Genomic DNA, 57,671 nt, shown 5'->3' with positions numbered 1-57,671 from the left:
TCAACCGTCCGGGTTCCACCGAGGCCCTGGTGGGCCGCTGGCTGTACGAGCATCTGTTCCTGGCGCATGTCTATTTCACCGGGGGCGAGCCGGGGCACTTCTTCCAGTGGGTGCGTTCGCGCACCCCAAGCGGCAAGCCGGTGGACATCATAGCCACCCGCAGGCCCAACGACCCGCCCGGCACTGACTTCTATTACCGCCTGATCCCGGTACAGGGTGTGATCGTGCACAAGACCCACATCACCTACCCGATGGGCCCGCAGAAGCTCAAGCGCGTCAAGCAACTGTTCTACAGCGGCGACTGGCACGCCACGTCACTGCCGGGGTACGGCCCGCGCCACCGCTCCAACCCGTTCGAGACCTTCGAGGCGATCCCGGCGGTGGCGCGCTACCAGTTCATGCTGGACAACGCCGAATACTTCGTGCGCACCTTCATCCGTGGCCCGGTGTGTCGTGGGCAGATCGCCACCGATGTGATTCGCGACAACTTCTGGGCGCTGTTCCAGGAGCCGGCCCATGACCGCTACATCACCGATGCCGAGTACCGCGGCAAGGCGACACCGCTGCTGGCGATGCCTGGGCAGATCGACGACGTGGGCAGTGTGCTGAGTCTGTGGCATGCCTATCGCGACAAGCGCAACGAGTACGAGAAGCTGCGTCGCGAAGCTTATGCCCAGATGCCTGCACCGAGCTGGTCGACCCTGTGGGCGGGCAATGACAATGCGCTGCTGACCATCTTCCGCCACTTCGACAGCGCGTCGGTGAGCAAGGGCCTGATCGGCGACGTGCCGCTGACCACCTGGTTGTTCGACTACCCGCTGTTCGAGCGCACCTACTATCAATTGGCGGTGAACTTCGATGTATTCGGCAACGTCTCGCACCAGTTGCAGACCCGCCTGTACTTCGACCTGATCCGCAATGGTGCCGAGATCAACTTCCTGCGCCTGATGCCGGCCGACCAGCGCGGCGCGATCCTGAGCGACTGGTACCAGAACAGCGGCAAGGTAAAGATGTGGCTCGACTACGAGGACATCGACACCAGTACACCAAGTGCGCTGAAGCTGGACGAGGCAAATCCCAAGCGTGATTTCGGCCTCAAATTGCTGCAACGCACTGGTAGCCTCAACGCGGCGCCCGATCCGATCAACCGCTGCACTGGTGCCCATTGCTCGCGTCCGCAGATGAGCGCCGAGTTCCAAGATGCCGAGCAGAGTCTTAGCCGCCTGGTCTCGCGCCCGGCTGCCGGGCTCAAGGTGATCAACCAGTTGCCCGAGGCGACCCTGCTGCGCATCGAAGGGCAGGGCGGCCAGCGCCAGGTCTACAGCCTGTTGCGCAACCGCGCCCACAGCAACGTCGCCTTCCTGCTCGGCGAGGCCTATCGCTACCAGCCAGGCCTGGACACGCTGACCCTGTACCCGGGCGTGCTCAGCAGCTACCCGAACTTCATCTTCAACATCCCGACCCAGGATGTACCGGAGTTCGTCGAGGATATGGAGGCTGCCCGCGACGATACGGCCAAGTTCGAGCGGATCGTCATGCGCTGGGGCGTGCGCCGCAGCCACCCTGAGTTCTGGCGCTACTTCCATGACCTGAACACGTTCATCAAGGAGACCGAGCCTGTGGAAGCGGGTGTGCTGGACATGAACCGCTACGAGAACCTTTGATCGGGTCGGGCTGACCTTTTCGGATACGTTGCGGTCGGACCTGCCGGGTGGTCCTGATCCATCGCGGGGGCTGCGTGGCAGCCCTTGGCGGGTAAACCCGCTCCCACGGTTTCGCCGCAAGCCGTGCGCAAGCGGGTTTAGCTTCGACGAGCGCGCAGTGCGCGCCGCTGCGTTCGATCGGGGCCTCAATGCACCGAAAACCGCAGGAACCGGCATGCTGTATTCGCTTCAGGCTCTCCGGGCATTCGCCGCCTGGGTGGTGGTCTGCCACCACTTCATGCAGATCTTCTTCGACTTCCACGCTACCGGGCCGATCGGCCGACTGCTCGCCGAACGAGGCGCCGTGGGCGTGGATATCTTCTTCGTCATCAGCGGGCTGGTGATCTACCTCTCGACCCGCGACAAACCTATCGCGCCCGGGCAGTTCCTGCTCAATCGGGTGCTGCGCATCGTTCCTGCCTATTGGTTCTACACATTGCTGATGGCCTTGCTGTTGCTGGTGGCCAGTCGCTGGATGCCGCACCAAGTGTTCGACGGGCAGCATCTGCTGCTGTCACTGTTGTTCATCCCGGCGGAGAACCCCGGCGGCTACGGCTTGTATCCGACACTCAACGTCGGCTGGACGCTGAACTTCGAGATGTTCTTCTACCTGTTGTTCGGCCTGGCCTTCCTGGTGCGACGGCGACACCATCTGTTGCTGGTGAGCGCAGCTCTGTTGATGGTCAGTGAGGTGCTTGGACGCATGGGCGTACTGAGCCGCTTCTACAGCAACGGCATCATCTACGAGTTCTTGCTGGGCATCGGCATTGGCGTGCTGTACCGCCGCGGGCTGGTGCGCGAAGGGCTGTGGTTGCCGCTGATGGTACTGGGGTTGGCGGGGTATGCCTTGTATCAGCTGGATGCCTCCGTGCGCCTGCTGCACTGGGGCGTGCCGAGTGCGTTGGTAGTGTTGGCGTTTGTCGCACTGGAGCCGTATTTCCATGGCAACCGGGTGCTCAAGGCACTGGGCGACTGCTCCTATTCGGTGTACTTGATTCACGTGCTGGTGCTCTATGGCGGCTGGTTCGCCAGTCAGCGCCTGGGCTTGAATCCCTATGCGGTGTTTGCCGTCTGCGTGCTGTCCATTGGACTAATGTCGTGGCTCAGCTTCCACTGGCTGGAGCGCGGCCTGTACCGGCGTATGCAGGCCTGGTTGCGTGAAGACAGGGAGCCAGCCCAGGTGCTGGCGCTTTCCCGAGTCAAATACTAGGACTTTGTTCGGGGGCCAGGTTGGCGTACACTTGCCGACAAGTCTGTGAGGAACTTCCATGAGCGCTATAACCATTACCGACGCCGCCCATGATTACCTGGCCGATCTGCTGTCCAAGCAGAACACCCCGGGCATCGGCATCCGCATTTTCATCACCCAGCCGGGTACCCAGTACGCTGAAACCTGCATTGCCTACTGCAAACCAGGCGAGGAGAAGCCCGACGACACGGCCGTGGGCCTGAAGAGCTTCACCGCGTACATCGATGCGGTCAGCGAGCCGTTCCTGGAGGACGCGCTGGTCGACTACGCCACCGATCGCATGGGTGGTCAGCTCACCATCAAGGCACCCAACGCCAAGGTGCCGATGGTCAACGAGGACAGCCCGCTCAACGAGCGCATCAACTATTACCTGCAGACCGAGATCAACCCGGGACTGGCCAGCCACGGCGGCGCCGTGAGCCTGGTGGATGTGGTCGATGACGGCATCGCCGTGTTGCAGTTCGGCGGCGGCTGCCAAGGCTGCGGCCAGGCCGACGTCACCCTCAAGGACGGCATCGAGCGCACCCTGCTCGAGCGTATCCCGGAGCTCAAGGGTGTGCGTGACGTGACCGACCACAGCAACAAGGAAAACGCCTACTACTGATCCATGCTGCCTGGCGTGGTTTCATCCAGCGTTCTCTTTGCAAGATGTTGCACCTAGCAACAAAGTGTTACGGAATCAAGCCCTGCGACAACAGGCCGCAGCCCGGATTTCAAGGGCTGCAGGCCGATCCCTCCTTCGTCGGGTGGATGCCCCTGGGGTGTCATGCCAGAATGCCTCGGTTTTTTCGTCGGCCCATCCCAGGGGCCGGCACCTTCCCTATAAAGGATGGTTCCATGACTGATTTACTGACCCGGCGTGCTGTCGTCGCCGGGATGGGCGTTCTGGGGCTTGGCCTGCTGGCCGGTTGCAACCCGGCCCGGGGGCTCGAGTTCAAGTACGGCAAGAACATGAGCAACGAAATCCTCGGGCGCAAATTCCGCCTGAAGGACACCCAAGGCAACGAGCGCACCCTGTCGAGCTTCTATGGCTCCATGCCGATGATCTTCTTCGGCTTCACCCAGTGCCCGGCTGTCTGCCCGACCGCCATGGCGCGCGCGGCGCAAATCAGGAAGTTGCTCAGGGGCCGCGACCGCGACCTGTTCCAGGTGGTGCTCATCACCCTGGACCCGGAGCGTGATACCCCAGAAGTGCTCGATGCCTACGTCAAGGCCTTCGACCCGTCGTTCACCGCCCTGACCGGCACCCCCGAGGAAATCGCCGAGGTGGCCAAGGAATTCAAGGTGTTCTACGAGAAGGTCCCCGCCGGCGATACCTACACCGTCTCTCATTCGTCCACCAGCTACGTCTATGACACGCGTGGCACTCTGCGCTTGAGTCTTGGCCATTCCCTGACCGCCAAGGAATGCGCCGAAGACCTGGTCACCCTGATGGAGATTTGCTAATGGCTGTTTCACTGCAACCTGCCAAACGTGCGCTGGCCGTTCTGGCCATGATGGGCCTGGCCTTGCCGGCCCTGGCCCAGACCACCGTGAGTGATGCCTGGGTTCGCGCCAGCGTGCCGCACCAGCAGTCCACTGGCGCGTTCATGACGCTGACTGCCGACACCGACAGCAAGCTGCTCAGCGTGGCCTCGCCGGTCGCCAAGACCGTGCAGATCCACGAGATGAGCATGAAGGGCGACGTGATGAGCATGGGGGAGGTCAAGGCCGTCGACCTGCCCGCCGGTAAAGCGGTCTCCCTCGACCCTAACGGCTACCACGTGATGCTCATGGGCCTGACCCAGCAGGTCAAGGAAGGCGAGCAGGTGCCGCTGACCCTGACCATCGAAGATGCCAAGGGAACAAAGCAGACCCTGGAAATCCAGGCACCGGTTCGCCCGCTGGGGGCTGAAGCCGGGCATGATCACGCGCACATGCACTGATCGGTGGCATGGGCTGCCGCGCAGCCCAACGCGACACAAGGCCGCTCCCACCGTGTGGGCGCGGCCTTGCTACATAAAAGGGGCGCCAAAGCGCCCCGATCGACTTTACAAATACTGCTCAGCTACGAAACCTCGGCAAAGGTCGCTCGATGGTCAGCGAGGTCAAGGTCTTGCGTACCTGGGCGTCTTCGGCCTCCAGTGCCTTGAGGCTGGCGCGGATCTTGCCAGCCGCGGGCACATCGCCCTGCCGGTCGATCCAGTCGGCAATCTCCTTGCAGGCACTGCTCAGACAGGCTTGGCGCTGGTTCATCAGCGTCAGGAGGGTGGTGAGCTCTCTATCGGACATGGCAGGTTCCTCCGTTCAGCCCTTTCAGTGTAGCAGGGGGTGGGGCTCCTGCCTGATGTGGGGGCTAGGTACTCACTGCGCATCACCCTCACGTCTCGCGCGATGCACAACGACTGCATTATCCATTGAATGGCATATATACACGGCTTGGGTAAGACGGTCTTCATCCTCTCTATATGGGTCTTGTTCGGAGTGCGAGGCGTCTGTTGGAAGTGGTGTGGGGCAGATGTTGTTTACAATGTTTTGAGCGCGTGGTTCTCCTCGGAGGCGGCGGTTGGCTACGTTTTCTCGCTGCTGGCCACGGGTACCGTGCTGGGCGGCCTGCTCTACACCAGGGTTCAATCGACACACCTCGGTGCGTCTTGTGTTGCGCTATTGGGGGGCGACGCAAGGCATTGACCCGCCTGCAATTGGAGCTGCCTTTTTGAACTGTGTGACCGGGTGCTAAACGAACCGACACGCCTGCCGATACGCCCCCGGCGTCACGCCATAGGCCTGCTTGAATTGCCTGCTGAGGTGGCTCTGGTCGGCAAAACCCAGGGCGAAGGCGACTTCTGAGGCGGGGAGGCCGCTCTTGAGCAGCTCTCGGGCGCGGGACAGGCGGCGCTGCTTGAGCCAGGCGTGGGGTGGCAGGCCGGTGGCCTGGCGGAACACCCGGGCGAAGTGGAAGGGGGAGAGGTTGACCGCTGCGGCCAAGGCTTCGAGCGACGGTGGGTCGGCCAGCTGGCTTTCGAGCAGTTCGCGGGCGCGGGCCACAGCGCGCGGTTCGTTGCCGGGGGCGGGCGCCTCGGCGCCGTGGCCATGGCGTTGTACCAGCGCCAGGACTGCCTGGCGCCAGGCGGTCTGTTGTTCCAAGGCGCTTGCGTCGGACTCCGACAGCCGATGCAACTCGCTGAACAGGGCGGCCAAGGCGGGGTCCTGGATCACGCTGTCCTTGAAGTGCGGCATGCCATGGCGACCCAGCTCCAGCTCGTCGAGCACGCCGGTGACCCGTTCGTGCTCTGGGTAGAAGCCACGATAGCGCCAGCCTGCCTCGTGTGCCGTGGCGCCGGTGTGCAACTCGTCCGGGTTGATCAGCACCATGCTGCCCACCGGTGCCAGGTGCTCGCTGCCACGATGCCAGAATCGTTGGGCGCCGGACTCGATCACAGTGAACACGTAGCCTTCATGCACATGGGGGGCGAAGCGTTGCTGGAAATACCGCGCGTGCAGCATTTCCACATCGCCCAGTGCCGGGGCTTGCCAGAGGTGGGTCTGTTCGCGCGGGGGCGTGTTCATGCCAGCCAGCTGCGCAGGAGGAAGAAGATCAACATGCTCACCAGCATGCTCAGCAACACACTGCGGGTCAACAGCACCAGGGCGATGGCCACCAGTGAGCCGAGCAGGTAGGGGTTGGTGAGGCTCAGGTCCAGTTGATGCCCAGGCAGGAAGATGATCGGCCCGCAGATGGCCGTCAGCATGCCAGGTACGGCGAAGCCCAAGAATTGCCGGGCATTGGAGCTCAGGCGCAGGGGCAGGCGCGGTTCCAGGAAAGCGTAGCGGTTAAGAAACACCACAAGGCCCATGGCGAAGATCAGCAGCCAGGTCATGAGCGGCCTCCGGTGAGTTTCTGGCAAGCGAAGCCGGCGCTCATGCCCAGCAGGCCGGCGGCGACCAGAGCGGTCTCCCAATGCCAGTGGCTGAACAGCACCGAACACAACAGCGACACCGCCACGCACACCACTGTCGGCAGGTTGCGCACCAGCGGTGCGATCAACGCGACGAACGTGGCGACGATGGAAAAGTCCAGGCCCAGCTGGTCCAGGTGTGGAATGTTCTGGCCTAGCAGGATGCCGGCCAGGGTGAACAGATTCCAGGCCACATAGAACGTCAGGCCGACGCCCAGGGCGTACCAGCGGTTGAACTGCTGTTGGTCGTAGCGGCTGGTCAGGGCAAAGAATTCATCGGTGAGCAGAAAGCCCAGCCCCAGGCGCCAGCGCAGCGGCTGGCCGGACAGCACCGGACGCATGCTCAGGCCGTAGAGCAAATGTTGGGAAGTCAGCAACAAGGTTGTGAGCAGGATCGAGAACAGGTTGGCACCGCCCTTGAGCATGCCGATCGCTACCAATTGCGCGGCCCCTGCGAAAACGATGGCCGACAGCCCTTGGCCCTCCCAGGCGCTGAGGTTGGCCTCGATGGCCATGGAACCGGCGAGCAGGCCCCAGGGGGCTACGGCCAGGGATAAGGGCATGATGGCGATGGCGCCATGGAGGAATGCTTGGCGGGCGACAGGTGGGCTGCAGGGCATGGTGGTGACTTGAATCGGCAAGGCAGTCCAGCATGCCAGAGCGGATGGGGCATGGCTTGAACATTCTTGCTGCCTGCCCCTTGCTAAGCGAGTCTAGCGTTTGCTGGTCAGGTGTCGTTGGGCTGCGGCGCAGCCATTGATGTCCACTGCCTTTTGCAGCAAGGTCTGGCGTTGTTGAGGATCGAGGTCGCCGAGCAGACGATACACCTCCGCCTGGTAGTCCCGCTGGCGCCCCCACTGCATTTCCAGGCCTTGGGGTTGACTGCGGTTGCAGGCCAGCCGTATCGCAGGCTGAGGGTAATAGGCGGCATAACGGGTGGCCATGCTGGGGATCGCTTCCAGCGCCTGACGGTAGGCGGGGCTTGCGTTGTAAGGCGGGCACCAGGTCGCGATCGCCGGGGCGGGTGGCGCGAATCCTTGTTGCAGGCTGGCTTCGAGCAGCGGGCAGGCCGCATCCGGAATTTGCGCCGTCGGCAGGTAGGTCATGTAGTACAGCGCCAGGCGGTACTGGGCGACCGGATGGTTGAGTGCCACCGATTTTTTCAGCAAGGCCACGGCGGTGGGTAGGGTTCGCGCCAGGGCCTGGCCTTGGCGGCTGAGTTCCGGGTCGCTGCCAATCGAGGTGCGCAGTGGGCTGGGGCTGTCGTCCTGGAGGTCGGCCTGCTCCAAGAGGGGCAGGGCCTGGCGGTAGAGCAGATCGGCATGGGGGTCGATCTGTACTTCCAGCGCTTGGGCGTCGAGCGCCAGCACGGCCATGAACAACGGCGACCAGAAGAAGGCGCGGTTCACAGGTAGGCCTCGCAGGCGGACTGGCCAGGGTGGGCCAGATACGGCAGGACGGCTTCGATCATCATGGCAGTTACGCATGTACCTCAAGCGAATCAAGAGCGACGACGCCGTATTCTAGCCACCCAACGCTGCCTGCCGAAAGGCCAATCCTGTTTTGTCAGACTAGCCTGACGGGCGGTGGTCGATAATTGGCGTGCTTTTCCTGGGCCAGCCCGAGCTTGGCGGTGATCACCTTGGCCAGTGCACTGTTGCCCAAGTCGTTGAAATGCAGGCGGTCGACGAACAACGGTTGGTCGAACATCGCGCAACTGCTGAGCATGCAGTTCATGTCATAGCAGGGCACCTGCGCGGCCTGTTGCTTGATGCGTCGAAAGAAGTCCGTGTGCAACTGGCTGTCGAAGACGTCGGCCAGCAGGCGGTCGAAGTTCGTCGGCTGGCGTTGCAGGTGCTGCAGCATGAGCTGCTCGCCCTGTGGAATGGCCTCCCGGCACCAGGGCAACAGGGGCTGAAGGATGAAGGTGAGGGTGGCATAGCCACCGCCCAGCAGGCGGTCCCACTGCTGCAGGCTGCGGCCGATGGTGTCGGCGGCGCGTGCCAGGCGTTTGTCGGGGGGCGACAGCTTCCAGGCGGGGGCCGGCGATTGTCTGCGAGGCGCCAGGGCTTGGCCCAGGCGGCGCCAGAGCGACTCGCCGGGTGGTGGATGGGCGGTGTGCACGCCTTCGTTGAAGCTGTTGAGCAGGTCCTGGTAAGCCAGGGCGTGCCCTTGTTCGTGATCGCCCGCCAGCACTTCGCCCAACGCCTCGTGTGCCAAGGTGTTCAGGCCGCTGAGTACGACTACGTGGCCGACCTCTGTGAAGCGATGTTGGTGGGTCAGGAACATCAGCAGTTCCTGAGTGGCATTGAGGCCGCAGCCGGCCAGGCTCAGCCAGACCTCGCCGGTCAGCGCCGACAGGTAGGAGGCGATCGTGTGTTTGTCGGAGCTGGCGCCGATGCCCAGGGTGGTCGAACCACCTACCAGCAGATTGACCCGCTTGACGCCGCTGTGCTCGGTCACCGAGCAGCGTCTGTCGGCACAATGGCTGTAGCGCATGCCATGGCTGTCGGTGTTGATGGTGCCGGAGCGATAGCCTCGTTCATGCATGTAAAGGGTATGCGGTGCGCGACGGCTGCCCTGTAGCAGGAAGCGCTGATAGTCCTGCTGCAGGGGAAGAGGGCTGCCCTGGACGTTCGTGTCATGGTCGATCGGTCTCATGGGCGCTCCTTTGGCACGCGAGGTCGAGGGTGGCGCGGTTCAGCCGGCCAGCTCCTTGATGTTGTAGGCCAGTCCGGCAAGGGCGATCAGCAACAGGGCAATGCCCGAGGCAAGTGTGATGATGCGGTTGCTGCGTTGCGAGGCGATCTTGCCGATGGCGAATATGTACAGGCTGAGCACGGCGAAATCGATGGCAATCCACAATAGCGACAGCACCACCATGCTCTTGCCGAACGATTCGGTGATCTGGATGAACTGCGGGAAGAAGGAAATGAAAAAGATGATGTCCTTGGGGTTGGAGATGCCCACCATGAACCCCTGGAGCAGCCCGCCGCGTCCAGGCTGTTCAGGGGCCTGCGCTGGCACGTCGAGGGCTGGCGCTTGCAGCGCTTCCCGAAGGGTAGTGATGGCGATGTAGGCGATGAACAGGCAGCCCAGCAGGCTCATGCCGCTGAGCCAGGTCTTGTCGACCGCAGCGCTGGTCATGATGATCCAGGCAGCGGCGGCGATCAGGACAAGCGAAGCCCAATTGGTGCCGATGGCGGTCGACAGCGCCTTGCGCGAGCCTGAGGTAGCCGCGGTATTGACGATCAGTGCCACCACTGGGCCAGGGGTGGCGATCAGCAGCAGCACGGTGAGGGCATAGGTGGCGGTGAGTGCGGTGTTCACGGTCAGTTCTCGATCAGGGTTTCAGGTGTTGCATGCGCATGGAATGGGCAGCGCGAAGGGTTGAGCGAGCCCGGTTCCTGGAGTTGATACTGGCGCCATTCGAAATTGTCCTCCTGGCCGAAGAAGCCCAGGGTATCGGGTACGACGCCATCGTTGTAATGGCGTACCCGCTCGCGAATGCGTGCACGGATGCGACGGCCGCTTTCGGTGGCGGCGCTGGCGACCTCGTCGAAGCTCTCCCGCGGGTTGATGACGAAGGCGATGTGCGCGCCCAGGTTGCGGCTTTTCATTTGCCGGTGGGCCGGGAAATTCATGTTGATGAACAGCGCCATGCCAGCGAAGCAGAACGACCAGCCGCTGTCATGAGGGTCTGTGGGTAGCGTCCGAGGCCAGGGTTGCGGGTCCAGTTCATGGACTTGTTGCAGCACCGACCAGGCCAGCGCCTGCTGTTCGGCCAGCGTGCTGTCTGGCTCGGTTTCGAGAAACACCAGTAAGGGGTTGCCGATGCGCTGCCTGAGCGGGATGGGTTCGAGGATGCTCACGTAATCGGCGAGCCCTCGGGCAATGTCTGTCGCCAGTTGCGTCGCGCGCGCGAAGACAAGATGGCAGGTGCCGGCGGCGACCGCCTTGCGGCCGAACAGGCAGGGAAAGTCGGGATGGCCGAGCAAAGTACGAAACTGTGCGAGGGTTTGATACGCCCAATGTTGGCATTTTTGGATATGTTCAGCGGCCAGCTCTAGCGCATCCAGGCGATAGCAATTTCCATAACCCGTAAACATGGTGTCCCCAGAGATTCAGTGACATCTAAGCAAGATGTATGCGGTTTCCATTGTAAATTTGTGATTTAACAGCATTTTCTGAGAACCCTCCGACGTTGTAAAACGTGTGGAACTATGACCTACTATTAGTCTCACTCATGCTTTGGGCAGGACCATGTCAGAACGGATTCAAGCACTCCACGCCTTACGCGCCTTCGAAGTGGCCTCGCGCTACGGCTCCTTCACCCGAGCAGCCCAGGAGTTGGCCTTGACCCAGGGAGCGGTAAGCCATCACGTCAAGACCCTAGAGGCCATGTTCGGCTGCGACCTGTTCGAGCGGCGCGGACCCAAGCTGCGCCTGACCGAGCATGGCCGGTTGCTGGCCCAGGAGCTCAAGGTGGGTTTCAAGATCATCGAAAACGCCTGCGCCTTACTGCGTCAGGACCGCTACGGCCTTCGTCTGAAGGCGCCTTCGACGCTCACTGTGCGCTGGTTGCTCAAGGCGCTGGATGGCTTCAAGAAAATCGACAATAGCTGCACTGTGCAGTTGTCGAGCGTCTGGATGGACATCGACACGGTGGACTTCTATTCCGAGCCCTACGACTGCGCCATCCTGTTGGGCAATGGACGCTTCGCCGCGGATGTCGAGAGCCTGAAACTGTTCGACGAGTGGCTGATCCCGGTGTGCCATCCTGAGTATCTTCAAGGCGCTGAGCCGGGGCTATCTGCGCTGCAGCATTGCGACCTGTTGCACCCCTCGCCGGATCGGCGCGACTGGCGGCGCTGGCTGGCGCGGATGGACGCCCAGGACATCAGCATCGACCAGGGGCAGGTTTTCGACACTCTCGACCAAGGTATTTCGGCGGCCCAGCAGGGCCTGGGCATCTCGGTGGTCGACCTGGTGCTGGTCAGCGCCGACCTGGCCGCGGGCCGTCTGGTGACGCCGTTCAAGCACGCGGTGGCCACAGGTGATGGCTATTACATGACGTGGCTCAAGTCCAGCCCCAAGGCGCGCCACATGCAGCGCCTGCGGGACTACTTGCTCAGCCAGGTGCCGCCACTGGCTCACAAGGACATCGATTACCTCTACGGCTGATGACAAGCCCAGCGCACGGATCGGGCGCGCCCTGGATTGAATGGCCCCATGCAATCAAGACAGTCGCTCCCGTCCCGGCGCGGTAGAATGACGCTTTGCCAACGAACATGATCGAGGTCGACGCGGTGCAGTTGCAGCAGGGCTTTGTCCTCACCCGCCATTGGCATGACACGCCCGAGGGCACCTGCGTGGAGTTCTGGCTGGCCACCGACCAGGGCCCACGGCAGTTGCGTCTGGCGCCGCAGGTGTCGGTGGCGTTCATCGCAGCCGGGCAAGGCGAGCACGCGCGGCTGTTGCTGGGGAACGAGCAAGGGGTCGAGCTGCGCCCGCTTGGCTTGCGCGACTTCGAACAGCGTCCGGTATTGGGCCTGTATTGCCGGCAGCACCGTCAATTGATGCAACTTGAGCAGCGCCTGCGCAGCGCCGGCATCGAGGTTTTCGAGGCTGACATCCGCCCACCGGAGCGCTACCTGATGGAGCGTTTCATCACCGCGCCGGTGCTGTTCAGCGGTCAAGCCGATGCCCAGGGCGTGATCTGCGATGCCCATCTCAAACCAAACCCTGACTACCGCCCTGCGTTGCGCCTGGTGTCGTTGGACATCGAGACCAGCGAGCGCGGCGAACTCTACAGTATCGCCCTGGAAGGCTGCGGCCAGCGGCAGGTCTATATGCTGGGGCCGGCCAACGGCGATACCCGCGAAGTGGATTTCGACCTCGAATACTGCGAGGACCGCGCCCAGTTGCTTGAGCGCCTCAACCAGTGGTTCGCACGCCATGACCCGGACGCGATCATCGGGTGGAGCCTGGTGCAATTCGACCTACGCCTGCTGCATGAGCATGCCGCGCGTCTGCAGGTGCCACTGACCCTGGGACGCAACGGTGCGCCGCTGACTTTGCGCGCCCATGGCAGCCGCAACCACGTGTTCGCCGATGCCCCAGGCCGGCTGTTGATCGACGGCATCGAATCACTGCGCTCGGCCACCTGGAGCTTTCCGTCGTTCAGTCTCGAGAGTGTCGCCCAGACCCTGCTGGGCGAGGGCAAGGCCATCGACTCGCCCTACCAGCGCATGGACGAAATCAACCGCATGTTCGCCGAGGACAAGCCTGCGCTGGCGCGCTACAACCTCAAGGACTGCGAACTGGTCACGCGCATTTTCGCCCATACCCGTCTGCTGGAGTTTCTCCTGGAACGCGCCACAGTCACGGGCCTGCCGGTCGATCGCAGCGGTGGTTCGGTGGCAGCGTTCTGTCATTTGTACATCCCGCCCATGCACCGGCTGGGGTATGTCGCGCCGAACCTGGGCAGCCGCCCAGACGAAGCCAGCCCCGGCGGCTTTGTCATGGATTCGCGCCCTGGGTTGTACGATTCGGTGCTGGTGCTCGATTACAAGAGTCTGTATCCCTCGATCATTCGTACCTTCCTGATCGATCCGGTGGGGCTGGTCGAAGGCCTGGCCCAGCCGGACGATGCGCATTCGGTGGAGGGATTTCGCGGGGCCCGGTTCTCCCGTACCCGGCACAGCCTGCCGGCGATCGTCGAGCGGGTCTGGCAGGGCAGGGAGGCGGCCAAGCGCGCAGGCAATGCGCCGTTGTCCCAAGCACTGAAGATCATCATGAACGCCTTCTATGGCGTGCTGGGTTCCAGTGGCTGCCGGTTCTTCGACCCCCGGTTGGCATCGTCGATCACCATGCGCGGTCATCAGATCATGCGTCAGACCCGGGCGCTGATCGAAGCCCGTGGCTTCGATGTGATCTATGGCGACACCGACTCCACATTCGTCTGGCTCAAAGGGGCGCACAGCGAAGAGGCCGCCGCGCGTATTGGCCGTGAGCTGGTGAACGAGGTCAACCAGTGGTGGCGCCAGCACCTTGAGACAACCATGGGCCTGGACAGCGCCTTGGAGCTGCAGTTCGAAACCCACTATCGACGCTTTCTCATGCCGACCATCCGCGGTACCGACGAGGGCAGCAAGAAGCGCTACGCCGGCCTGGTCCGCCGCGCCGAGGGCCAGGAGGAGATGGTCTACAAGGGGCTGGAGTCGGTGCGCACCGACTGGTCACCGCTGGCCCGGCAGTTCCAGCAGGAGCTGTATGGACGTATTTTCCGCGGCCAGCCCTATCGGGACTATGTGTGCGATTTCGTGCGACGCACTTTGGCCGGTGAGCAGGATGACTTGTTGGTCTATCGCAAGCGCCTGAGGCGTCCTCTGGCCGACTACCAACGCAACGTGCCCCCGCATGTGCGCGCCGCGCGCTTGGCCGATGAGTACAACAGCCGCCTGGGGCGAGCGCAGCAGTACCAGAACGGCGGCTGGATCAGCTACGTCATCACCACGGCCGGTCCCGAGCCGTTGGAAAACCAGCAGTCTCCGATCGATCACGAGCATTACCTGTCGCGTCAGTTGCAGCCAGTGGCCGACGCGATCCTGCCTTTCGTCGGTGATGACTTCGGCACATTGACCGGTCGGCAACTGCAGTTGTTTTGAGGTGGTAGCTATCTAGCGTTCCTTCGCCAAGCCAGGCGCCTAGCCTCGTCGCTCCAGTCAACCAGGAGATGGACATGGGCGGCGAGCGCAATGAACCGCAAGTGAACGAAGCAACGCAGCTGGCAGCGGAGCGTGCCTATCAGGATGGCTTCATCGCCGAACGCCTGCCGCTGTGGATGAAGTCGGCGACGCCGCAGCAACGGGCTCGGTTTGCAGATGCGATGGACGAAAGCGTGGTGCTGCGTTCGCATCTCAAACACGTGCTGGGGCGCATCGAGGCGCTGGACGGCTTTATCAAATCCAAGCTGCAGGCTGCATTGCGAGCGCGCTATTCGGCTCAGTTCAATCTTCATCAGTGGAGCTTTATCGGCGGGTACCCGGAGCCTGTGATCAATGCCCAGCCCGTTGGCGTCCACCTGACCAAGCAGCAGTACGACCAGCGTTCGCTTCTGGAGGTGGCAGTACGCAACTTCACCGCTGAGGAAGCCGTAGCGGGCGGGCAACCGCGCGGCAATCGCTTGTCCAGCGCCAGGCAGGGCAGGATCAAGGCGCCGTCTGCAACCGAGTTTGCCAAGCTGTGTCGTGAACTCGATCTTGGCAGCGCGTACCAAGCGCATCTGGCCGAGGTTTTGAGCGGACCTGTGACAGACGACAAACCGGCATGGACCGTCCCATGCTTGCTGGCTGACTGGAGCCGCCATGCCATGCTGTTTGATGCCTACCAGGCCCGTGACCGCGCTGGACTGAGCGAGCGTGAGCTCGAGACGATTGCCGAACTCTGCGCGAAAGAGGGCGCGCAAAACAAGGCTTCGACCGTGACAGCGCAACGTCTGCGTCTGCTGGACTGCGACCTGCAGCAGATCGTAGTCATCGATGAGTCGCACAACGACGGAAGGTTGCTGCTCTATGTGCCTGGCGATCCAAACGGGGCCTGGAGCGCGTTCTCCAGCCTTCGCAAGCTCGCCAACGAACTGGGTAGGCGCCTACGCAGCCAGGCGTACCAGACATTCTTTCGCCGCTTCGTGCGCAGACGCGACAGTCATGCGTTCTATTCAATCGTGATCCCCGCGTACAAAGACTTGGTCATCTGGGCCAACATCAGCCTGGATGAAAGCCTCATGCCCTATGGCACGCCGTTTTTTCAACGCCTGGCCCATGCGCGTATCGAGCAGATAAAAGATGACGCGAAGGTGCTCGTGGCGCCGGTTGAAGAACTGGACCGCACCCTGCAGCGCGAATACGACGAGCGCCTCGCTGCCGATGGCCAGGCATTGTTGTCCGCCGCAGGCCTATTTGTGCCGGTGCTTGGCGAGGTGCTTTTGGCCGTCAGCGCCTGGGAAACGCTCACTGAGGTCTACCACGGCATCGAGGCCTGGCAAGACAACCACACCCGCCAGGCATGCAAGCACCTACTCAATGTCGTTACCGCGGTGTCGGTCGCCGGCGCCACCACCGCGGCGGTCGCTGGGGTAGAGGCCCTCTCGGCGCGCTCGAGCATCATGGACAACCTGCTGCCGGCCTATCTGGAAGACGGTTCGGCAAAGCTGTGGGCTGCGGACGTCAAGGCCTTTCGCAGTGACGTGCCACCGTCTGGCGCGACGAGCGATACAGCCGGGGTCTTCCGGTTGGGGGAGCAGGCCTGGATCGAGATGGACGGACACTACTACCGCGTGCGTCAGCGAACCCAGGACGGGCAATGGCAACTGCTGCCGCAGGCTGGGCATGGGCCGTTGTTGAGACACAACGGTGCGGGTGCCTGGCGGTTGTGGTTCGAGCAGCCGGCCCAGTGGGAAGACGTCCATTACTTGTTCCGTCGATTGGGTGGGCACTTTCGCGAGCTGGATGACGAGCGGATCGATCTGGTCCTGAGTTTCCACGGGCTAAAGGCGGATGATCTGCGGGGGTTGCACGTGTATGGTCGCGCGCCGGCTTCCGGGTTGCTGGACAGCACGGTCCGTGCCCACCTGGACTTGCGCATCCGCGACATGGTCGAGCGCTTGCGCTCGGGCAAACAGGTGGAGGATGCCTTCGCATTGCAAGGCGCCCAACGTCTTCCCGGAGCTGGCGGGCTGCCTGACCAGGCATTGGCCGAGGTGGCATGGAAGGCTCGGCGCGAGTTGCTGCAGGATCTCTACGAACACATGCCCAACGGCGAGAACCTCGCCAGCACGATGTTGCGTCGGGTGTTTCCCAGTCTGCATTGGCGTGCTGCGCAGGGGTTGGTGGACGCGGCGACGACTACGGACCGGCAACGCTTACTCGACAGTGGACGGGTGCCGCTGCAATTGGCGGAATCGTCCAGAGCGTATGTACAAAACATGCGTGTGACACGCGTGTATGAAGCGCTGCACCTGGACACGCCGCAAAACGCTGATGTGGCCCGGGTCGCCATCGGCATGCTGCGCTATTTGCCCGGTGCTGCCACGGGTATCCGCTGGCGTTTGTTCGAGGGCAGTGCGAGCGGCCTCTTGCTCGTTGCGAGCGAGCAGGGGGCCACCGCCTGCGATCTGATACACGTCGAGGGTAAGTTCCTGGTCGTCGATCCCAAAACGAACCTGTTAAGTGAGCCGCATGAGTTGTTCGACGCGATGGCCACCGCCTATAAAGGCCAGCAAGCGGCCATGGGCATTGCCGATCCCTTTGCCCACAACCTGCGCGTGCTGCTGGCCCGCCAGGCGATCGAACGCCCCAGCGAGGTCGGGGAGCTGTTGAACAAAGGGCAAGGCAAGGACCGCTGGCTGGCCCCGCTGCGCCAGGACGATGGCCGGCTCGGTTATCCCTTGAGTGGGCGCCTGTCCGGTAGCAGCCGGAGCCGAGGAGGGCCCTGGATGATCCAGGCGGAACTGCGGCGGATCTATCCCACTTACTCCGACGCCCAGGTCAGCGCCTGGCAAGTGAAAATGCAGCGTACCGGCAGGGACATGGCGCAGGAACTGCGTCAGCTTCGTCACGAACTCAAGACCCTGGAACAATCGCTCAATACTTGGCTCACAGCCACCACTGCGCTGTTGGAAAGGTCAGACCGCAGGCGGGTCACGGGACAATTGCTGGCGTGCTGGCAGCGAGTCATCGACGAGCCTTCGCAGCTCAATTCGTTGGCGATCGACTATCGCTTGGAACTTAACGGCCTGAGACCAGGATTCTTGCCCCCTCTGCCTACCCGCAGCTTCTCCCATGTTTCTGAGCTGGCGATTCTGGATATGGACTTGGCGCATGTGCCGGACTATTTCCTGCAGGCGTTTCCCAACCTCCGGACGCTGCGGGTCAGCGGCAACCGACTGTCTCGACTGCCGGCACGCCTGCATCAACTGCCGCGCCTGCGTGAACTGAACCTGTACGACAACCAAATCGTCCTGGATGACAGCCAAGCCTCTGAGCTGACTCGCTGCTCACGCCTGGAATACATCAATCTTTCGCACAACCCTCTGGGGCTGGTGTTTTCCGTCAGCGGATTTTCCAGGCTCAGGCGACTGCTGCTGCGCAACACTTTCATCGATGTGCTGCCTCCGGGATTGCTAGAGTGCACGGAGCTGGACTATGCGGACCTGAGCGACAATCGAATCACCCGGATACCGCCGATGTTCCATCAGGCCCCCTTGTGGCTCAGGCATCGCGTGCTGTTGATGGGCAATCCGCTGGCCGAGGACGATGTACAGGCCTTGCGCGTGGCGTTCCAGTCCGTCAGGGGAGCCAATACCCATGCCATAGCCTGGAGCAATGCCGTTGCGAGCGCTGACCGGGACCGGCTGCTCGAACTGTGGCACTCGATCGAGGCGGTCGAGGGCTCGGCTGGGCTCATGACACTTCTGCGCAGGTTGCTCGATACCGCGGATTTCCAGAAACAACCGCAGATATTGGCCCAGCGTGTGCTGACCATGCTGAAAAACATGCACGAGCAGACTGATTTGCTTCCAGAGTTGTTTACCCATGCTGACGATGACCTGACTTGCCAGGACAGTGTGGCGTTGCGGTTTCACAATCTGGAGGTGCGGATGTTGGCGGTCCAGGCCAAGGCCCAGGCCGGCACTGAGCAGGGCGCTACGACGCAGGCATTGCTTAGGCTCGGACGGCGCCTGTGGCGCCTGGCGCAGGTCCAGGATCATATCTTGAGCTTCCTACGTGCCCAGGCTGAAGCCGGCACCCCCCTAGATGAGGTCGAGGTAATGCTGGGCTATCAGCTGGCATTGCGTGGATCACTCGATTTACCCATCGAGGCGGGCGAAATGGCGTTTCCCGAGTATGCCCATCTGGATCCGGCCCGGGTCGACCGGATCCGTACACAGGTTCGCGCCGCAGAACAGCATGAAGCGCTGGCCAGCTGGATGGTGGATCAGGATTTCTGGCGTGAGCATCTGTTGGCGGAAAACCCAGGACACTTCGACCAAGGCAACGCACGGCATCACCGACAGCTTGAGCAATTGACGGCGCAGCGGGATGCGTTGACGCAGGGCGACACCCAGGCGCAGGCCTTATCGGCCCAGGTTCTGCAACAGGTGGAAAACATCGAAGATCAGATGAAACAAATCCAGAAGCTGCAAAAAGCTGATGAGCGATACGAGATGCGTGTATTGACCAACCGGGTGCTGGGGACGGCCCCGGCCGGTGCCGGCATCGATGTCCGTTGATGCAAGTATTGCCTGCAGGTGCCGCGCTGGCTGGAGGGCTTTGGACTATGCTCAGTTCGGGGGCCCGCGGTTTCTGCAGAGGTCGCAAGCCTGGTTCGACGCGCTGCTGGTAATGGCCAGTTACCTTTCGCCTTATCACCTGACTTGTCAGGTGGTTTAGGCTCGCACGTCGGATCTTTCTCAATGATCTGTAGTCTTTGAGTTATCGAGAAATAAGGAGATGCGCATGCTCGTCCGGTCACTGACCCTCGCCACTCTGCTTGCCCTCGCAAGCCCTGTGTTCGCTGCGGACAGCGATGCTCCGCTGGCCAAAGAACTGGGCAAGGCAAGGCCCTTGGTCATCATCGCACCCAGCAGCGCCGACCCGACCTTGCGCGGGTTGAACGAGGCACTCCAGGACCCCGCTACCCAAGCCGCCTTCAAAGAGCGCAGCCTGGTGCTGTACAGCGTTGCCAACATGATGGGCAAGCGCGAGGACAAGAACCTCGAACAGCAGACCACCATGGCGTTGATTCGCGAACTCAAGCTCGGCGCCAGCAAGGGCACCAAGGTGATCCTGGTGGGCAAGGATGGCGAGCGGCATGTGCTCAAGGACGACGACAGCGGCGAGAAGATCGATCCGCAGGTGATCATCAAGGCCGTGGACGAACTACCTGCCAGCGAGAAGGCTGTGAGCGCGCCGGAGCCGGTGGCGGCTTCCGCGCCTGCTGAGCCCAAGTCCAAGGGCAAGGACAGCAAGCCTGCCAAGCCGGCAAAACCGGCGGCACCGCCAAAGCCGCTCGAGGACTGATCGATACAAGCGAGGCGCCGGTTGGCCTGGCGCCTTGCCTGCGTGAGCAGATGCCCCTACGCTTCGGCTTGCTTGGGCTGCGTCGAAGCTTGCTGTTTCTTCGCAGGCTTCAGGCGTGTCACGCCGTACAACACCAGCGCCAGACCCGCCAACTGATACCCCGAGATCTGCTCGCTGAGGATCGCCCACGACGCGAGCATCGTCAGCACCGGACCCAGATTGCCCACCGCTGCGGTATGGGTGGGGCCCAGGCGCTGGATCGCCAGGGCCACCCAGTAGATCGGCAACACCGTGGAAAACACCGCCATCAGCCCCGCATGTATCCAGATCGCCAGTGGCTGCTGCCACAGCTGGCCGATGTCCGCCACCAGCAGGTAGTGCGCCAGCACCATCAATGACGAGGCGATGCCGCAGAGCCCAGCCAGACGCATCGAGCTCATGCGCTTGAGCATGATGCCGGTACCCGAGTAATAGAGCGCGTAGCTCACCGCACTGGCCACCACCCACAACGATCCCAGCACCACTTGCTCGCCGACCCCGGCCACACTGACATCGTGTACGAAGGCGATGCCCAGGCCCAGGTAACACAGGCCCATGGCCGTCAGGGTCCGCAGGGTAGGGCGCTCGCGCAGGGCAATGGCCTGGAACACCAGCACGAGCGTGGGATAAGTGAACAGGATCAGCCGCTCGAGGCCGGCGCTGATGTACTGCAGACCATAGAAGTCGAACAGGCTCGCCAGGTAGTAGCCCAGCAACCCGAGCCCGGCCACGCGCAGGCCGTCCCCAAGCCCCAGCTTCGCAGCGGACTGGCCACGGCTGAGCCAGGTCAGCCAGGCGAACAGCGGCAGTGCCAACCCCATGCGCATGGCCAACAGGGTGATGGCGTCCACCGGACCTGCGGCATAGGCCAGCTTGACGAAGATGGCCTTGAAGCTGAATCCCAAGGCCGCCAGCACGGCATATCCACCGCCGTTGTGGATCGCAGTCTGAAGGCGAAGGTGCAAACGCGTCATGGCAAAGTCCAGGCAATTGAAGGCAGGACTTATTCTGTACAGAACGGGTTGTGGCTAGAATCGCTTTTTCTCGAACATGGCTTTCGCTTTTGGAGAACGCACAAGGATGCACTTCGACTTGCCCGATCTGCGCCTGTTTGCCGCCATTGCCGTTACCGGCAGCCTGAGCAAGGCGGCGGCGACCATTCCGGTGGCGGTGTCCGCCGCCAGCACCCGCCTGCGCCTGTTCGAGTCTCGCTGTGGCTTTGCCCTGTTCGTTCGCAAGGCTGATGGCATGCAACTGACCCCCGCTGGCCGGCTGGTACTGGAGGCGGCCCGTGGTGTGCTGGGGGAGGCGCAAAAGCTGCAGGACACCTTGAAGGAGTTGGCAGGGCAGCGGCGCATCACGCTGCACCTGGCGGCTTCCACCGTCAGCAACAGCACGCTGTTGCCGGCGGTGCTCGGACCGTTTCTGGCCGACTACCCTGAGGTCGACCTGCAACTGGTCGAGCACAAGAGCATCGATGTATTGCGCGTGGTGCTGGCCGGTGAATGCGAGTTAGGGGTGTATGACGGCAACCTGATCGACGAAGGCATCGTCTCGCTGCCGTTTCGCAACGAGCGCCTGGTAATGCTGGTACCAGTGGATCATCCCTTGGCCGGTCGCGAACAATTGCGCTTGGTTGATGCCCTGGGTTACCCGTTTGTGTGTCTGCCGGCAGAGCGGGCGATGCAGCGCTTCGTCGAGGAGCTGGCGATGAATCTGGCCATGCCGTTGAAGGTGCGTGTGCGTGCGCCGAGCTTCGAGGCCATCGCTCAATTGGTGGCCCAGCGCGCGGGTATCGCCATGCTGCCGGAAACCGCCGCTGTGCGCGCCGAGCAGGAGCTGGCGGTTCGCAGGGTGATGCTGGAGGAGCGCTGGGCCACCCTGGAGCTGCGTATCTGTTTTCGTGACTGGGAGCGCCTGAGTTCTCATGGTCGGCAATTGGTCAGCTATCTCTCGACGGCGTGAGCCCACCGGATCGGCGACTGACATGTTGATGTTTCGCCGCCCGCGAGGCGCTTTTGAAAAGACCCTCCAGTCGGTAGCGACCTGCTAAAAGTGCATCCGAACGCTTACAATCCACGCCCTTCAATACGATCGCTCAGGCCTGTCCGCTCATGGCTCTAGACCCCCTCACGATGTTGACCATCAGCATTGCCCTCGCGGCTGCGGCTGCTTTGTACCTGGCGGTCGAGTGGCGCACCGTGCGTGCCACCTCGCTGCTGTTCTGGGCCGCTGGGTTCGCCACCATCAGTGTGGGGTCGACCTTGGCATTGTTGCGCGTCAGTGGGCTGATGCTCGTCGGGGTGTGGTTCGCCAATGGCTTGCTGGTGTTGGCGCATTGGTTCTTTCTCGTGGGTGTGGCGCGGTTTACCGAGATGCGGCTTTCCCGTGGCTGGTACCTGTTGCCCGTTGTCTGGCTGATGCTGTTGCTGCTGCCTGAAAGCCCGCAGTGGTCGAAGGTGATGTTGCTGGCCAACTCGCTGCTGGTGGCCTTGCCCACCCTGTGGGCCTGCGTGCTGCTGCGGCCCCATGGCAAGTCGTTGCGCGTGGGGGCGGTGCAGCTGCGTTATGTGCTGCTGGCCCACGGCATCTTCTACCTGGCCAAGATGATTCCGCCGTTGGTGCCTGGGACGCTGATCGATCTGGCGGCCTTGCGTGGCGCGATCATCCAGGTGTCGCTGGTCGAGGGCACGATGGCGATCATGCTCATCGCCTTGTCCATGACTGGCACCGAGCGCCACCGACGCGAACGGCAGATCGCCCGGCTGGCGGCGCGCGATCCCTTGACCGCCCTGTATAACCGGCGCGCCTTGGAGGCACGCGCCCCGCGTCTGCTGGATGACGTGGCAACGGACCGCCCCGGTGCGCTTTTGCTGATCGACATCGACAACTTCAAGATGGTCAACGACCTGCATGGCCATACTGCCGGTGATCGCCTGCTGGTTGCATTGGGCGAGATGATTCGCGCCTCGACCCCCGCCAGTGGCTTGGCCGCCCGGTTGGGCGGCGATGAGTTCGTCATCCTGCTGGGTAACGCGACCCGTGAAAAAGTCGAAGGGTTGGGGAGCGCTTTGCGCGAGCAGTTCCATCGGATGACCGCGCAGACGTTCCCTACGCCTGCGGCGGTCACCCTCAGCATCGGCGTCAACCTGTTCGATCGGGCGCCTGCCAGCCTGGCGGCACTGATCGAACAGGGTGACGTTGCACTCTACGAATCCAAGCGAGGCGGGCGTGACAGCATCCGCCTGGTCGATCGCACCCAGCCTAAGGCATAGCGAAGGGTCGTCTTGGCATCGGAACCGCATCGGCCCGGCGTTTTTCTTCTTCAGCCCACCCGCAACCAGAGCGCCGATGCGTCGTCGCTCATTTTGAACCGTGGATAACGAACGCAGGCGGCATCGTCGCGCTCGATCTGCCGTAGTCGCAGCGCAAGTTCTGCCAGGCCCTGCTCGCGCAGCTGGGTCATGAAGGTGTGGGGCGTGCAGGCCCGGTAGGTATCGAACAGGGCCGCGAAACCATCGCTCATCAGCACCAGGTCGTCGCCGCGCCTTACCGGTGCGCGGGTGTATACGGTACCAGCCCTGGCCACTTCGGCATCGACGCTGAGCACGGCCTTGGGACGCTCCCGGGCGATGCGCCGATCTGCCTGCACGGCAGGGGTGCGCACGCCATGGGCGCCGGTGCCAGGGCCCAGGGCGAGCGCCTCGGCGCGCTCGGTTTCGCGGTCCGGCTCAGGTGTCAGGAAGGCCATGCCGTGCTCGCTGCGGTGAAGTACGACGCAGTCCGCCAGATGGGCGCAGACTACTTCGTCATCTTCCAGCGCCACCGCCGCAAAGGCCGCGCGGGGCAGCTCCCAGCCGGCGACCGGCTCACGTCGGCGGTCTCGTTCGTAGGCTGCGGCCACGGTAGCGAACACCTGTTCGCACAGGCTCTGCAACGGCCCGCTTGCGCTGACAAAGGCAGCCTGCGCTGCCGCTGCCAACCAGGCCGCGCCCCCTTGTTCACCCAGCAGACCAGGCGGGCCCAGATCGGTTGCGCCGTCGATGACCCAAGCATGACGGCTTGCACAGCCAATACGGTCGTCATTGGGAACATCGGCCTTGCCGGCCAGGTTGAGACTTTGGATCAGGTCGAAATGCATGGTGTGTCGTCTATCTCGTGAATAAAGAAGCTTCGACAAGCGCGGCTACCTTGAGTTGTGCTGCGCCGGCTCGTTGTGCAGCCGATGCTGGTGAAGCAGCGCCAAGCGCTCGAGACTAGGCCAAATACCGTTTCAATTATGTAGGAAACCACCGTGAACCACGCTCTGACTGCGCGACTATCGCCTGGCCCATCCGCAAGCGTCTGCAACCGACGAAGCGCTTGCCCAGGCCATCGCCTGCCAGGGGTGAAGGTCTAGACTCTAACCTTTGCGATGTGATCGTGGAGACTCCAATGCCCAGCAAAAACACCATCTGCCTCTGGTTCGACGAGGATGCCCTGGAGGCGGCGACTTTTTACGCCAAGACCTTCCCCGACAGCGCAGTAGGGGCAGTGCATCACGCACCGGGCGACTACCCGTCGGGCAGGGCCGGCGATGTCATCACTGTCGAGTTCACCGTGGCCGGTATTCCCTGCGTCGGCCTGAACGGGGGGACCGCGTTCAAGCACAGCGAGGCATTTTCGTTCCAGATCTGCACGCAGGATCAGGCCGAGACCGACCGTCTGTGGCAGGCCATCGTCGGCAACGGCGGCCAGGAAAGCGTCTGCGGCTGGTGCAAGGACAAGTGGGGCATCTCGTGGCAGATCTCGCCCCGGGTGCTGCTCGAGGCCATGGACAACCCAGACCGGGCCGCCGCCAAGCGCGCATTCGACGCCATGATGCGGATGGGCAAGATCGACATCGCCGGGATCGAGGCGGCGCTCAAAGGTTAGCGGCATCATGCTTTGCCGTGCCCTGGCAATAGCCCGCTGATCAGCTGGCGCGCGGTTTGGCGCAGGATGCCGGCTTGGTCCGGGTCGCCTTGCAGCAGGGCGCCGGCGAACTTCTTCGCCTGCTCCAGGGTGATGTGCGGCGGCAGCGGCGGGACATCGGGGTCGGTACGAAAATCGATGACCACGGGCACCTCGCTGGCCAAGGCCTGCTCCCAGGCGTCGGCCACGTCCTGCTCGCGTTCGACATACAGGCCCTTCAGACCGATCGAGAGGGCGAACAGGTGGTAGGGCACGTCAGGAATGTCCTGGCTGGCGGCAAACTTGGGGTCTCCCTCCATCACCCGCTGCTCCCAGGTGACCTGGTTGAGATCCTGATTGTTGAACACCGCACAAATCCAACGTCCGTTGCCCCATTGTCGCCAGTACTTGGCCACGGTGATCAGTTCGGCCATGTTGTTCATCTGCATGGCACCGTCGCCTACCAGGGCCACCACGCAGCGCTCGGGGTGAGCGAACTTGGCTGCGATGGCGTAGGGCACTGCCGCGCCCATCGAAGCCAAGCCCCCGGACAACGAACATTCCATACCCGGGCGGATCCGCAGGTCGCGGGCGAACCAGTTGGCGCAGGAGCCCGAGTCGCACGTGATGATGGCGGCGTCCGGCAGGCGAGGCGAGAGTTCATGGACGACCCGCTGCGGATTGATCGGCGCAGCCTTGCTCAGGGCGCGTTGCGTCAGCTTCTTGTCCCACGCCTTGCGCCAACCTTCGACCTTGGTTCGCCAACTGCGGCGGGTCTTATGCTCGATCAGCGGTAGCAGGGCGTCCAGCGTCTGTGCGGCATCGCCCATCAAGTTCACTTCCATGGGATAGCGCAGGCCGAGCATGTCGGCAGCGATGTCGATCTGTACGCCGCGGGCCTGACCTTCCTCTGGTAGGAACTCGGCGTAGGGGAAGCCTGAACCGATTATCAGCAGCGTGTCGCATTCGTTCATCAGCTTCAGGCTGGGTTCGGTACCCAACAGACCGATGCAACCGGTGACCCAAGGCAGGTCATCGGGCAATACGGCCTTGCCCAGCAGGGCCTTGGCGACGCCTGCACCGAGCTTTTCGGCGATTGCGCTCACCTGCTCACGGGCCTGCAGCGCGCCGGCCCCCACCAGGATCGCGACTTTCTTGCCGGCGTTGAGTATCTGCGCAGCCTGCTGCAATGCGTCGGGGTGGGGCACGATCCTCGGTGGGTTGAAGCCTGTGCCCGAATGCAAGGTGCCATGGGCCCGTGCAGGCGACTCGTAGGGCATTTCCTGCAGATCGTTGGGCAGCACCAATGCGGTGACCCGGCGTTCGCCCTGCGCCGTGCGTACGGCGCGATCCAGCAAATGGCGCACTTGGGCCGGGGCCGTGGCCTGCTGGACGAATGCACCGGCCACGTCCTTGAACATCGAGACCAGATCCAGCTCCTGCTGGTAATGCCCACCCAGCGCGGTGCGGGCCTGCTGGCCGACGATGGCCAACACCGGCATGTGGTCCAGGCGGGCGTCATACAGGCCTGTCAGCAAGTGCGAAGCGCCAGGCCCGGACGTTGCGATGCACACGCCAAGCTCACCTGTGAACTTGGCATGGGCGCTGGCCATGAATGCCGCCATTTCTTCATGGCGGCACTGCACGAATTCGATCGTACCGGCCCGACGCAGTGCACCGAACACGCCATTGATGCCATCGCCCGGATAGCCGAATACCCGCTTCACGCCCCATTGGCTCAAACGCTCAACCAGAAAATCGCCTACGGTGCTCGCCATCGTTCCTACCTCCATGCAAACCGTCACAGCAGTGAAACTTCCGACGACCCCCAGGGCCGGATGTTCAGATTCATTTGACAGGCTGAATGAATCCAACTGGTGGCTTGGGGAAAGTTGCGCTAACTATCTAGAGGGCTGACTTCGCTTGCGAGGCCGATCAGGCGCAGGGGCGGCAGACAGATACGCCGCACGAGCCTTGCGCACGACAGGGAGTACACAACGAGGCATCACGTCTCGCAGGAGGAAACATGAACACCACGAAGACGTTGCGATGGGCCTTGGTAGGCCTCACGTGCGGCATGCTCAGTGCCCAGGCCGCCGAGACCAAACGGGTCGACGTACTGCTGGTCGGGGGCGGGATCATGAGTTCGACCCTGGCGGTCTGGCTGAATGAGCTGGAGCCGGGTTGGTCGATGGAAATGGTCGAACGCCTGGACAAAGTCGCCGAGGAAAGCTCCAACGGCTGGAACAACGCAGGCACCGGGCACTCGGCGCTGGCAGAGCTCAACTACACACCGGAGAAGAACGGCAAGATCGACATCGCCAAGGCCATCGAGATCAACGAGTCGTTCCAGATCACCCGGCAGTTCCTCGCCTGGCAGGTCAAGCAGGGCGTGCTCAAGGACCCGCATTCGTTCATCAACACCACACCGCACATGAGTTTCGTGTGGGGTGACGACAACATTCGGTTTCTGAAAAAACGCTACGAGGCCCTGCAGGCCAGCCCCCTGTTCAAGCCCATGCAGTATTCGGAGGACCCGGAACAGATCAAGCAGTGGGTGCCGTTGATGATGGAGGGCCGTGACCCCGCGCAGAAGCTCGCGGTGACCTGGACCCCCATCGGCACCGACGTCAATTTTGGTGAGATCACCCGCCAGTACGTGGGCTACCTGCAAGGCCGACCGAACTTCGACCTGAAGCTCTCGAGCGAAGTCCAGGACATCACCCGCAACGATGACGGCTCCTGGCACGTCGAATACAAGAACCTCAAGGACGGTACCACGTCCGCCACCGACGCCAAGTTCCTGTTCATCGGCGCCGGCGGCGCCGCCTTGCCGCTGCTGCAAAAGTCGGGCATCCCTGAAGCCAAGGACTATGCGGGCTTCCCGGTGGGCGGCTCGTTCCTGGTGACCGACAACCCGGCCATCGCCCAGCGGCACATGGCCAAGGCCTACGGCATCGCCGCGACCGGCGCGCCGCCCATGTCGGTACCCCATCTGGATACCCGCGTGCTCGATGGCAAGCGCATGATCCTGTTCGGCCCATTCGCCACCTTCTCCACGCGTTTTCTAAAAGAGGGCTCGCTGCTGGACCTGTTCGCCAGCATGTCCGTGCACAACACCTGGCCCATGGTGCGCGTCGGGGTTCGTGAATTCGACCTGGTGCAGTACCTGATCGGGCAATTGATGCAATCCGACGATGACCGCTTCGAGGCGCTGCAGACCTACTTCCCCCACGCCAAGAAAGAGGACTGGCGCCTGTGGCAGGCGGGGCAGCGGGTGCAGATCATCAAGAAGGACCCGGAGCTGGGCGGGGTCCTCAAGCTCGGCACCGAAGTGGTGATGGCCAAGGACGGCAGCATCGCTGGCTTGCTGGGCGCATCGCCGGGGGCCTCGACCGCGCCGCCGATCATGCTCGACCTGCTGCACAAGGTGTTCAAGGACAAGGCTGCCTCTGCGCCCTGGCAGGAGAAGTTCCGGCAGATCATTCCGTCCTACGGGATTCGCCTGAACGATCATCCTGACAAGCTCGAACAGGAGTGGGCCTACACCAACGAGTTGCTCCAGTTGGCGCCGCCGTCGAGCCACGCAGGGCAGACCGAAATCGCAGCGCCGTAGTGTGCACGATGCCCCGGGTGGCCTTGCGCCTCCCGGCGGCTTCTACTCCACGTGATTGGCCACCTCCCAGACTTTTTGGCGAAACCACCTGCGCAATGGATCGGCGTGCGTGCGCTCGTGCCAGATCTGCATCAATTCGACCCTCGGTAGCGCCAGGGGCAGCGGGTAGACCGCAAGCTCCGGGTCCCGTGCCGCCGCATCTTCGGCCAGCGAACGCAGGCAGGTGAGCAGCAGGTCGGTGCCACTGACCAGGCGGGCTGGGGCAAGAAAGCTCGACAACCCCGCAATCACACGTCGTCGATGGCCTTGGGCGCGCAGCGCGCGGTCCACTAGCCCATCGAGGTCACCGGTGAGGGTGGTCAGCACATGCTCGCAGGCCAGAAACGCCTCCAGGTCCAGGCCGTCGGTCAGGTGTGGGTTGCTCCTTGCGGCCAGCACCACCAACTCTTCGCCGAGCAGACGCTGCTGGTGGAAGGTGTCCGGCAGGTCGGTGAAGAATCCGGCGATGGCCAAGTCGCACGTGCCTTTCTCCAGGGCTTCGCGCGGCAACTGGCCACGGGTGTTGTGGGTGACCAGCACCAGGTTGGGGGCCTGGCTGCGCAGTATCGGCAGCAGACGGGGCAGCAGGGTTTGCTCCAGATAGTCGGTGCTATACAGGTGCAGGCGGGCAGGGCGGGTGAGCATGTCCGCGCCGTCGCAACGTTCGTAGAACAGCTCCAGCTGCTCCACCAAGTGCTGAACCTGAGGCGCCAGCTCATGGGCGCGAGGTGTCGGTGTCAGCCCGCGAGGCGCCCGGACGAACAGCGGGTCGCCGAATTGATGGCGCAGCTTGTTCAGCTTGTGGCTCAGCGCCGGCTGGCTGAGCGCCATGCGCTCGGCGGCCAGGGACGCGTTACGTTCCTGATAGAGCATCTGGAAGACCAGCAGCAGGTTCAGGTCCTTGTTTGCGATATTCATATTTTGGATCGCTGAAATTAGATCTTTAGAATTATCGAATCATAGCGCAGTCGATAGCATGGCCTCACTGACCGATACCGACCTTGGAGTCCAGTCATGCCTATCAGCATCTTCGCCACTATTTTCCCCAAGCCCGAACACCGCGACGCGGTGGAACAGGCCCTGCGGGTGATGGTGGAGCACTCGCGCGCCGAGCCCGGCAACCTGCGCTATGACCTGTTCGTTCGTGAAGCAGACGAACTGGCCTTCGACCTGTTCGAGCTGTATGTCGACTCGGCGGCCATCGATGCACACCGCAACAGTGCTCATTACCAGGCCTATCGCGCTGCCACCGCTGACTGGGTGGCTGCACCGACCCAGGTCCGCGTTGCCCACCCACTCGACATTGTCCCCTTCGCCTGAACAGGAACCTGACCATGAACAAGATTTCCACCCTGGCGCTCACGGTGGCTGGCGCATTGCTGGCCGGCCAGGCCACTGCCGCGTCCAAAGGCGAGGTGCTGGTCTTGCTGTCGAGCGAGCATCAACTGCAGCTCAAGGACGGCAAACCGTACTCGACCGGCTATTACCTCAACGAGTTCGGTGTGCCGGCCGACCAACTGCTCAAGGCCGGCTACACGCTGGTGCTGGTGACGCCCAAGGGCAATGCGCCGAGCGTCGATGAGCGTTCGGTCGACCCGCAGTATTTCGGTGGCGATGCGGCCGAGATGCAGCGTATTCACAAGGTTGTGCAGAGTCTGCCGGGCATCGACGACACCTTGTCGGTCAAGGAGGTGTTGGCGGGTGACCTGGACCGTTACGCCGGCCTGTTCATCCCTGGTGGCCATGCGCCGCTGATCGATCTTGCCAACAACCCTGACGTCGGGGCATTGCTGCGCCACTTCCATCAGGCAGGCAAACCGACCGCCGCGATCTGCCATGGCCCGATCACCCTGCTGTCGGCCCAGCAGGACCCGGTTGCCTACCGCGCGGCCTTGGCACGCGGCGAGACGCCGGCCGCCAGTGACTGGGTGTACCAGGGCTATCGCATGACGATCTTCTCGGATCCGGAAGAACAAGTGTTCGAAAGTTCGCTCAAAGATCAACGCCTGCAGTTCTACCCGGCCAAGGCCATGGCTGCGGCGGGCGGCGACATGAGCTACGCGAAGGCCTGGGCGCCCCATGTGGTCATCGACCGTGAGCTGATCACCGGACAGAACCCGTTCTCCGACAAGGCGCTGGCCAAGGCATTGGTGGAGAAACTGGACGGTGCCAGGCAGTAAGGCCAAGCCTTCGGTGCCGGCGGTGGCGCTTGCCATGCTCGTCTAGACTTAAAGCCCGGGCCTGTTTCGCGCAGGCCCGGCAATCATCCATCCGACCACCGCCTCCCGGCCCGGACGTCGCCGACGGTGGCCTTCTTGCAGAGGAGGGCAGGTCATGGACGAGGCAAGACTTCACGAGTTCATGGGCAAGCTGGTGGGCGACATGGGCGCGGCGGCGACACTGGCCAACGTGATCCTGGGCGATGAGCTGGGGCTGTATCGGGCCATGGCCGATAGCCAACCCGTGACCCCCGAGGTGCTGGCGCAGCGAACCGGCTGTCATCCACGGCTGCTGCGAGAATGGCTCAGCGCCCAGGTAGCAGCCGGCTACATGGTTCACCACGACGGTACGTTCAGTCTTCCCGAAGAGCAGGCTCTGGCCCTGGCCATCGAGGAGTCGCCAGCCTACATGGCCGGCGGCGCGTCGGTGGTAGCGGCGCTGTTTCATGACAAAGACAAGCTGATCGCAGCCATGCGTGGCGATGGAGGGCTGCCTTGGGGTGACCATCATCCGTGCATGTTCAGCGGCACCGAGCGTTTCTTCAGGCCCGGTTACCGTACCTTCCTGGTGGCTGAGTGGCTACCGGCGCTGGAGGGGGTGACCGCCAAGCTGCAGGCCGGAGCCAAGGTGGCCGATGTGGGATGCGGCCACGGCGCCTCGACCATTGTCATGGCCCAGGCTTTTCCCGCGTCTCGCTTTATCGGCTACGACTACCATGGGCCCTCGATCACGACCGCCACTGCGCGTGCCGAGGAGGCGGGCGTAGCCGGGCAGGTCAGCTTTGCCCAGGCCTCGGCCAAGGACTATCCGGGGCATGATCATGACCTGGTGTGCTTTTTCGATTGCCTGCACGACATGGGGGATCCGGTCGGTGCGGCCAGGCATGCCTACCACGCGCTCAAGGACGACGGCACGGTGATGCTGGTCGAGCCCTATGCGGAGGATTCGCTGGAAGGCAACCTGAACCCGGTGGGGCGGTTGTTCTACGCGGCCTCGACATTCATTTGCACCCCCAACTCGCTGTCTCAGGAGGTAGGGTTGGGGCTGGGGGCCCAGGCCGGCGAGGCGCGGCTGCGGGCGGTGTTCGAGGAGGCGGGGTTCACGCGGTTCCGGCGGGCGACGCAGACACCGTTCAACCTGATCCTGGAGGCGCGCAAGTAGCGGGCGAGCCTGTGAGAGCGTTGCGACTTCAAAAGGAGCACCGTGCGCAGTGGGGCGTCTGTGGGCACTGGCCACACGCAGAAGGGGCGCCATCTGGCGCCCCTTCTGTTTGCTGCTTAGGCTTCAGCGTCCCAAGGACGATCGCCTTTTTCGTCTTTGATGCGGGTCGGCAGGCCCATCACGTCCAGCGCCTTGAGGAACGGCTCGGCCGGCAGCTCCTCGACGTTGACCATGCGCTTGGCATCCCATTCGCCACGGGCGACCAGCAGGGCCGCGGCCACTGGCGGCACACCAGCGGTATAGGAAATACCCTGACTGTCGGTCTCGGCGAACGCCTCTTCGTGGTCGGCCACGTTGTAGATGAACACTTCACGCGGCTGACCATCCTTGGTGCCCTTGACCAGGTCACCGATGCAGGTCTTGCCGGTGTAGCCCGGAGCCAGCGAGGACGGGTCAGGCAGCACGGCCTTGACCACTTTGAGTGGCACCACTTCCAGGCCTTCGGCGGTCTTGACCGGCTGCTCGGAGAGCAGGCCCAGGTTCTTCAGGACGGTGAACACATTGATGTAATGCTCGCCGAAGCTCATCCAGAAGCGGATGTTCGGCACGTCGAGGTTCTTCGACAGCGAGTGGACTTCATCGTGGCCGGTCAGGTAGAGGTTCTGCGAGCCCACCACCGGCAGGTCGTCGGTGCGCTTGACCTCGAACATTTTGTTGCTGGTCCATTGGCTGTTCTGCCAGCTCCAGACTTGACCTGTGAATTCGCGGAAGTTGATTTCCGGGTCGAAGTTGGTGGCGAAGTACTTGCCATGGGAGCCGGCATTGACGTCGAGAATGTCGATCGAGTCAATGCGGTCGAAATACTGTTGCTGCGCAAGTTTGGCGTAGCTGTTCACCACACCCGGGTCGAAGCCGACGCCGAGAATGGCGGTGATGTTCTTTGCTTGGCACTCTTCGAGGTGTTTCCACTCGTAGTTGCCGTACCAAGGCGGCGTTTCGCAGATCTTGCCCGGCTCTTCGTGGATCGCGGTGTCCAGGTAGGCGGCGCCGGTATCGATGCAGGCACGCAGCACCGACATGTTGAGGAAGGCGGACCCGACGTTGATCACGATCTGCGATTCGGTCTCGCGGATCAGCGCCTTGGTTGCCTCGACATCGAGGGCATTGAGCGAGAAGGCCTGGATGTCGGCGGGTACCTTGAGGCTACCCTTGGCCTTGACGCTGTCGATGATGGCCTGGCATTTGGAGATGTTCCGTGACGCAATCGCAATACGACCGAGCTCGTCGTTATGCTGTGCGCACTTGTGGGCCACCACCTTGGCGACACCTCCTGCACCAATGATAAGAACGTTCTTCTTCAATTTACCTTTTGCTCCTTACTGAAAGGGCCTGCCTCAGGACAGGCTGGAAACGTAGTCTTCGAAACCGAACTCGCGCACCACCTCGACGCTGCCGTCGAGCTGCTTGACCACGATGGCCGGCATTTTCAGACCGTTGAACCAGTTTTTCTTGACCATGGTGTAACCGGCGGCATCGACGAACGACAGGCGGTCACCGATAGCCAGAGGCTTGTCGAACTGATACTCGCCGAAGATATCGCCGGCCAGGCACGACTTGCCGCAGACCATGTAGGTGTGCTCGCCGTTGTTGGGGGCCATCTTGGCGTTGAGGCGATAGATCAACAGGTCGAGCATGTGCGCTTCGATGGAGCTGTCGACCACGGCCAGGTGCTTGCCGTTGTACAGGGTGTCGAGAACGGTGACTTCCAGCGAGGCGCTCTGGGTGATGGCTGCTTCGCCGGGCTCCAGGTAGACCTGCACGCCGTACTTCTCGGAGAAGGCCTTCAGGCGCGCGCAGAATGCGTCCAGGGCATAGTCTTCGCCGGTGAAGTGGATCCCGCCACCGAGGCTGACCCACTGGACCTTGTGCAGCAGGTGACCGAAGCGCTCCTCGATGTGCGAGAGCATCTTGTCGAAGAGGCCGAAATCGCCGTTCTCGCAGTTGTTGTGGAACATGAAGCCGGAGATCTGTTCGATCACCTTCTCGATCTTCTCAGGGTCCCATTCGCCCAGACGGCTGAACGGGCGTGCCGGGTCGGCCAGCAGGTAGTCGGAGCTGCTCACCTGCGGGTTGACGCGCAGACCGCGCACCTTGCCCTGGGACTGTTCGGCATAGCGTTGCAGCTGGCCGATGGAGTTGAAGATGATCTTGTCGCAGTTCTCGAGCATCTCCTCGATCTCGTCGTCGGCCCAGGCCACGCTGTAGGCGTGGGTTTCGCCGGCAAACTTCTGGCGACCGAGCTTGAGTTCGTAGAGCGACGAAGAAGTGGTGCCATCCATGTACTGCTGCATCAGGTCGAACACCGACCAGGTGGCGAAGCACTTGAGTGCCAGCAGGGCCTTGGCCCCGGAGTGTTCGCGCACGTAGGCAATCTTTTCCATGTTGCCCAGCAGCTTTTGTTTATCGATGAGGTAGTACGGCGTCTTGATCATTTAAAGGCCCCCGGCCAGGCCGGCCAAAAAAAGGACACGCATTGTGCCTTCACTTGCCCCGGATCGAAAGGGTCGAAGGCGCATTTCGTCCGAGTTGCACGTGTATTTGTTGTCCCTTTGCCATCAAGGCATCGGTCGCTTCGGTCAGAGGAGCCTCATCAGGGTATCTGCAGCCTCGTGGCAGACCCAGTTGAGCAGATAAATGTGACCGTTGCGGTCACAGGGTTTGCGCCGCCATCTGTCGGAAGGAGGGAGCAGGGCATGTGCCGTGGGGCTCGAACCTTCAGAACTGATCCATGAGGAGAACCCCATGACCAAGCATCACGAAAGCTCCCACGGTTTTGCCGACGACCCACAGAAAGTCCACGATGCCGGCCGCAAGGGCGGCACCAACCAGGATGTGAAGACCGACCGGGCAGAAAAGGCCCGGGTCGGTGGCCAGCACAGCCATGGCGGTACCCCGCGGCGCAGCGATCGCTGAGCGCCGTTCAGCCCTGGGCCGCCAGCCACGCCTGGATCTGCTCCAGCGTGGCGGTGGCCCCGCCGCAGACGATCACCAGGACATTGCGGTACGCCGCCAGGGCCTCGGGTTGGTAGGCCAAGGCCAGTGCCGCGCCGCAGGCCGGCTCGACCAGTACGCGGTGATCCAGTAAAAAACGCTCGCAGGCCTGCAGCGCGGCGCGGTCGCTGACCAGGCAACTTTCGACTGGGTGACGCTGTGCACAGGCCAGCGCCTGTTCTGCGACGCGCTTGGCGCCCAGGGAGGTGGCCACCGAAGTGATGCGTGGCAGTTCCACGGTCTGTCCGGCTTCAAGGGCTGCATGCAACGAGGCCGCACCGTCGGTTTCCACCGCCAGCACCGGCACGTCGTGCCAACCGTTGCGTTCGAGTCCTTCGACCACGCCACTTAGCAGGCCGCCGCCACCCACCGAGAGCACCACGGCATCGGGCTTCATGCCGGCGCGGGCGACTTCGTCGATCATGCTGGCATGACCGGCCCACAACAGTGGATCGTCGAACGGGTGGATGAAGGCATCGTCTGGCCCGACCAATGTCTGCGCCAGTTCGTTGGCCTCCTGCCAGGAGCTGCCGTGCACCACGACCTTGGCGTCTTCCAGGCGCAGCAGCGCCTTGGCGCGTTCGGTGGTGGTTTCTGGCACCACCACGGTCACCGGCACGCCGAGCTTGCGCCCGGCATAGGCCACAGCCAACCCCGCGTTGCCACCGGAGGACGAGACGAAGTGGCGCGCACCGCGGGCATGATGGACCTGGCAGGCATGGCCAACGCCACGCAGCTTGAATGAGCCGCACGGCTGCAGGGCTTCGAGCTTGAGCCAGACCGAGCGGCCGGCGATCAGCGAGAGAGGACGGGATTCGATCAGGGGCGTCTGGATGTGCAGGGACATGTGGGCTCTCCAAAGGGATGCTTCATTGTTCCGGCAGACGCAATCGCGGGGCAAGGGCGTTTTTTCAGGTGTATCGGGCTGTGCCCGTTTGCGCGTTGGCGATGATCGTAGTGGGAGCGGGTTTATCCGCGAAGCAACCGATTCAGTGCTTGCGGATAAACCTGTTTCCAGCCAGGCGTTGGATCAGCCCAGTGGCGGGGTGCGCGGCGGAATCATGCGACGCGAGCCGGTGGCCTCGAAGGCGGCACCGAAGCTCAGCAGTGCATTGTCGCTGTAGGCACGGCCTGCGAAGGTCAGACCGACCGGCATACCGATGTCGGCCATCACGCCCATGGGTACGGTGACAGTGGGCACACCCAGGTGACGGATGGCCAGGTTGCCGTTGGCGACCCAGACGCCGTTGCTCCAGGCGATATCTGCCGATACTGGGTTGACGTCGGCATCGGCCGGGCCCACGTCGGCCACGGTCGGGAACAGCACCGCGTCCAGGCCCAGGTTGTCCATCCAGTCTTCCAGGTCCATCTTGCGGGTCTTTTCCAGCCCACGCAGGCCGTCCGGCAGGGTCTCGATCTGATCCCAGGTCTTCAGACCGCGCTTGGCCATGTTGACGTACTCATCCATGCCGGCCGCCAGGTCGTCCTCACGGTTGGGCAGGGTGCCCGGGTCGTGGGGGAAGATCTGCGGGCCGTCGACGTCGGCCAGGCGGTTGAGCTTCGGATCATTGTTGGCGCGCAGGAAGTCATCGAAGGCCCAGCCGGACAGTTCCCACAGTTCATCGTGCAGGAATTCCTTGGAGACGATGCCGCGGTTGTACACCGTCGGAGCGCCCGGGCGGTCGCCTTCGCAGTTGGACACCAGCGGGAAGTCCACTTCGATCACTTCGGCACCGGCCGCTTCCAGGGCTTGACGCGCCTGCTTCCACAGGTCGATGACGCTGGCGCGGGTATTGATGCGTTGGCCGGTCGGGCCACCGATGCCAGGTTTTTCCGAGGTGCCGGCGTCAGGGTCGGCATTGATGTACATCTTCGGCACGCCAAAACGCTTGCCCTTGAGGGCGCTGGCGTCGACGGCCAGATCCAGGTAGGAAGCCGGGCGTACCGAGGACGCAGCCGGGATCGGCACCCATGGCTGTAGACGCCACAGGTCGCCACGCTTGTCGGCGTCATCGGCAACGACGACATCGAGGATTTCCAGCAGATCGGCCATGGTGCGGGCGTAGGGCACCACGACGTCCATGGTCGGCGTCAGCGGCCAGTTGCCGCGCACCGAGATGACCCCGCGCGAGGGGGTATAGGCGCACAGACCGTTGTTCGAGGCAGGGCCACGGCCGCTGGACCAGGTTTCTTCTGCCAGGCCGAAAGCCGAATAGCTGGCAGCGGTGGCGGTCCCGGCACCGTTGGACGAGCCGGAGGCGAACGGCGCGGTCAGGTAGGCGGCGTTGTACGGGCTTTCGGCGCGGCCATAGACGCCACGCTGCATGCCGCCGTTGGCCATCGGTGGCATGTTGGTCTTGCCCAGGCAGATGGCACCGGCGGCGCGCAGGCGCTCGATGGTGAAGGCGTCGCGCTGGGCCACCAGGTCCTTGAAAGCCGGGCTGCCGGAAGCGGCGGTCAGGCCTTTGACCAGGTAGCTGTCCTTGGCGGTGTAAGGGATGCCATCGAGCGGGCTCAACGTCTGGCCCTTGGCTCGGCGAGCGTCGGAGGCCTCGGCCTCCTTGAGCGCTTCAGGATTGCGTACCACCACAGCGTTCAGGGCAGTGGCGGTGTCGGCTCCGTCATAGGCGTCGATGCGGGCCAGGTAGGCCTTGACCAGCTCAACCGCCGTCGTGCGGCCGGACTCGAGCGCGTCGCGCAGCTCGGCAATGGAAACCTCAGTTACCTCGATCATGCTGTCACCAGTTATGCAGGTGGAAACTCGTGGCGCGAGTGTAGCAAGAAGCCCTTACCCGGCGCAGGCATGCAGCGTGGCAATGGTCATTTGCACGGCGGCAGTCTCGTGCGCTGCATGCGTGCGTCAGTGCATGTGTCGAGGTCGAGGCTCAGACCGCCTCGAATGGCGTTTTTTCTGGTTTGCGAAGGCCACTACGCGCCCCATCCGCAGGCTTCGTCAGCGTCTACAGGTTCCGTAGGCGCTTGCTCGGTGGAAGCTGGCAAGCCTGCGATGGGCTGCAAGGCAGCCCAGGCATTTCACACCAAGTCTGCCGCCGAATGCCGCTCCGGCACCTGGCTTTGCTCATCCCCCCAGGTCCGGTTCACCCGGGTTCCTCGCTGCACGGCCGGCCGTTGGGCGATGGCCTCGGCCCAGCGCTGCACATGGGGGTATTCATGCACAGCAAGAAACTCTGCCGCGCCATACAGGTTGCCGCGCACCAACTGGCCATACCAGGGCCATACGGCGATGTCGGCAATGCTGTATTGCTCGCCGCCGAGGTAGTCGCTTTCGGCCAGACGTCGGTCGAGCACATCCAGTTGGCGCTTGGCCTCCATGGTGAAGCGATTGATGGCGTACTCGAACTTCTCGGGTGCATAGACATAGAAGTGACCAAAACCACCGCCCAGGTAAGGCGCCGAGCCCATCTGCCAGAACAGCCAGTTCAGGCACTCGGTCCGGGCAGCTGGGGCCTTGGGCAGGAAAGCGTCGAACTTCTCGGCCAGGTACAACAAGATCGAACCGGACTCGAACACCCGCACGGGCGGCTCGACGCTGCGATCGAGCAGGGCGGGGATCTTCGAGTTGGGGTTGACCTGCACGAACCCGCTGGAAAACTGGTCGCCTTCGCCGATGCGGATCAGCCAGGCGTCGTACTCGGCGCCGGCATGGCCGAGAGCCAACAGCTCCTCCAGCAAGATGGTCACCTTGACCCCGTTGGGCGTGGCCAGTGAGTACAACTGCAGCGGGTGCTTGCCCACCGGCAGCGCCCGCTCGTGGGTGGGGCCGGCGACAGGCCGGTTGATGTTGGCGAACTGACCGCCGGACGGCGCCTCGTGGGTCCAGACCTTGGGCGGGACGTAGGGTTTGCTCATGGGCGAAGTCTCCTGAAGGCTCGAGGTAGGCACATCGTAAGGTGGACCTGCATCTATGCCATGGGTTCGCCGCGGGGGCAAATGCATTGTGGGCGTGCGTTGGGGGCATCACGCCATGCGCTGAAGGCGTGGCGGTATGGGCGCGGGCCCTCGCTTACAGTGGGCGGTGACGCTGTAAGCGAGGGAATGGGCTAACAGAAAGCGGCGCTCACCACGGCGCGATTACTTTATTGGCTGGCGACAGATGGTGCCTCGGAACCAATGATCAGGCCGCGTCTGGGTCCCCCCGACTGGAAACCCGGCATATTGTGGCGTCAGCATCCAACGCATGCCTGGCCCCGCTGCATCAGGTAGCCAGACCTCATATGTTAGCCAGTTGATTTGCATATAGCCCCATTCTGAGGTCGGGGTGCCCAGGGCGCGAACATTATCGCCTTTTGTCGCTTCGGCTTTTGATACTTGTACAAGTCCCAGGGAACTACAGATTTTCATCGCGTCCTTCCAAGGTTCCATATAGTCGTGCGCCATATGGAACCAGTTACTTACCTTGAAGGTATAACGGTGTGTCACTGCGCTGCCCTTGCGAGCGCCGGTAATCGTTATCGTGCCCGAGTCGGTATCACTGGGTTGCGCAGTGAACTCGAAGTATCCATTGCTTGAGGGCGTTAGCCAACTTGCCGTTGAAGTCCATGTGTAATCCACTGGGTCGGCGCCGTTTGCCAATTCCACCACAAAACTGGCTTCCAAATGAGCGGTGGTCGGGAACCCGGTACTTACAGGAAATCGATGCCGGGGCCGGCCGGCATTCAGCGCCACGATCTCGGTACTCATCAGCTCGATGGGGCGCTTCAATGAGTTCATGTTGATGCCATCCAGGCGTGGGACAACTTCATAACGGCCTACCTTCGGCCCTTGCAGTTGCACCTGATAGCCCTTGGCCGTTGATGTGACTGCGCTTAGCGTGACATCGGACGTGGGCTTTCCAGCGCTGTCCGTCACGAGGAACGAGACCCGATCGAGCAGGTCGGCTATCGATTGATCGAGCTCGTTGCGCACGTCAAATGTAATGGCGGCTTGGTGCACGTCATCGGCGAATATTTTGGAGTTCGACAGCGTGATCGTGGAGTGCGCCTCTGATGGCAGCAACGTCAATACGGTCAACTCCGCTGTCAGGCTATCCATCGAGTCGTTTTCAACGCGAGGGGTGATGGTCAGGTCGCCCGGTATCTTCGTTTTGAGCGTGGTGCGGTAGTTGCCCTCCACGGTTTCCTGCACAGGGTCCAACTTGAAGCCCTCAGGTGGCAGTGGTTGGTTGCTGGCGTCCCGGACGATGAATGTCAGTGCATCGGCCAACCCACTCACCGGCTTGTCGTTGATGTCCTTGGCGGTGAAGTTCAGGGTGGAGAACTCCTTCAAATTGGCCTTGATCGTGTCCGGCTTGATCTGAAACTTCGAGTGGCTTGCAGCTGGCGGCAGAGGCAGCAGCTCGACGTCGGCTTTCAGCGTGCCGAACGGGGTGCCGTTGTAGTGCGGTATGAAGGTGTAGTGGCCTGGGATAGTGCCCTGGAGCGTTGCACGGTACTCACCGGTCTTGGCTTCTGAAATGTCGCCGAGCGTAATGCCCGGGGCCGGGCCGTTGGCCAGTTCGAACTTCAGCTGATCGGCGAGACCTCCCACGGGCTTGTCGTTTGCGTCCCTGGCGGTGAAAGTCAGCGTCGATGGGTCGGTGCCACTTGCCGGGATCCTGGGCGGTGCGGCCTCGAACGTCGAGCGGCCCAGTGCAGGCGGCAAGGCCTTCAGTTGCACGGTGGCACTCAAGCCATTGACCGGCTGGCGCCCGATGGTCGGGACAAAGGTGTAAGTGTCTGCTTGCAGGCCGCGCACTGTGGTGACGTAGATGCCGGTATTGCCGCTCTCCTGGATCGGCTCGAGGGTGAGCTCGTCAGGTGCCGGTGGCAGGCCGCTGCTATTGGTGGCATTCACTGCCAGCCGGTTGCCCAGGCCGGTGACGGGATTACCGTTGATGTCCTTGGCCACGAAGGTCAGTGTCGAGGGATCGGAGCCGTTGGCCGGGATGATGTCTGGCTTGGCCTCCCATTTCGAAGTGGACGGCACGGGCCGCAACGCCTGCAGCTCAACCTCGGCGTTGAGGCGGCCGATGGGCTTACCGCCCAGCTGGGGGGTGACGGTGTAACGGCCGACCAATTTGCCCTTGAACGTCGCGGTGTAGCGGCCCTGGGCGCTTTCCACGATGGGGCTCACCGTCACATCCGGAGGCGACGCGCTGCCCTTGTCGCTGTGCACCGCGAACTTCAGATGCTTGGCGATGCCCTCCACCGGTGCGCCATTGGCATCCTGAGCGGTGAAGGTGAGTACAGCATGGGTTTTGTCGTCCGCCGGGAGTGAGCTGCGGTCTGCGGCGAAGGCGGATTTGCCGTCGTCCGGCACAGAGCTGACCGTGCTGACCTGCGCTTGCGACAGCGCAGTCCCTTGAACGGACGGGGTCAAGGTAATCGATTGCGGCGCGCTGCCCGCGGTCACCCGTACTTCATAGTTGCCCGCCGAAACACGCTCAGGCTTCGAAACCACGATGCCGCCGGCGCGCGTTTGCGTCTCGGCGACAGCGATCTGAATATCCGCCAAGGCGATGTCCACCGGCTGCTGCTGCTCGTCGCGGATGGCGAGGGTCAGGGTTTGCTGAGTCTTGCCATCGGCCGGCAGCACGGTATGGGCAGGGGTGAAGGTCGAGTGGCGCGCGCTGACCGCGGGAGCGTTGACGGTCACGCGGGTCTCGCTGCGCCCGGAGCGGTTGCCTTTGCTGTCCACGGCCACGCCATGGAGGGTGTAGACGTTGGTTTGCTGGGTTTGGTAGTCGGGCAGCAGCACGCTGTAGTGGGGGCCGCCGTCGTGCACGAGCCGGCCGCCGGCCTGCAGCAGCGCCGGGGCTGTCCAGTCGATGTGCGACAGCGGGTACTTGCTGTTGACCCACACGCTCAGGGATTTGGTCTCGCCGCCCTGGCCGCTGACGTGGGCGGCGGCGGCCATTTGGATGACCTGCTTCTTGCGGTACTCGAGGACGATGTGGTTGTTGCGTTCGACCAGGTCGTAACGGCTGCCAGCCAGGGTGCGCAGGGCGCCGACGCCGGCGGGGTCGACCTGCTTGGCCCAGGGCTCGCCGATCTGGTAGCTGAACTCGGCACCGACGGTGGTCTCGTTGCCGCCGTTGCCCTTGCGTTGGTCGGCGCTGAGGGTCAGCAAAGGGATGGGCGTGTAGGTGAGACCGACGGTGACGGCGCTGGGGTCTTTCTTGCGGTTGTCCTTGCCGAACAGGCCGACTTCATCGCCGTAATACTGCTCGTAGCTGAGCTTGCCGCCGAGCTGCGGCATCGACGGCAGCCAGGCCTCGGTGCGCAGGTCCCAGCCGTTGGCCGGGCGTTCCTGGTAGTCCTCGACGTCGGGCGAATCCTTCCAGCCGGTCAGACGGGTGTAGCTGTTGGCGTTGACTTTGAGAAAGTCGCGCCAGTACTCGACCCCCAGGCCCAGACGGGCGTGTTGGCGGGACAGGTCGTAGTCCAAAAAGCTATTGGCGCCGAGCATGTAGCCGTCGTTGAAACGGCGCACGCCCAGGCCCAGGGTGGTCTGCTGGCGGTCGTCCTTGCGGTGGACGCTGCCTTGGGTGAACAGCAACTGCTCGGGGGTGTCGTGCAGCGGGGCGAGCAGTTCGACCTGGGAGTTTTTCAGCGAGAACTTGTCGTCCACATCGATCTGCACCCGGGCGGTGCCGAAGCGGCTGAGCCACTGCTGAGCCTGGCTGCTGGCCTCGCGGGTGGCCAGACCGCGCGCCATGGCGGCAGCGGCGTCGCTGTCAGGGTTGTTGCTGAGGAAGTTGCCGGTGCCGCTGGCCATGGCGGCGAGCTCGCGGGCCTGTTCGTCCTGGGCGTCGGTGGAGGCCTGCGGGTCGGGCGAGTTCAGCTTCGGCAGCGGGTGCGCGGCGGCCGAGGGTACGACCAAGCGATCGCCGGGCTTGAGGGTGTCGAGGTCGCGGCCGGGGTTGAGGCTGCGCAGGGTGGCGATGGTGGTGGCGTATTGGGTGGCGATCGAGGCCAGGGTGTCACCCATGGCGAAGGTATGAAGACGGGAAGGCGCGGGTGATCGCTTGGCCGGTTCAGTGGTGGGGGCGGCGCTGGCTGAAGGCGTGGCCAATGCCAGGGTCAACGGAAGGACCGCCTGGACGCCGATGTTGAGCCAGGCAACGGTCCGGGTCGCGAAGGGCGGCCCGCCGTAAAACGTGTGCTTTTTCAATGAAGTTATCATTCCCTGAAGGCCTGAAATGTAACTTCGCGATGGAGCTGTTTATTCGCCCGGCCATTGCCCGTTCGCAAGCAATGGACAGTTTTAGGTGCACTGGAGGAAAAGTGACAAAGAGGAAATAACCAACACCAAGGCGAAGCGGTTGAAAGCAACTTCCATCTTTTCGATAGATGTTACGAGGCCGCCAAACGCAATGGATTGGAAATGCAGTATTTGCGAGTTTCTAACAGCGTCAGGAGGCTTTCAGGGGCAGAATTTACGAAAACGAAAAGAGCGGATCTGTAGGGGGAATCGCATGGAGGTCTTGAATAACGGGATTGTTGTGTTGCGCATCTTCAACGAAAAGGGCCGCAGGAATGCGGCCCTTGGTTTGACGCAGCGTCGAGTGAACGCAGGTCGACGTCAGTTATCAGTCAAGGGATCATCCTGGGAAAGCAGCGCATTGGCCAGTTCCTCGTCACTGGCCTGCAACCCAGGGTTGTCCTTGCGGGCCTGCTCCAGCGCCGATTCCACATAGGCACCGCGAATGACGCCGCCGCTGGCCACGAAGGCCGACAGCTCATCGCGGGCCGGGATGATCCGTTTGTCGTCCTTGAAGGTCGAGTACAGCGAGGCGGAGACCCCCGCAGATGTGGCGACATCGCCCGCATCCACACCAGCCAGGGCAGCCCCTGCCGGGAGCAGGAGCAAGAACGAAGGAACGAGCAGTAGACGGCGCATGGCAAGACCTCCAGGTGAAGCCCAAGGGATTTACTGCATGTTGTTAAGAGCGGTGGCGGTGCTCAGGAGTTCCATTGGCCGCGCCTGTCTGTCACACCTGTAGCGCCATGCGCCCTTGACCACGCAGGTAGAGGCCGTAGCCCAGGCCCAGTGCCAGCCACAGGCTCCCGAACGCCAAGGTCGCGGCGCTCATCCCACCTATTACCGTCAGTACAACGGCGATCCCCACCACGGGCACCAGCCAGTGGGCGAACCACCGCCGGCTACGGCCTTGGATGCCCAGTTTCACCAGCACCGAAAGGTGCAGCAGCACGAATGCACAGAGCGCACCGAAGTTGACGAACGACGCCAGACTGTCGATCCGCTCGCACATCACGATGGCGATCACCAGCGACAGTGCGGTCGACAACAGCAGCGCCACGTGAGGCGTGCCATGGCGCCGGTGCAGACGGGCGAACAACCCCGGCAACTGGCGATCGCGGCCCATGGCGAACAACACCCGGGACACACCCACCTGCATCGGCAACACATTGGTGAACCCACACATCAAGGCGATCAGCCAAGCCACCGCCACGGCGCTGAAGGGGCTGATCTGCACGGCCAGCAGTTGATAGATCGCACCGGAGGCATCCGCGATGCGCAACCCCGGCATCAGGTTGCCCAGCACCCAGGTGCTGAGGACGAACAGCACCGCGCAGATCAGCAATACCGCCAGAATAGCCCGCCCGACCAGGCGCCGGTCGCCACCCTTGACCTCCTCCGAAAGGGTCGAGATGGCGTCGAAGCCCAGGAACGACAGCACGCAAATCGAGGTGGCCGCGAACACCTTGCCCAACTCGAGCTGGTTGGCGTCATACAGCGGCGCCAAGGTCAGCGCACCGGCGCCTTTGCCGTCGGCCAAAGCATTTACCGCGAGCATGATCAGCCCCAGCATGACCGCGAACTGCACGACCACCGAGACCAGGCTGATGCGGGTGGTCACCGATACGCCGAACCAGTTCACCGCCAGCGAAACCACCACCAGGCCCACCAGGCAACTGGCGCGGTCCAGGCCCGGCACCAGCGTTTGCAGGCCGACCGCCATGACCAGGAACACCAGCGCCGGAATCAGCAGGTAATCGAGCAGAATCAGCCAGCCGGCGATGAACCCCGGCAACTCGCCCAGGCTGTGCCGGGCAAAGCCGTAGACCGAGCCTGAGCAGGGCACTTCGGCCGACATGGTGGCGTAGCTCTGGGCGGTGAAATACATACACAGGGCGCCGAGCAGGTAGGCCAGGGCGATCAGCCCGCCCGAGGCCTCCCAGACGAAGCCGAAGGTGGTCAGAGGCGCCATCGGCGCAATGTAGGCCAGCCCGTAGGCGAGCAGGTCTTTCATGCCCAGGGTGCGCCGCAGTGTCGCGCCGCCCTCAAGGCTCACAGGTTTCTCGGTGGCAAGGCCCATGGTGAGCTCCGGTTCTTGTCGTTGTTGGAGGGGGCGGCGCAGGTGCGGGTCAGCCGACGAAGCCTGCGTGGCGGTGGACTTCCTGGCCTTCCAGGAGGGTGAGCAGGACCTCGGTGGCGCCGATCTCATGGGGCGCGATGCTGTACAGGTCGCGGTCGAGCAGGATCAGGTCGGCGTACTTACCCACGCTCAAGCTGCCGGTGCTGTCATCGCGCCAGGCGGCATGGGCGGCGTTGAGGGTGTAGCCACGGATCGCCTCGTCGATGCTGATCCGGTGCTGCGGTGTGTGCGCCGGACTGTCGGGGCCGTGAGCAGGGTTCTGGCGGGTGACCGCGCACTGGATGATCTGGAACGGGTCGAAGGTGGTCACGCCCCAGTCGCTACTGACCATGCAGGTCACGCCCTGGCGGATGAACTCGCCGATCGGGTAGGTCCATTGCGCACGGGCCTCGCCAAGCATGGCATCGACCAGCGGGTCGGCGTCGGGGTTCGGTTGTGCCCAGAGGGTCTGGTAGTTGGCCAGGATGCCCAGTTCGCGAAAGCGTGGGATGTCCGCCGGATGCACCACTTGTAGGTGGGCGATCTGGTGGCGCGCGTCCCACGGGCCATTCTGGCGCCGGGCATGTTCGATACCGTCGATGGCCGCACGGGTGGCGCCATCGCCGATGCTGTGCACGTGCAACTGGAAGCGCTCGCGGTCGAAGGCGGCGAAGCACTCGTTGATCTGCGCCTGGGTGAACATCAGTTCGGCATTGCCGCCCGTGTCGCAACGCGGTTCGAGCAACACGGCGGTGCCGTTCTCCAGCACGCCATCAAGGAAGAACTTGGCCGAATGCAGCGACACGCGCTCGCCCTGATAGGTGTTGCGCAGGTCGATCAGCTCGCGCAATTGCTCATCCAGCGGTTTGTGGGCGAACACCTTGGCGGTGGCGCGCACGCGCAGGGTGAGGTCACCGCGCTCAAGGCACGCCTGGTAGTTCTTCATGTAGTTGCGGCTGACCATCGCATCGAGCACGCCGGTGATACCGCGGCTGTTGAATACCTTGCTGTAGTGGGCCATGGCTTGGAGGTAGTCCGCCTCGCTGTAGCCTGGGGCAATGCGGCCCATGGCCCAGATGGCGTCTTCGACCAGCCAACCTTTGGGGGTGCCATCGGCCAGGCGCAGGTAGCTGCCGTTGTCCGGCTCCGGACTGCCGGGTCGTACGCCGGCCGCTGCGAAGGCGGCGCTGTTGGCCCAACCGTTGTGGTAGTCGCTGGCGAACATCAGCGCCGGGCGGCCGTCGGTGACGCTGTCGAGCCGCTCTTTGGTCAATTGCTCGGGGGTGAAGCGCGCCGAAGAAAAGCCCACACCACGGATCCAGGGTTTGTCCGGGTTGGCCTGGGCGAAGTCGCGGATGATCGCCAGCAGGTCCTCGACGCTGGTGGCGTCGTACAGCGCCGCGTTGTGGTAGAGGTCGGCGCTGCTGAGCTGGAAATGCACGTGGGTATCCTGCAGCCCCGGCAGCATCAGCTTGCCTTGGGCATGGATGCGCCGGGTGGCGGCATCGGCCAGGCGTTCGATGGTGGCGTTGTCGCCCACGGCCAGGATGCGGCCGTCGCGCACGGCGATGGCCTCGGCCCTGGGCAGGTGCGGATCCTGGGTGCGGATGTCGGCGTGGGTGATGATCAGTTCGGCGGTCTGCATGGCAGGTCCTCAGTAGAGGTAGGTGAAATACATTTCCAGGGCGCGGAAGGTGTCGTCGCCCAACGCCTGCTTGGCTGCGCCCTGGGGTTTGACCCAGTTGTAGGCCAGCGAGGTGTGCAGGTGGGGCGTGGGGTTCCAGTCGAGAAAGACCACGTTCTCGTCGGCGAAGCGGCGATCGTCCACGGGCATGCCGTTGAAGTGCTTTTCGTCCAGCGAGAACTGGTAATGGATGCCGCCCAGCGTCACGGTATCGCTCAGGTGGGTCTTGAGGGTCCACTGGCTGACCCGCTCGTTGCTGTTGAACAGCAAGTAGTTGCCGACCACGTCGCCGATCAACCAGGTGCTCCAGTCGATGAAGCCCTTGCTCAGCGGGTCCCAGCTTTTCTGGGTGCGGTCGCCGGGGGCGTCGTCACCGGAGAAGCGCGCATGGCGATAGCTGAGGATCGGCGTAAGCGGCAGGTGCGCGAACCGGTAGTCGGCCTGGGCGTACCAAGCGTCGGCGTGGTAGTGCATGCCTTCGCCGCTGCCGCGTTGCGCGGCGTACTCACCGTGCAGGGTCAGGGCATCCAGGCTTGGCAGCTGGCCGTTCAGGGCACGCAGATTGAAAACCTGCATGCCATCGCGGGCAGTCAGGTTCTCGCCATGGCCGGCCAGGGAGTCGACCGCCATGGCCATGGCACCGAGGGTGACGCGGTCGGCCAGGCGGTAATCGAGGTTGATGCCGTTGAGGCGAAAGTCGCCTTGGTGATTGTCGGTGCGCAGGCTGAAGACCTGGGCCTGGAGCACGTCGTGGGTATAGCCGAGCAGCGCCGAGTCGCGAAACGCGGTGCGCGGGGCGAGCCAGTAGGCGCCGTCATCGAACATGTCGAGGTTGCCGTCGGCGACGATGAACCCCGTGCCGACCATGAAGTTCTGCCGGCCTGCGGTCAGGCGCCAGTCGCCTACGCGCAGTCCGCCGTAGGCCTCTTCGAGGGCGAAGCGGCCATCGGCGCTGCGGGTGTAGCCACCGGCATCGCCGTCGCCCTGGGTGGTGGCGCCAATCACCGACGCACCGCCAAGCACTTCCACATCCGGCGCCAACGCATAGCCGAGGGTGACTCCCGGCTTGATGTAGAGCTCTTGCCAGTCCACGCGGGTGCCGCCGTTACTGGCGTCGCGCAGGTCCATGCGTCCGGCGCCGAAGTTCACGCCGCGGCTCACGATGTTGGCGGCGCCAGCACCGATGGTGAGCTCGCCCTGCAAGCCATCGAGGTCGAAACGCTGGCCGGCCCAACCGTGCTGGCTGGCGGCGAGCCCACAGAAAAGCAGCGCCCGGGCGGGCGAGAGGGTGCGATGCATCGAGGGTGTCCTTTGTTCTTGTTGTTGTCGGTGGGGCAGTGCCCGGGCTTTGCGGCCCAGGAGTTCAAAGTGCCGGAGCCAGGGTGGCTTTGCGGGCGCGGTGCGCTGTGGCAGTCTTTCCCGTCACCTGTGGCTTGCGGCACAGGTTAAAGGCCTTCGCTGTGGCGAGTTAGTTATCGCCTGGCATAACACTTGGGAATTTCTGGACTAGATCATGGACAAGTTCCTCAGCCTGCAACTGTTCGTCGCCAGTGCCGAGTACGGCAGTTTCAGCCGGGCCGCCGAGCAGCGGGACATGACACCCTCGGCGGTGGCCAAGTCGATCCGCCGCCTGGAGGCAGAGGTCGGAGCGCGGTTGTTCGAGCGCACCACGCGCAGCATGGCGTTGACCGAGGCCGGCCTTTTGTACCTGGAAAACGCCCGGGACATCCTCGAGCGCATGCGCGAAACCGAAGAGGAAATCGCCCAGTTGCAGCACAGCCTCAAAGGCACGCTACGCGTCACCGGGCCGCTGTCGTTTGGCCGGCCGTTTCTCAACGCCGCCTGCGCGCGCTTTTTGCAGGCGCATCCGCAGATGTCCTTGCAGGTGGACCTGAGCGACCAGTACATCGACCTGCTCGACGGCCACTACGACATGGCCTTGCGCCTGGGCCAGAGTGATCTGCCGGGTCTGATCGCCCAGCCCATCGGCGAGAGCCGAGTGGTGCTGTGCGCAAGCCCTGAGTACCTGCGCCGTCACGGCACGCCAATGCACCCGATGCAGTTGGCCGCGCACGAGTGCCTGGTCTATCGGCACCCGGCATTGGGCGATTCCTGGGTGCTGGAAAAGGATGGCGAGCGCCATGCCATCAAGCGCAAAGGGCGGCTGGGCAGCGACAACCTGGAGCTGTTGCTCGAGGCCTGCCTGGCCGGGCAAGGGGTGATTGCCTGCCCGTACTGGAGCGTGCTGCCGTATTTGCACGCGGGGCGGCTGCAGGCGTTTCTCGGCGACTATGCGTTCGATCGCAAAGCCCTGGGCGCGCAGTTGCAGGCGGTGTACCCGAGTACCCGGCGGGCGACGCGCAAGATCGCGGTGTTCATCGAACACCTGCGCACGTACTTGAACGAGGAGGGGATGAGCGCACGCTCTGGGGAAGGGGCTTGAGGCAACTTTTCTCATAGGTCAACTGGTAGACGCCCTACAGATCTGCGAGTTCAGGCGCCAAGGCAGCAGGAATAGCATCCATCGAAACGCCCGGCAGTGCCGTCAGACGGCCAGATCGGGATGGATCGCTCGTATGCCAAGGGAGCCCTAGATGTCTGACCACAGTGATCATGAACCCAACCTGCTTGACCAAATCCTCGAAACCGAACCCGGCATCAAAAGCGCTTTAAGTACCCATGCAGTGGCCCAGGACACAGTCCTGGACCTGCAGGGCAAACCTCCTGCCGCCTTGGTCCAGCGCTTTTGCGGTTTGCGTATGAAGCAAGCCCAGCGACTCAAGGATCGCCTGGACGTGGCCACGGCAGCGATGATGCGCGTATTTCGGGAAAACCGTCTGAGCGCCGCGACACGCCGGGCAGCGGACGAGCTCAAGGGCCCACTAGCACAGAGCAATGGCCCGACGTTCGAGAATCAGTTCTCGCCGTCCTGGGGCAACCACACCCATCCGCAAGCGGTGGATGCCACTACCTCGCCGGCGGCCTACCTGATCGACCTGCTGACTTTCGTGGAGAAGGAGCTGGAGCCGGAGGGGAATGTGCTCAAAGCCGTGACGTTGAAAACGCGGCGTCCTGATCTGTACGACCTTTCGCTCGATGAAGACACCATGAATCGCACGGTGACCCAGGTCGAGGTGGTCAACCATGTGATGGAAAGCGCCATCGAGCGCCAGCGAAAACTGGCCGACGACACCACCGCCACGCAGGACAAACTCCTTCAGGTGCGCTATCCGCTCAAGCAGTTTCCCTATGAGCACTACTGGGAACAGATCCGCACGGTGCTGGCCCATCATGAGCTGTCGGTGAGTGACATTTCGCGCTTGTCCGACATCGATGCGCCTTATTTCATCCAGCCCGGAGCCCACTCCCAGTGGTCGGACGTCGCTCTGCAACAGGATGCAGGCCTTGGCCCGGCCTTGCGCGCGATCCTGCTCGAGGCACCCTACTTCGGCACGGGCGGTGAGGTGCGTTTCAACCCCCAGACCCGGCGACTGCTGGCTCCGCCGCACACGTCTGGGGCACGGCGCGCCGAACAAGTGGCGAGCAACAGCGTGAGTTTTTTCAAGGATAACTTTGGTGTCCAGGCCTACCCGACGCTGCAGAACGTGGTGACCTTCTGCCAGGCCCTGCACATGAGCCAGGATGAAATGGAGTCGTTGTTCGCCCTGGCCGCTTACGCACCGGTTCGCTCCGATAACGTAGTCGTCGAGGCCTCTCGTGCTCCTGCATCGCCCGTGCAGTTCGGCGCGCGTTTCATCAACAGCGGCAGCGATACCCCGGTGTCGGTGGCCAGCGATAACGACGAACCTACGCTGCACCATTTCCAGCACCTGACCGAAGACCGCTGCGACCGGATCAATCGCCTGGTGCGCCTGGCCACGGCGCTCAAGCTCTCCTACGCCGAAACGGACCAGATCGTCTGCGCAGCCATCGAGGCGGAGCGGCGTGCCGCTGTCAGCCAAGAGACTGCCAGTGAGGCGCCGTTGTGGATGACCGCCAATACGATCCGGGCGCTGGGTGTGTTCCAGTTTCTACGTGAGCGCTTCTCGTGCGGCGCCGAAGACTTTTCCGCCCTGCTGTCGGACATGTCCATTTTTGCAAGTGGCGATACCCTCAGCCATTTCGATCGGGTGTTCAATGCAAAGACGACCACGCCGCTGGTGCTCGATGATGCGCCATTCAGCCTGGGCAGCGAGGATGTCCAGAGCAAACGCACGGTCGATCAGCTGTGCCAAGGGCTGGGGATCAACATGGAGACCTTCCGCTACCTGTCGCGCCTGGTCATGCAGGGGCAAAGCCAGTCGACTCTCGCACGCACCTTGCCGACGGTCAGCGCGTTCTACCGCATCACCTTGCTGGCCCGGTTGCTGTCGATCACTACCATCGAATTGTTGTCGTTGCTCGAAGTACTGAGCCCTGAGGGCCAGTACGCCCTGCAGCTGGCCGGTGCCCCGCAGAACGCGATGTACAACAGCTACATCCAGACCGACACCCTGAGCGTCATCCATGCCCTGAGCCGTTGTGTGGCGTGGTGCCAGACGCAGCAACTGCCCATCGCCTGGCTGGTGCAACAACTGCTACCGGTCGAGACCACCGATGTGGTGCCCGAGGAGTACCGCACGCTGCTGGGCGAGCTCAAGAGTCATCTGGTGCCGTTCCAGGACTTCGACCGTCTGCTCGCCGAAGCTGGCGTGACACCTCTGAGAACCCAGAGCTGGATGCAGAATCTCACGCAGATTGTCGACGCCCAGGGCCTGATCACCGATACCGGCCATTCCGAAGAAGACTTCGATCCTGTCTATTACGAGCACTTCGCCGCACGGGAAATCGAAGTGGTGATCGAGCGACTGATGCGTGTGCCACCTGAAGAAGGCAAAGGCGAGGGGCAAACGCAAAGCGAGGACAGCGAACTGCCTCTGCTCACGGCCGATGAAGCCGAACGCTTGAAGACCCTGATTCTTGGCGTCGTGTTGCGGATTCGTTCGCAGCAGTGGGGCGTTGTCCAGGAGCGCCTGTCGCACTTCTTGTCGCTCAAGGCCGACAGCGTGATCCCGGTTATCTACTGGGCTGGAGGTAAAGCGCATACGTTGCTTGAAAGCGCGACGAACTTCGAGCCGGATCAGCTTCAGTCCGAAGCCCTCAAAGCCATGATGCCCCTGATGCAACGCATGCAACGCTGTGCCCGGGTCGTCAACCAGTTCGCCCTGAGCCCAGCGATGTTCTCCAGCCTGCTGGTGCGCGCCCAGCGCCCGCGCTGGAGCATCAAGAGCACTGAGCTGACTCTGCAGACCTTGTACTTTCTGGAGCGCTACTCGCGGTGCCTGCGCCAGGCCAAGCAGTCCGAAGAAAAGTTGCTGGGCTATTTCGACCTGATCGAGTCGCTGGGTGAGCTGAGCCACAACGAGCACCGCCTGATCAAGGACGCCGCGGCCGAGAAGATCGCCGCCTGGCTGGGCTGGGGCATCCGCGAGGTACTCGATGTGGCGGCCCAGGTGACCTCTGACGGCATCATTCGCAACCTGGCGCAGCTGTGCGCCTTGGTCGATACCCGCCAGCTGTGCGAAAAAACCGGTCTGAGCGCCGGCTCCCTGATGAAGCTCAGTCGCCTCAGCGGTCACTCTGACACCCAGGCTTACCGCAGCGCCGCACACGAAGTCCTGAGCAGTCTGCGCCAGGCGCCCGAACAGCGCCGCGACGAGGTTGAGCTGCGTCAGAGCTTGTCCACGCGTTGCCTGGTCAGCAATCCACGGCTGGTTGCCAGGAAGACGAATGAGGAAACCGCTGTGAGCCTGACGCTGCTGGACATGAACAACCAGCCGGTGTCCGACATTCGGGTCAGATGGTCCACCGATTTGGGAAGCCTGCTCGACCATTACAGCTACACCGATGAGCAGGGTATCGCGACGGTGCGCCTGCAGGCCGGACAACAGATCGGGGTTGCGCATGTTCAGGCCACCTATTTGCTCGACAGCAAGGCCTTCGCCCCGCCGGTGGTCATCGATTGTCATGAATCATTGTGGCTCCATGAAACCACGGTACCTAAAAAGCCGGTGCTGGCGGGCAACAGGGGCCGCTTCAACTTACAGGTTCAATTATTGGATGGCCTGGGTAACCAAGGTGTCGATCGCCTGGTGAACTGGACCAGCAGCATCGGCGAGTTCATCGACAGTTCGGGCGAGACACTGACCGACAGCGAAGGCATCAGCAGGATCTCGCTGCGCAGCATGCAGGCGGGTAAAGGCATCGTGGCTCTTTGGTACGCAGGCAATCCTGAAAACGTCCAGAAATTCGAGGTTGTCTTCGATGACCTGCCCTATGTCGGTTCACTGGCGCTCACCTCTTGGGCGGTCGTCGGTGATGACATCCGCATCAGCGCGACGATTCTGGGGCTCGATGGCAACCCGTATCCCGACCAGGCACTGAAGTGGGCCTGCGCCGGCGCCGAGTTGGTCAGCCAGGAAGAGCTGAGCGACGCGAATGGGCAGGCCAAGGCGGTGTTGAGTGCCAAGGCTGCTGGCCTGGTTGAGGTCACCGTCATGCTCAGCAAGTCTGGTGACACCGAGGACGACTATTACACCGAGACGCTCAGCTTCGAGGTACTGTCCAATGCCACGTGCGCGAAAGCCTCGACCAGCGGGAAATGGCCAATCGCCAACGGTATCAGTGCAGCCGAGTACGCGCTTCATATCCTTAGCGACGATGGCAAGCCGGTCGAGCGTTATCCGGTCACCTGGACCGTGCAGGAGGGTGAAGTCGAAGCGGTCACGAGCCTCACGGGGCCTGACGGCATGGCCCATTACTTGCTCAAGAGCACGCAGGTGGGCGAACGGACCGTGGTCGCGAGCTGGGGGGATGACGGGTCTTATCCGTTCGAGGCGTTGAAATTCCTGCCCGAGCAGGGCCTGGAAATCCTGTTCGAGCAACAACCGGTCGAAGGCCCGGTCGTCATTACCCAGCCGACCGAAGGTGAGGCCCAGTACACCCTGTCCTGCCGGCTGCCAGAGGGCCATCCGCTGCTCGAGGCAGAACTGTACTTGCTGTATTCCGGGCGTTTTTCCGCGTCCTCTCTGGGTCTTGAATTCGATCCAAGGCTGGGTGAGGCCAAACCCTTCGAAGCATCGGCGGTGCAGATGGACTGGAAGATCACGAGCCTGCCTACCGGCTCGAACCAGGAAGCCTCCCTGCAACTTGGCGTGTCCTACAAGCAAGCCATGGAACCGATCTGGATCGACGTCATCGTCAAGCCTTCCCCCGCCTGACGGACCGGCACAACCACATCCCTGCCTCCGGTGGCAGGAATAGCCCTAATTCATTTGGCGCGATAGCAGGCAGGGCAGCTGGCCCTGCCTGACGGGCGGTGTTTGGCCGCCCGACGCCTTCGACCCCACCAACCGAGGTCTCCATGAGCAATGCATTGACCCATAAACTGGCCGAGCAGTGGCGCGACGCCCTCAGTGCCTATGTCATCCACCACGTGCTGCCGGACCAATCCCAGGCCGCTTCGCTCAACATGTTGACAGCCGAGCATCTGGATCGGTACTTCATGATGGACACGCAGGTCACCTCTGCCGTGACCACCTCTTACCTGGCGCAGGCACTGGCCACGACGCAGACATACATCAATTCGGTATTGGGCAACCTCGAGCCTGGCTACGACCATGACTTCTCTCCGAAATTGATCCGCTTCTGGCAACAGGCGATGTCGAACTATTCGCTATGGGCCGCCTACCAGATGCTGGAGGATTATCCGGAGAACTACATCCGCGCCGAGATGCGCCTGGACAAGACCGAGCCATTCAAGACCCTGGAAAACGATCTGGGGCAAGGCAAGATCAACGATGCGAACGTGCAGAACGCGTTGTTGACTTACCTCAAGCACTACGAGTACCAGAACAGCATCCGCGTGCAGTCCGGCTACATCGATTACCGAGGTGATCATGAGGATGGCGAGCGCTTCGACGGCTATACCTTCGCCAATTCGGACTACTACCTGCTGGGCAAGGATACGGCGACGCCCGCGCGTTATTACTGGCGAAAAGTCGCCGTGCGCCTGGATCAGACCTCCTCGATCATTCAACCCGATGCCTGGACGGAGTGGCACGCGATCTCCATGCCGACTAGCACCAAGGTGATCCTGGCCCGCCTGGTGCTGTTCTGCGGCCGGTTGCATCTGGTCTGGATGCACCATGGCGAGCCGGTGCAGGAGCAGCCTGAGGGCGGCAAGGAAACCAAGCGCTATACCCTGAAACTGGAAGTCATGCACCTGGGGCTGGACAACCAGTGGACGACGCCGGAAACGCTTTGGAGCGTGATAACCGACCCGATAGACAACGACAAAGAGCTGGACACGACGCCATACCGACTGTTGACGGTAGCCGTTGCCCGATCGCATGGCAGTGACGATGAGCTGTGCGTCGCGTTACGCGGGGAGGCGGGCGCACAGTTGTTCAATGTCCAGCGTGACGTGCTCAAACGTGAGGCAGCGCCGCACCTGGCCTTTGACAAAGAGTCCCTGAATCGTCTGTTCGAGCATTTCGAAGACAAGAACGGCCACCTGTCGTTCCAGCGCCGCATGACCAACAGCAAGTGGTCGATCAGAAGCGTGATGCCTTCACCAGGCGGCGATCCCTGCCTTGATCTCGATGCATTGTTGGAGGAGCAAGGTGATGGCCGGCATCAATTGCATCTGCGTGGCCGCTCCTCGCAAGTGAAGACTACGCCCAAGCCTGTGGCAGTGTACGTAGCCCGTGTATTGAAAGTCGCAGAGGGTGTCTGGATGCGCGCCCAGGTGCACACCACCCCTGCAGGCACGGTCGAATTCCGTTGCATGATGAACAAGGCGCCTCAGTTCCAAGTCGTGAAGCTGATCCATCCTGTAGAAGGGGCGGGGGTGAAACTGCTCGGGACCAGCTTCAAGAGGAATTTCTTTGGATGGTATGAAAACTCCGAGGAGGTGAAGTCCGCCGAGCTGCCTGCAGCACTGGCCGAGTACGACGCGCAAGGGGTGAGTCAAGGTGCGGGTTTCAGCGTGCAGATCGACGCTGTCGACGAACAACCCCTGGAAAGCGCTGCCAACTTCATCACCGTTCACGCCGAAACCGCGACTAGCACAAAAATGGAGCTCGGTATTGGTGAGAGCAGTCTCTGGACAGGCACCTTCCTGCTCAACGGCAATGCGGCCACGCCGTGGGTAACTGAGGCTTGGACACCAGAGGGGGGCGAGCGGCCTACGGTTAAGGTCACACTAAAACCGTTCACGGCCGGCGCCAGGGCCGACGAAGGTGTCAGCAAACAAACCGATTTCACTTTGACAATGGGCCTTCTGGTCGAGATCAGCCAGGCCACCATGCCCTACATTGCACGCCAGGAAAGCGGCACCGATTTTCTGGTGTTCGAAAGCATCGGTCAGCTCGCAACAGGGCAACGCAAGCCCCTGGTCGCACGCCTTAATTCCCAGCATGTACCGGACTTGATCAATCGCGCCCAGGCCTCGTCTGAGGCGGTGTTCGACTGGGACGCCCAGCACTTGCGCGAGCCGGCCTACGTCGAAGGGGCCAACAGCAAGGGCTATGGCGGTTGGTTGCGTAGCCAGGAAGATGTGCCAATGGATGCCTACGACGCCAACGGTCTGTACTTACGCGAGCTGTTCTTCCACGTTCCGCACTTGATCGCCTCGCGTATGCAGGAAGAAGAACGCTACGAAGAAGCCCGCCGCTGGCTGGGCCTGATCTTCGATCCGCAGCGCAAGCAGCCGTCGACGGAAAACCCAGGGCTTGAGTACTGGAACTGCGCCTGGATCATGGCCCAGGACACCCCGGCGGCCGGCCTGGAACACCAATTGCTCGATCCACATACCATTGCGTTGCATGCACCTTCTCACTACCGCAAAGCGATTTTCCACCAGTACGTGCACCTGCTGATCGGCGAGGCCGACCTACATTATCGTCAGCCGACCCGTGACAGCCTGGCCGCCGCCTGGCTGCTCTATCGAAGGGCGGCCGACTTGATGGGCGAAGCGCCGAATGCGCGTGCGATCAGCACCTGGCAACCCCAGACCGTGGCGCAACTGCTCGGCACATCGCGTGGGGGACAATTGCTGGCCTGTCAGGCACAGGTGCGTGCCCCGGCGGACCTGCCCAAGCGCCTGGCTACGCTCGTGTGGACCGGCGTGGCGGCGCACGAAGCTTTCCGCCTGCCCGTCAATCAGCACCTGATCGATACCTGGCAACTGCTGGAGCAGCGCTTCTACAACTTGCGCCACTACCTGACGATCGATGGTCAACCGCTGCTGCTGCCACTGTATGCGCCTGCGGCCAATCCGTTCGACTTGCTCATGGCAAGGATGGGTGGCAATGCCAGCCTGTCGCACCTGCTGGGGTATCGCACCGTGGTGCCGCCGTATCGCTTCCGTACCATCGCCGCAAAGGCCCATGAAGTGGTCACGGCGCTGATCCAGTTCGGCGAGCAACTGCGTGGCTTGATGGAGCAGGAAGAGCGTACCGAACTGGAAGCCTTGCAGTTCCAGCAGGCGGCGGAGATCGCCAGCTACACCATTGGCATCCAGGAGCAGCTC

At 62.8% G+C, this 57,671-nt stretch carries 42 protein-coding genes and 1 pseudogene (2 of these 43 cut by a window edge); 21 read left to right on the top strand and 22 right to left on the bottom strand.

What is annotated here, in order from left to right; genetic code table 11:
- The 5 genes from AB1N67_RS13605 to AB1N67_RS13585 form a co-directional block, all read left to right on the top strand.
- A protein-coding gene (locus AB1N67_RS13605; protein WP_043206919.1) for a fatty acid cis/trans isomerase crosses the window boundary here: on the top strand, positions 1-1,664 show its 3' portion. The gene continues 637 nt to the left of window position 1, outside the view; only the last 1,664 of its 2,301 coding nucleotides appear in the window; the start codon falls outside the window, past its left edge; the stop codon is at positions 1,662-1,664.
- Positions 1,665-1,878: 214 nt separating this feature from the next.
- Positions 1,879-2,913 (top strand): acyltransferase, encoded by a 1,035-nt coding sequence (locus tag AB1N67_RS13600; RefSeq protein ID WP_090344817.1) that lies wholly within the window; start codon positions 1,879-1,881, stop codon positions 2,911-2,913.
- Between the two features lie 58 nt (positions 2,914-2,971).
- Positions 2,972-3,556 (top strand): Fe-S biogenesis protein NfuA, encoded by a 585-nt coding sequence (gene nfuA / locus AB1N67_RS13595; protein ID WP_043206916.1) that lies wholly within the window; start codon positions 2,972-2,974, stop codon positions 3,554-3,556.
- A gap of 233 nt (positions 3,557-3,789) precedes the next feature.
- The gene (locus AB1N67_RS13590; RefSeq protein ID WP_043206915.1) at positions 3,790-4,398 is read left to right on the top strand and encodes an SCO family protein; all 609 of its coding nucleotides are present in this window, start codon (positions 3,790-3,792) and stop codon (positions 4,396-4,398) included.
- A complete protein-coding gene (locus AB1N67_RS13585) occupies positions 4,398-4,877 on the top strand; it encodes a copper chaperone PCu(A)C (protein WP_070571594.1) in 480 nt (159 codons plus the stop codon). Before AB1N67_RS13590 ends, AB1N67_RS13585 begins: the two co-directional genes overlap by 1 nt.
- 118 nt (positions 4,878-4,995) lie before the next feature.
- On the opposite strand, the gene AB1N67_RS13580 is transcribed toward AB1N67_RS13585, so the two are convergent.
- Positions 4,996-5,223, bottom strand: coding sequence for a hypothetical protein (locus AB1N67_RS13580; protein ID WP_043206911.1), 228 nt, complete (start codon positions 5,221-5,223; stop codon positions 4,996-4,998).
- A 255-nt stretch (positions 5,224-5,478) separates the two neighbouring features.
- On the opposite strand from AB1N67_RS13580, the pseudogene AB1N67_RS13575 reads away from it, so the two are divergent.
- Positions 5,479-5,602, top strand: a pseudogene (locus AB1N67_RS13575) (MFS transporter); the annotation flags it as partial.
- A gap of 65 nt (positions 5,603-5,667) precedes the next feature.
- Here the strand turns inward: AB1N67_RS13575 and AB1N67_RS13570 are convergent.
- The 7 genes from AB1N67_RS13570 to AB1N67_RS13540 all read right to left on the bottom strand — a co-directional run bounded on the left by AB1N67_RS13570 (position 5,668) and on the right by AB1N67_RS13540 (position 10,999).
- The gene (locus tag AB1N67_RS13570; protein ID WP_043206909.1) at positions 5,668-6,501 is read right to left on the bottom strand and encodes an AraC family transcriptional regulator; all 834 of its coding nucleotides are present in this window, start codon (positions 6,499-6,501) and stop codon (positions 5,668-5,670) included.
- Positions 6,498-6,812, bottom strand: coding sequence for an AzlD domain-containing protein (locus AB1N67_RS13565; protein ID WP_043206906.1), 315 nt, complete (start codon positions 6,810-6,812; stop codon positions 6,498-6,500). The genes AB1N67_RS13570 and AB1N67_RS13565 overlap by 4 nt, the downstream gene beginning before the upstream one ends.
- Positions 6,809-7,510: an AzlC family ABC transporter permease gene (locus tag AB1N67_RS13560; protein ID WP_043207072.1), complete on the bottom strand. Its 702-nt coding sequence runs from the start codon at positions 7,508-7,510 to the stop codon at positions 6,809-6,811. Before AB1N67_RS13560 ends, AB1N67_RS13565 begins: the two co-directional genes overlap by 4 nt.
- A gap of 93 nt (positions 7,511-7,603) precedes the next feature.
- Positions 7,604-8,266, bottom strand: coding sequence for a hypothetical protein (locus AB1N67_RS13555; RefSeq protein WP_043207070.1), 663 nt, complete (start codon positions 8,264-8,266; stop codon positions 7,604-7,606).
- A gap of 190 nt (positions 8,267-8,456) precedes the next feature.
- The gene (locus tag AB1N67_RS13550; protein WP_367863060.1) at positions 8,457-9,551 is read right to left on the bottom strand and encodes a hypothetical protein; all 1,095 of its coding nucleotides are present in this window, start codon (positions 9,549-9,551) and stop codon (positions 8,457-8,459) included.
- Between the two features lie 39 nt (positions 9,552-9,590).
- Positions 9,591-10,220 (bottom strand): LysE family translocator, encoded by a 630-nt coding sequence (locus tag AB1N67_RS13545; RefSeq protein ID WP_043206902.1) that lies wholly within the window; start codon positions 10,218-10,220, stop codon positions 9,591-9,593.
- A 2-nt stretch (positions 10,221-10,222) separates the two neighbouring features.
- Entirely contained in the window at positions 10,223-10,999 is a 777-nt protein-coding gene (locus tag AB1N67_RS13540) for a YqcI/YcgG family protein (protein ID WP_043206900.1), read from the bottom strand.
- Between the two features lie 154 nt (positions 11,000-11,153).
- Between AB1N67_RS13540 and AB1N67_RS13535 the strand changes: the two genes are divergently transcribed.
- The 4 genes from AB1N67_RS13535 to AB1N67_RS13520 all read left to right on the top strand — a co-directional run bounded on the left by AB1N67_RS13535 (position 11,154) and on the right by AB1N67_RS13520 (position 19,975).
- Entirely contained in the window at positions 11,154-12,074 is a 921-nt protein-coding gene (locus tag AB1N67_RS13535; protein ID WP_070571588.1) for a LysR substrate-binding domain-containing protein, read from the top strand.
- A gap of 125 nt (positions 12,075-12,199) precedes the next feature.
- Entirely contained in the window at positions 12,200-14,560 is a 2,361-nt protein-coding gene (locus AB1N67_RS13530; protein WP_090344873.1) for a DNA polymerase II, read from the top strand.
- A gap of 101 nt (positions 14,561-14,661) precedes the next feature.
- A complete protein-coding gene (locus AB1N67_RS13525) occupies positions 14,662-19,185 on the top strand; it encodes an NEL-type E3 ubiquitin ligase domain-containing protein (RefSeq protein WP_367863059.1) in 4,524 nt (1,507 codons plus the stop codon).
- 226 nt (positions 19,186-19,411) lie between these two features.
- Positions 19,412-19,975 (top strand): DUF4174 domain-containing protein, encoded by a 564-nt coding sequence (locus tag AB1N67_RS13520; RefSeq protein WP_043206895.1) that lies wholly within the window; start codon positions 19,412-19,414, stop codon positions 19,973-19,975.
- Between the two features lie 56 nt (positions 19,976-20,031).
- On the opposite strand, the gene AB1N67_RS13515 is transcribed toward AB1N67_RS13520, so the two are convergent.
- Complete coding sequence (locus tag AB1N67_RS13515) at positions 20,032-20,988, bottom strand: DMT family transporter (protein ID WP_090344823.1); 957 nt, start codon at positions 20,986-20,988, stop codon at positions 20,032-20,034.
- 118 nt (positions 20,989-21,106) lie between these two features.
- Between AB1N67_RS13515 and AB1N67_RS13510 the strand changes: the two genes are divergently transcribed.
- A complete protein-coding gene (locus AB1N67_RS13510; protein ID WP_241523685.1) occupies positions 21,107-21,979 on the top strand; it encodes a LysR family transcriptional regulator in 873 nt (290 codons plus the stop codon).
- Between the two features lie 149 nt (positions 21,980-22,128).
- Entirely contained in the window at positions 22,129-23,289 is a 1,161-nt protein-coding gene (locus tag AB1N67_RS13505) for a GGDEF domain-containing protein (protein WP_090344828.1), read from the top strand.
- 50 nt (positions 23,290-23,339) lie between these two features.
- Here the strand turns inward: AB1N67_RS13505 and AB1N67_RS13500 are convergent, their stop codons facing one another.
- Positions 23,340-24,155, bottom strand: coding sequence for a protein phosphatase 2C domain-containing protein (locus tag AB1N67_RS13500; protein ID WP_090344830.1), 816 nt, complete (start codon positions 24,153-24,155; stop codon positions 23,340-23,342).
- Positions 24,156-24,448: 293 nt separating this feature from the next.
- Between AB1N67_RS13500 and AB1N67_RS13495 the strand changes: the two genes are divergently transcribed.
- Positions 24,449-24,928, top strand: coding sequence for a VOC family protein (locus AB1N67_RS13495; RefSeq protein ID WP_090344833.1), 480 nt, complete (start codon positions 24,449-24,451; stop codon positions 24,926-24,928).
- Between the two features lie 5 nt (positions 24,929-24,933).
- Here AB1N67_RS13495 and AB1N67_RS13490 read toward each other — a convergent pair whose 3' ends face one another.
- Entirely contained in the window at positions 24,934-26,724 is a 1,791-nt protein-coding gene (locus tag AB1N67_RS13490) for a thiamine pyrophosphate-requiring protein (protein ID WP_090344835.1), read from the bottom strand.
- Between the two features lie 248 nt (positions 26,725-26,972).
- On the opposite strand from AB1N67_RS13490, the gene mqo reads away from it, so the two are divergent.
- Positions 26,973-28,562, top strand: a complete 1,590-nt coding sequence (gene mqo, locus AB1N67_RS13485; protein ID WP_043206880.1) for a malate dehydrogenase (quinone) — start codon at positions 26,973-26,975, stop codon at positions 28,560-28,562.
- Positions 28,563-28,604: 42 nt separating this feature from the next.
- Here mqo and AB1N67_RS13480 read toward each other — a convergent pair whose 3' ends face one another.
- Positions 28,605-29,519: a LysR family transcriptional regulator gene (locus tag AB1N67_RS13480; RefSeq protein ID WP_070571579.1), complete on the bottom strand. Its 915-nt coding sequence runs from the start codon at positions 29,517-29,519 to the stop codon at positions 28,605-28,607.
- Between the two features lie 96 nt (positions 29,520-29,615).
- Between AB1N67_RS13480 and AB1N67_RS13475 the strand changes: the two genes are divergently transcribed.
- The 3 genes from AB1N67_RS13475 (at position 29,616) to AB1N67_RS13465 (ending at position 31,982) form a co-directional block, all read left to right on the top strand.
- Positions 29,616-29,921 carry a putative quinol monooxygenase gene (locus AB1N67_RS13475; RefSeq protein ID WP_090344839.1) on the top strand — a complete coding sequence of 102 codons (306 nt, stop codon included), beginning with the start codon at positions 29,616-29,618 and terminating at the stop codon, positions 29,919-29,921.
- A 14-nt stretch (positions 29,922-29,935) separates the two neighbouring features.
- On the top strand, positions 29,936-30,781 hold the full coding sequence (locus AB1N67_RS13470) for a type 1 glutamine amidotransferase domain-containing protein (protein ID WP_102081555.1): 846 nt from the start codon (positions 29,936-29,938) through the stop codon (positions 30,779-30,781).
- A gap of 154 nt (positions 30,782-30,935) precedes the next feature.
- Entirely contained in the window at positions 30,936-31,982 is a 1,047-nt protein-coding gene (locus AB1N67_RS13465; protein WP_090344841.1) for a class I SAM-dependent methyltransferase, read from the top strand.
- Between the two features lie 116 nt (positions 31,983-32,098).
- Here AB1N67_RS13465 and AB1N67_RS13460 read toward each other — a convergent pair whose 3' ends face one another.
- Together AB1N67_RS13460 and nspC are read right to left on the bottom strand one after the other, a co-directional pair.
- Positions 32,099-33,343: a saccharopine dehydrogenase family protein gene (locus AB1N67_RS13460; RefSeq protein WP_043206871.1), complete on the bottom strand. Its 1,245-nt coding sequence runs from the start codon at positions 33,341-33,343 to the stop codon at positions 32,099-32,101.
- Positions 33,344-33,376: 33 nt separating this feature from the next.
- Positions 33,377-34,474: a carboxynorspermidine decarboxylase gene (gene nspC, locus AB1N67_RS13455; protein WP_043206869.1), complete on the bottom strand. Its 1,098-nt coding sequence runs from the start codon at positions 34,472-34,474 to the stop codon at positions 33,377-33,379.
- Between the two features lie 310 nt (positions 34,475-34,784).
- On the opposite strand from nspC, the gene AB1N67_RS13450 reads away from it, so the two are divergent.
- Positions 34,785-34,955 (top strand): KGG domain-containing protein, encoded by a 171-nt coding sequence (locus AB1N67_RS13450; protein WP_070571654.1) that lies wholly within the window; start codon positions 34,785-34,787, stop codon positions 34,953-34,955.
- A 7-nt stretch (positions 34,956-34,962) separates the two neighbouring features.
- Here AB1N67_RS13450 and AB1N67_RS13445 read toward each other — a convergent pair whose 3' ends face one another.
- From AB1N67_RS13445 to AB1N67_RS13410, 8 genes are all read right to left on the bottom strand, one after another.
- The gene (locus tag AB1N67_RS13445; RefSeq protein ID WP_090344845.1) at positions 34,963-35,880 is read right to left on the bottom strand and encodes a pyridoxal-phosphate dependent enzyme; all 918 of its coding nucleotides are present in this window, start codon (positions 35,878-35,880) and stop codon (positions 34,963-34,965) included.
- Between the two features lie 183 nt (positions 35,881-36,063).
- Positions 36,064-37,767: an amidase gene (locus AB1N67_RS13440; protein ID WP_043215839.1), complete on the bottom strand. Its 1,704-nt coding sequence runs from the start codon at positions 37,765-37,767 to the stop codon at positions 36,064-36,066.
- Positions 37,768-38,066: 299 nt separating this feature from the next.
- Positions 38,067-38,903 (bottom strand): glutathione-dependent disulfide-bond oxidoreductase, encoded by an 837-nt coding sequence (gene yghU / locus AB1N67_RS13435; protein WP_090344847.1) that lies wholly within the window; start codon positions 38,901-38,903, stop codon positions 38,067-38,069.
- Positions 38,904-39,125: 222 nt separating this feature from the next.
- The gene (locus AB1N67_RS13430; RefSeq protein ID WP_367863058.1) at positions 39,126-43,205 is read right to left on the bottom strand and encodes an inverse autotransporter beta domain-containing protein; all 4,080 of its coding nucleotides are present in this window, start codon (positions 43,203-43,205) and stop codon (positions 39,126-39,128) included.
- Between the two features lie 411 nt (positions 43,206-43,616).
- Positions 43,617-43,934 (bottom strand): DUF2388 domain-containing protein, encoded by a 318-nt coding sequence (locus AB1N67_RS13425; RefSeq protein ID WP_043215867.1) that lies wholly within the window; start codon positions 43,932-43,934, stop codon positions 43,617-43,619.
- Positions 43,935-44,025: 91 nt separating this feature from the next.
- Positions 44,026-45,375, bottom strand: coding sequence for an APC family permease (locus AB1N67_RS13420; protein ID WP_090346378.1), 1,350 nt, complete (start codon positions 45,373-45,375; stop codon positions 44,026-44,028).
- 49 nt (positions 45,376-45,424) lie between these two features.
- Positions 45,425-47,059, bottom strand: coding sequence for an amidohydrolase (locus tag AB1N67_RS13415; RefSeq protein WP_182815318.1), 1,635 nt, complete (start codon positions 47,057-47,059; stop codon positions 45,425-45,427).
- A 9-nt stretch (positions 47,060-47,068) separates the two neighbouring features.
- Positions 47,069-48,397 carry a hypothetical protein gene (locus AB1N67_RS13410; protein ID WP_367863057.1) on the bottom strand — a complete coding sequence of 443 codons (1,329 nt, stop codon included), beginning with the start codon at positions 48,395-48,397 and terminating at the stop codon, positions 47,069-47,071.
- A 214-nt stretch (positions 48,398-48,611) separates the two neighbouring features.
- Here AB1N67_RS13410 and AB1N67_RS13405 point away from each other — a divergent pair, with 214 nt between their 5' ends.
- The 3 genes from AB1N67_RS13405 to AB1N67_RS13395 form a co-directional block, all read left to right on the top strand.
- Complete coding sequence (locus tag AB1N67_RS13405) at positions 48,612-49,541, top strand: LysR family transcriptional regulator (RefSeq protein ID WP_090346387.1); 930 nt, start codon at positions 48,612-48,614, stop codon at positions 49,539-49,541.
- A 151-nt stretch (positions 49,542-49,692) separates the two neighbouring features.
- The gene (locus tag AB1N67_RS13400) at positions 49,693-54,357 is read left to right on the top strand and encodes an Ig-like domain-containing protein (RefSeq protein WP_367863056.1); all 4,665 of its coding nucleotides are present in this window, start codon (positions 49,693-49,695) and stop codon (positions 54,355-54,357) included.
- 143 nt (positions 54,358-54,500) lie between these two features.
- Positions 54,501-57,671, top strand: partial view of a neuraminidase-like domain-containing protein gene (locus tag AB1N67_RS13395; protein WP_367863055.1) — the 5' portion only. Its footprint extends 1,416 nt past the window's final position; only the first 3,171 of its 4,587 coding nucleotides appear in the window; the start codon lies at positions 54,501-54,503; its stop codon lies beyond the right edge, outside the window.

It is taken from the genome of Pseudomonas guariconensis (assembly GCF_040822035.1).
In the GTDB taxonomy this organism is placed as follows: Bacteria; Pseudomonadota; Gammaproteobacteria; order Pseudomonadales; family Pseudomonadaceae; genus Aquipseudomonas; species Aquipseudomonas guariconensis.
The sequence above is the reverse complement of the archived record's forward strand: the minus strand, read 5'-3'. Positions and strand labels throughout refer to the sequence as shown.

Bases quoted from the DNA above. Each gene is read 5' to 3' on its own strand.
- AB1N67_RS13600 (WP_090344817.1), top strand. From the start codon at position 1,879: ATGCTGTATTCGCTTCAGGCTCTCCGGGCATTCGCCGCCTGGGTGGTG.
- AB1N67_RS13415 (WP_182815318.1), bottom strand. From the start codon at position 47,059: ATGCAGACCGCCGAACTGATCATCACCCACGCCGACATCCGCACCCAG.
- AB1N67_RS13465 (WP_090344841.1), top strand. From the start codon at position 30,936: ATGGACGAGGCAAGACTTCACGAGTTCATGGGCAAGCTGGTGGGCGAC.
- AB1N67_RS13480 (WP_070571579.1), bottom strand. From the start codon at position 29,519: ATGAATATCGCAAACAAGGACCTGAACCTGCTGCTGGTCTTCCAGATG.
- AB1N67_RS13515 (WP_090344823.1), bottom strand. From the start codon at position 20,988: ATGACGCGTTTGCACCTTCGCCTTCAGACTGCGATCCACAACGGCGGT.
- nfuA (WP_043206916.1), top strand. From the start codon at position 2,972: ATGAGCGCTATAACCATTACCGACGCCGCCCATGATTACCTGGCCGAT.
- AB1N67_RS13500 (WP_090344830.1), bottom strand. From the start codon at position 24,155: ATGCATTTCGACCTGATCCAAAGTCTCAACCTGGCCGGCAAGGCCGAT.
- AB1N67_RS13590 (WP_043206915.1), top strand. From the start codon at position 3,790: ATGACTGATTTACTGACCCGGCGTGCTGTCGTCGCCGGGATGGGCGTT.
- AB1N67_RS13445 (WP_090344845.1), bottom strand. From the start codon at position 35,880: ATGTCCCTGCACATCCAGACGCCCCTGATCGAATCCCGTCCTCTCTCG.
- yghU (WP_090344847.1), bottom strand. From the start codon at position 38,903: ATGAGCAAACCCTACGTCCCGCCCAAGGTCTGGACCCACGAGGCGCCG.
- AB1N67_RS13440 (WP_043215839.1), bottom strand. From the start codon at position 37,767: ATGATCGAGGTAACTGAGGTTTCCATTGCCGAGCTGCGCGACGCGCTC.
- AB1N67_RS13450 (WP_070571654.1), top strand. From the start codon at position 34,785: ATGACCAAGCATCACGAAAGCTCCCACGGTTTTGCCGACGACCCACAG.
- AB1N67_RS13405 (WP_090346387.1), top strand. From the start codon at position 48,612: ATGGACAAGTTCCTCAGCCTGCAACTGTTCGTCGCCAGTGCCGAGTAC.
- AB1N67_RS13470 (WP_102081555.1), top strand. From the start codon at position 29,936: ATGAACAAGATTTCCACCCTGGCGCTCACGGTGGCTGGCGCATTGCTG.
- AB1N67_RS13535 (WP_070571588.1), top strand. From the start codon at position 11,154: ATGTCAGAACGGATTCAAGCACTCCACGCCTTACGCGCCTTCGAAGTG.
- AB1N67_RS13495 (WP_090344833.1), top strand. From the start codon at position 24,449: ATGCCCAGCAAAAACACCATCTGCCTCTGGTTCGACGAGGATGCCCTG.
- AB1N67_RS13420 (WP_090346378.1), bottom strand. From the start codon at position 45,375: ATGGGCCTTGCCACCGAGAAACCTGTGAGCCTTGAGGGCGGCGCGACA.
- AB1N67_RS13410 (WP_367863057.1), bottom strand. From the start codon at position 48,397: ATGCATCGCACCCTCTCGCCCGCCCGGGCGCTGCTTTTCTGTGGGCTC.
- AB1N67_RS13580 (WP_043206911.1), bottom strand. From the start codon at position 5,223: ATGTCCGATAGAGAGCTCACCACCCTCCTGACGCTGATGAACCAGCGC.
- AB1N67_RS13400 (WP_367863056.1), top strand. From the start codon at position 49,693: ATGTCTGACCACAGTGATCATGAACCCAACCTGCTTGACCAAATCCTC.
- nspC (WP_043206869.1), bottom strand. From the start codon at position 34,474: ATGATCAAGACGCCGTACTACCTCATCGATAAACAAAAGCTGCTGGGC.
- mqo (WP_043206880.1), top strand. From the start codon at position 26,973: ATGAACACCACGAAGACGTTGCGATGGGCCTTGGTAGGCCTCACGTGC.
- AB1N67_RS13585 (WP_070571594.1), top strand. From the start codon at position 4,398: ATGGCTGTTTCACTGCAACCTGCCAAACGTGCGCTGGCCGTTCTGGCC.
- AB1N67_RS13560 (WP_043207072.1), bottom strand. From the start codon at position 7,510: ATGCCCTGCAGCCCACCTGTCGCCCGCCAAGCATTCCTCCATGGCGCC.
- AB1N67_RS13570 (WP_043206909.1), bottom strand. From the start codon at position 6,501: ATGAACACGCCCCCGCGCGAACAGACCCACCTCTGGCAAGCCCCGGCA.
- AB1N67_RS13490 (WP_090344835.1), bottom strand. From the start codon at position 26,724: ATGGCGAGCACCGTAGGCGATTTTCTGGTTGAGCGTTTGAGCCAATGG.
- AB1N67_RS13540 (WP_043206900.1), bottom strand. From the start codon at position 10,999: ATGTTTACGGGTTATGGAAATTGCTATCGCCTGGATGCGCTAGAGCTG.
- AB1N67_RS13505 (WP_090344828.1), top strand. From the start codon at position 22,129: ATGGCTCTAGACCCCCTCACGATGTTGACCATCAGCATTGCCCTCGCG.
- AB1N67_RS13565 (WP_043206906.1), bottom strand. From the start codon at position 6,812: ATGACCTGGCTGCTGATCTTCGCCATGGGCCTTGTGGTGTTTCTTAAC.
- AB1N67_RS13520 (WP_043206895.1), top strand. From the start codon at position 19,412: ATGCTCGTCCGGTCACTGACCCTCGCCACTCTGCTTGCCCTCGCAAGC.
- AB1N67_RS13475 (WP_090344839.1), top strand. From the start codon at position 29,616: ATGCCTATCAGCATCTTCGCCACTATTTTCCCCAAGCCCGAACACCGC.
- AB1N67_RS13425 (WP_043215867.1), bottom strand. From the start codon at position 43,934: ATGCGCCGTCTACTGCTCGTTCCTTCGTTCTTGCTCCTGCTCCCGGCA.
- AB1N67_RS13550 (WP_367863060.1), bottom strand. From the start codon at position 9,551: ATGAGACCGATCGACCATGACACGAACGTCCAGGGCAGCCCTCTTCCC.
- AB1N67_RS13555 (WP_043207070.1), bottom strand. From the start codon at position 8,266: ATGGCCGTGCTGGCGCTCGACGCCCAAGCGCTGGAAGTACAGATCGAC.